Origin of the sequence: Paenibacillus sp. FSL M8-0228 (genome assembly GCF_038007385.1) — a bacterium.
Lineage (GTDB): Bacteria > Bacillota > Bacilli > Paenibacillales > Paenibacillaceae > Paenibacillus > Paenibacillus polymyxa_D.
In genome coordinates, this window is sequence record NZ_JBBOXA010000001.1 from 5,791,885 (window position 1) to 5,849,555 (window position 57,671).

The 57,671-nt window shown below is 44.1% G+C and carries 50 protein-coding genes and 1 pseudogene (2 of these 51 only partly in view); 16 read left to right on the forward strand and 35 right to left on the reverse strand.

Annotated elements, in window-relative coordinates; all coding sequences use genetic code 11:
- A protein-coding gene (locus MKY98_RS26215; RefSeq protein ID WP_069012334.1) for an SMI1/KNR4 family protein crosses the window boundary here: on the reverse strand, nt 1-67 show its 5' portion. Its footprint begins 1,268 nt before the window's first position; only the first 67 of its 1,335 coding nucleotides appear in the window; it begins with the start codon at nt 65-67; the stop codon falls past the left edge of the window.
- A 158-nt stretch (nt 68-225) separates the two neighbouring features.
- Between MKY98_RS26215 and MKY98_RS26220 the strand changes: the two genes are divergently transcribed.
- Nucleotides 226-606 carry a hypothetical protein gene (locus MKY98_RS26220; protein ID WP_069012335.1) on the forward strand — a complete coding sequence of 127 codons (381 nt, stop codon included), beginning with the start codon at nt 226-228 and terminating at the stop codon, nt 604-606.
- A 67-nt stretch (nt 607-673) separates the two neighbouring features.
- Here the strand turns inward: MKY98_RS26220 and MKY98_RS26225 are convergent, their stop codons facing one another.
- The 4 genes from MKY98_RS26225 to MKY98_RS26240 form a co-directional block, all read right to left on the reverse strand.
- Complete coding sequence (locus MKY98_RS26225) at nt 674-1,201, reverse strand: hypothetical protein (RefSeq protein WP_069012336.1); 528 nt, start codon at nt 1,199-1,201, stop codon at nt 674-676.
- 142 nt (nt 1,202-1,343) lie between these two features.
- Nucleotides 1,344-1,985, reverse strand: a complete 642-nt coding sequence (locus MKY98_RS26230) for a hypothetical protein (RefSeq protein ID WP_069012337.1) — start codon at nt 1,983-1,985, stop codon at nt 1,344-1,346.
- Nucleotides 1,986-2,017: 32 nt separating this feature from the next.
- A complete protein-coding gene (locus tag MKY98_RS26235; RefSeq protein WP_069012338.1) occupies nt 2,018-2,578 on the reverse strand; it encodes a DUF4303 domain-containing protein in 561 nt (186 codons plus the stop codon).
- A 101-nt stretch (nt 2,579-2,679) separates the two neighbouring features.
- Nucleotides 2,680-4,644, reverse strand: coding sequence for an elongation factor G (locus tag MKY98_RS26240; RefSeq protein WP_069012339.1), 1,965 nt, complete (start codon nt 4,642-4,644; stop codon nt 2,680-2,682).
- Nucleotides 4,645-5,474: 830 nt separating this feature from the next.
- Here MKY98_RS26240 and MKY98_RS26245 point away from each other — a divergent pair.
- Complete coding sequence (locus MKY98_RS26245; RefSeq protein ID WP_069012340.1) at nt 5,475-5,897, forward strand: tetratricopeptide repeat protein; 423 nt, start codon at nt 5,475-5,477, stop codon at nt 5,895-5,897.
- 452 nt (nt 5,898-6,349) lie between these two features.
- Here the strand turns inward: MKY98_RS26245 and MKY98_RS26250 are convergent.
- Nucleotides 6,350-6,777: pseudogene (locus MKY98_RS26250) on the reverse strand (cell wall hydrolase).
- Nucleotides 6,778-7,073: 296 nt separating this feature from the next.
- On the opposite strand from MKY98_RS26250, the gene MKY98_RS26255 reads away from it, so the two are divergent.
- The 9 genes from MKY98_RS26255 (at nt 7,074) to MKY98_RS26290 (ending at nt 16,359) form a co-directional block, all read left to right on the forward strand.
- Nucleotides 7,074-7,340, forward strand: coding sequence for a helix-turn-helix domain-containing protein (locus MKY98_RS26255; protein ID WP_069012342.1), 267 nt, complete (start codon nt 7,074-7,076; stop codon nt 7,338-7,340).
- A gap of 127 nt (nt 7,341-7,467) precedes the next feature.
- Nucleotides 7,468-8,562 (forward strand): DNA sulfur modification protein DndB, encoded by a 1,095-nt coding sequence (gene dndB, locus MKY98_RS26260; RefSeq protein WP_069012343.1) that lies wholly within the window; start codon nt 7,468-7,470, stop codon nt 8,560-8,562.
- Entirely contained in the window at nt 8,552-10,057 is a 1,506-nt protein-coding gene (dndC, locus tag MKY98_RS26265) for a DNA phosphorothioation system sulfurtransferase DndC (RefSeq protein WP_209018360.1), read from the forward strand. The genes dndB and dndC overlap by 11 nt, the downstream gene beginning before the upstream one ends.
- A gap of 18 nt (nt 10,058-10,075) precedes the next feature.
- Complete coding sequence (dndD, locus tag MKY98_RS26270; RefSeq protein ID WP_069012345.1) at nt 10,076-12,082, forward strand: DNA sulfur modification protein DndD; 2,007 nt, start codon at nt 10,076-10,078, stop codon at nt 12,080-12,082.
- Nucleotides 12,079-12,444, forward strand: coding sequence for a DndE family protein (locus MKY98_RS26275; protein ID WP_069012346.1), 366 nt, complete (start codon nt 12,079-12,081; stop codon nt 12,442-12,444). Before dndD (MKY98_RS26270) ends, MKY98_RS26275 begins: the two co-directional genes overlap by 4 nt.
- Nucleotides 12,445-12,465: 21 nt before the next feature.
- Nucleotides 12,466-13,596, forward strand: coding sequence for a cysteine desulfurase family protein (locus tag MKY98_RS26280; protein ID WP_069012347.1), 1,131 nt, complete (start codon nt 12,466-12,468; stop codon nt 13,594-13,596).
- A gap of 167 nt (nt 13,597-13,763) precedes the next feature.
- On the forward strand, nt 13,764-13,952 hold the full coding sequence (locus MKY98_RS27150) for a DnaD domain protein (RefSeq protein ID WP_069012348.1): 189 nt from the start codon (nt 13,764-13,766) through the stop codon (nt 13,950-13,952).
- Between the two features lie 5 nt (nt 13,953-13,957).
- Nucleotides 13,958-15,982: a DNA sulfur modification protein DndD gene (dndD, locus tag MKY98_RS26285; RefSeq protein ID WP_069012349.1), complete on the forward strand. Its 2,025-nt coding sequence runs from the start codon at nt 13,958-13,960 to the stop codon at nt 15,980-15,982.
- Nucleotides 15,983-15,984: 2 nt separating this feature from the next.
- Nucleotides 15,985-16,359 carry a hypothetical protein gene (locus MKY98_RS26290; protein ID WP_069012350.1) on the forward strand — a complete coding sequence of 125 codons (375 nt, stop codon included), beginning with the start codon at nt 15,985-15,987 and terminating at the stop codon, nt 16,357-16,359.
- 38 nt (nt 16,360-16,397) lie between these two features.
- Here the strand turns inward: MKY98_RS26290 and dptH are convergent, their stop codons facing one another.
- From dptH to MKY98_RS26320, 6 genes are all read right to left on the reverse strand, one after another.
- The gene (gene dptH, locus MKY98_RS26295) at nt 16,398-21,743 is read right to left on the reverse strand and encodes a DNA phosphorothioation-dependent restriction protein DptH (RefSeq protein ID WP_081317604.1); all 5,346 of its coding nucleotides are present in this window, start codon (nt 21,741-21,743) and stop codon (nt 16,398-16,400) included.
- The gene (dptG, locus tag MKY98_RS26300; protein WP_069012352.1) at nt 21,724-23,100 is read right to left on the reverse strand and encodes a DNA phosphorothioation-dependent restriction protein DptG; all 1,377 of its coding nucleotides are present in this window, start codon (nt 23,098-23,100) and stop codon (nt 21,724-21,726) included. The genes dptH and dptG overlap by 20 nt, the downstream gene beginning before the upstream one ends.
- Nucleotides 23,100-25,373 carry a DNA phosphorothioation-dependent restriction protein DptF gene (dptF, locus tag MKY98_RS26305; protein WP_069012353.1) on the reverse strand — a complete coding sequence of 758 codons (2,274 nt, stop codon included), beginning with the start codon at nt 25,371-25,373 and terminating at the stop codon, nt 23,100-23,102. The genes dptG and dptF overlap by 1 nt, the downstream gene beginning before the upstream one ends.
- Before the next feature lie 1,605 nt (nt 25,374-26,978).
- Complete coding sequence (locus MKY98_RS26310) at nt 26,979-27,215, reverse strand: hypothetical protein (protein WP_069012354.1); 237 nt, start codon at nt 27,213-27,215, stop codon at nt 26,979-26,981.
- Between the two features lie 244 nt (nt 27,216-27,459).
- Nucleotides 27,460-27,939: a 23S rRNA (pseudouridine(1915)-N(3))-methyltransferase RlmH gene (rlmH, locus tag MKY98_RS26315; protein WP_013312768.1), complete on the reverse strand. Its 480-nt coding sequence runs from the start codon at nt 27,937-27,939 to the stop codon at nt 27,460-27,462.
- A gap of 150 nt (nt 27,940-28,089) precedes the next feature.
- Complete coding sequence (locus tag MKY98_RS26320) at nt 28,090-28,950, reverse strand: DNA-binding protein (RefSeq protein WP_069012355.1); 861 nt, start codon at nt 28,948-28,950, stop codon at nt 28,090-28,092.
- 164 nt (nt 28,951-29,114) lie between these two features.
- Here MKY98_RS26320 and MKY98_RS26325 point away from each other — a divergent pair, with 164 nt between their 5' ends.
- Nucleotides 29,115-29,459 (forward strand): helix-turn-helix domain-containing protein, encoded by a 345-nt coding sequence (locus MKY98_RS26325; protein WP_069012356.1) that lies wholly within the window; start codon nt 29,115-29,117, stop codon nt 29,457-29,459.
- Nucleotides 29,460-29,520: 61 nt separating this feature from the next.
- Nucleotides 29,521-29,865 (forward strand): helix-turn-helix domain-containing protein, encoded by a 345-nt coding sequence (locus MKY98_RS26330; protein ID WP_069012357.1) that lies wholly within the window; start codon nt 29,521-29,523, stop codon nt 29,863-29,865.
- Between the two features lie 80 nt (nt 29,866-29,945).
- Here MKY98_RS26330 and MKY98_RS26335 read toward each other — a convergent pair whose 3' ends face one another.
- The 4 genes from MKY98_RS26335 to MKY98_RS26350 form a co-directional block, all read right to left on the reverse strand.
- Nucleotides 29,946-30,434, reverse strand: coding sequence for a DinB family protein (locus MKY98_RS26335; RefSeq protein WP_069012358.1), 489 nt, complete (start codon nt 30,432-30,434; stop codon nt 29,946-29,948).
- A gap of 28 nt (nt 30,435-30,462) precedes the next feature.
- Nucleotides 30,463-31,404 carry an AraC family transcriptional regulator gene (locus MKY98_RS26340; protein ID WP_069012359.1) on the reverse strand — a complete coding sequence of 314 codons (942 nt, stop codon included), beginning with the start codon at nt 31,402-31,404 and terminating at the stop codon, nt 30,463-30,465.
- Between the two features lie 114 nt (nt 31,405-31,518).
- Nucleotides 31,519-31,686 carry a CxxH/CxxC protein gene (locus MKY98_RS26345; protein WP_013373879.1) on the reverse strand — a complete coding sequence of 56 codons (168 nt, stop codon included), beginning with the start codon at nt 31,684-31,686 and terminating at the stop codon, nt 31,519-31,521.
- Between the two features lie 105 nt (nt 31,687-31,791).
- Nucleotides 31,792-32,556, reverse strand: coding sequence for a class I SAM-dependent methyltransferase (locus tag MKY98_RS26350; protein WP_069012360.1), 765 nt, complete (start codon nt 32,554-32,556; stop codon nt 31,792-31,794).
- 228 nt (nt 32,557-32,784) lie between these two features.
- On the opposite strand from MKY98_RS26350, the gene MKY98_RS26355 reads away from it, so the two are divergent.
- A complete protein-coding gene (locus tag MKY98_RS26355; protein WP_069012361.1) occupies nt 32,785-34,506 on the forward strand; it encodes a cellulase family glycosylhydrolase in 1,722 nt (573 codons plus the stop codon).
- A gap of 85 nt (nt 34,507-34,591) precedes the next feature.
- On the opposite strand, the gene MKY98_RS26360 is transcribed toward MKY98_RS26355, so the two are convergent.
- Nucleotides 34,592-35,827 (reverse strand): S1C family serine protease, encoded by a 1,236-nt coding sequence (locus MKY98_RS26360; RefSeq protein WP_029518925.1) that lies wholly within the window; start codon nt 35,825-35,827, stop codon nt 34,592-34,594.
- 502 nt (nt 35,828-36,329) lie between these two features.
- On the opposite strand from MKY98_RS26360, the gene MKY98_RS26365 reads away from it, so the two are divergent.
- The gene (locus tag MKY98_RS26365) at nt 36,330-36,536 is read left to right on the forward strand and encodes a hypothetical protein (protein WP_025723164.1); all 207 of its coding nucleotides are present in this window, start codon (nt 36,330-36,332) and stop codon (nt 36,534-36,536) included.
- Here MKY98_RS26365 and MKY98_RS26370 read toward each other — a convergent pair.
- The 15 genes from MKY98_RS26370 to MKY98_RS26440 form a co-directional block, all read right to left on the reverse strand.
- Complete coding sequence (locus tag MKY98_RS26370; protein ID WP_029518927.1) at nt 36,505-37,311, reverse strand: MBL fold metallo-hydrolase; 807 nt, start codon at nt 37,309-37,311, stop codon at nt 36,505-36,507. The two genes, MKY98_RS26365 and MKY98_RS26370, sit on opposite strands and share 32 nt — an antisense overlap.
- Nucleotides 37,312-37,317: 6 nt before the next feature.
- Nucleotides 37,318-38,082, reverse strand: coding sequence for a two-component system regulatory protein YycI (gene yycI, locus MKY98_RS26375; protein ID WP_029518929.1), 765 nt, complete (start codon nt 38,080-38,082; stop codon nt 37,318-37,320).
- 18 nt (nt 38,083-38,100) lie between these two features.
- Nucleotides 38,101-39,441 carry a YycH family regulatory protein gene (locus MKY98_RS26380; RefSeq protein ID WP_029518930.1) on the reverse strand — a complete coding sequence of 447 codons (1,341 nt, stop codon included), beginning with the start codon at nt 39,439-39,441 and terminating at the stop codon, nt 38,101-38,103.
- Nucleotides 39,438-41,267, reverse strand: coding sequence for a cell wall metabolism sensor histidine kinase WalK (gene walK / locus MKY98_RS26385; RefSeq protein WP_029518931.1), 1,830 nt, complete (start codon nt 41,265-41,267; stop codon nt 39,438-39,440). The genes MKY98_RS26380 and walK overlap by 4 nt, the downstream gene beginning before the upstream one ends.
- Nucleotides 41,264-41,995 (reverse strand): response regulator YycF, encoded by a 732-nt coding sequence (gene yycF, locus MKY98_RS26390; RefSeq protein WP_029518933.1) that lies wholly within the window; start codon nt 41,993-41,995, stop codon nt 41,264-41,266. The genes walK and yycF overlap by 4 nt, the downstream gene beginning before the upstream one ends.
- 231 nt (nt 41,996-42,226) lie before the next feature.
- Nucleotides 42,227-43,750 (reverse strand): M23 family metallopeptidase, encoded by a 1,524-nt coding sequence (locus MKY98_RS26395; protein WP_069012362.1) that lies wholly within the window; start codon nt 43,748-43,750, stop codon nt 42,227-42,229.
- A gap of 365 nt (nt 43,751-44,115) precedes the next feature.
- Complete coding sequence (locus tag MKY98_RS26400) at nt 44,116-44,772, reverse strand: hypothetical protein (RefSeq protein ID WP_069012363.1); 657 nt, start codon at nt 44,770-44,772, stop codon at nt 44,116-44,118.
- Between the two features lie 147 nt (nt 44,773-44,919).
- Entirely contained in the window at nt 44,920-45,636 is a 717-nt protein-coding gene (locus MKY98_RS26405) for a GntR family transcriptional regulator (protein WP_029518938.1), read from the reverse strand.
- Between the two features lie 27 nt (nt 45,637-45,663).
- Nucleotides 45,664-46,671 (reverse strand): CehA/McbA family metallohydrolase, encoded by a 1,008-nt coding sequence (locus tag MKY98_RS26410; protein WP_029518939.1) that lies wholly within the window; start codon nt 46,669-46,671, stop codon nt 45,664-45,666.
- Nucleotides 46,664-47,131: a hypothetical protein gene (locus MKY98_RS26415; protein ID WP_069012365.1), complete on the reverse strand. Its 468-nt coding sequence runs from the start codon at nt 47,129-47,131 to the stop codon at nt 46,664-46,666. The genes MKY98_RS26410 and MKY98_RS26415 overlap by 8 nt, the downstream gene beginning before the upstream one ends.
- Nucleotides 47,128-48,642: a hypothetical protein gene (locus MKY98_RS26420; protein ID WP_069012366.1), complete on the reverse strand. Its 1,515-nt coding sequence runs from the start codon at nt 48,640-48,642 to the stop codon at nt 47,128-47,130. The genes MKY98_RS26415 and MKY98_RS26420 overlap by 4 nt, the downstream gene beginning before the upstream one ends.
- Nucleotides 48,643-48,673: 31 nt before the next feature.
- Entirely contained in the window at nt 48,674-49,516 is an 843-nt protein-coding gene (locus MKY98_RS26425; protein WP_029518942.1) for an ABC transporter permease, read from the reverse strand.
- A 2-nt stretch (nt 49,517-49,518) separates the two neighbouring features.
- Nucleotides 49,519-50,688 carry an extracellular solute-binding protein gene (locus tag MKY98_RS26430; protein ID WP_025723151.1) on the reverse strand — a complete coding sequence of 390 codons (1,170 nt, stop codon included), beginning with the start codon at nt 50,686-50,688 and terminating at the stop codon, nt 49,519-49,521.
- Nucleotides 50,689-50,786: 98 nt separating this feature from the next.
- On the reverse strand, nt 50,787-51,818 hold the full coding sequence (locus MKY98_RS26435) for an ABC transporter ATP-binding protein (protein WP_029518944.1): 1,032 nt from the start codon (nt 51,816-51,818) through the stop codon (nt 50,787-50,789).
- A 53-nt stretch (nt 51,819-51,871) separates the two neighbouring features.
- Nucleotides 51,872-52,696 (reverse strand): ABC transporter permease, encoded by an 825-nt coding sequence (locus MKY98_RS26440; RefSeq protein ID WP_069012367.1) that lies wholly within the window; start codon nt 52,694-52,696, stop codon nt 51,872-51,874.
- Between the two features lie 279 nt (nt 52,697-52,975).
- On the opposite strand from MKY98_RS26440, the gene MKY98_RS26445 reads away from it, so the two are divergent.
- Nucleotides 52,976-54,336 (forward strand): IS1182 family transposase gene (locus MKY98_RS26445; protein ID WP_341011439.1). Its coding sequence is split into 2 segments (ribosomal slippage): nt 52,976-53,543 and nt 53,543-54,336, totalling 1,362 coding nucleotides; the frame shifts between segments, so codons are not numbered across the junction.
- A 146-nt stretch (nt 54,337-54,482) separates the two neighbouring features.
- Here MKY98_RS26445 and MKY98_RS26450 read toward each other — a convergent pair.
- From MKY98_RS26450 to rplI, 3 genes are all read right to left on the reverse strand, one after another.
- Nucleotides 54,483-55,769 carry an adenylosuccinate synthase gene (locus tag MKY98_RS26450; RefSeq protein WP_029518946.1) on the reverse strand — a complete coding sequence of 429 codons (1,287 nt, stop codon included), beginning with the start codon at nt 55,767-55,769 and terminating at the stop codon, nt 54,483-54,485.
- 377 nt (nt 55,770-56,146) lie between these two features.
- The gene (gene dnaB / locus MKY98_RS26455; protein WP_013373892.1) at nt 56,147-57,505 is read right to left on the reverse strand and encodes a replicative DNA helicase; all 1,359 of its coding nucleotides are present in this window, start codon (nt 57,503-57,505) and stop codon (nt 56,147-56,149) included.
- 2 nt (nt 57,506-57,507) lie between these two features.
- Nucleotides 57,508-57,671: the 3' end of a 50S ribosomal protein L9 gene (gene rplI, locus MKY98_RS26460; RefSeq protein ID WP_013312788.1), read on the reverse strand. 280 nt of this gene lie beyond the right edge of the window; 164 of the gene's 444 nt are visible here — the last part of the coding sequence; its start codon lies beyond the right edge, outside the window — the gene reads right to left on this strand; the stop codon is at nt 57,508-57,510.

Here is a 57,671-nt window from a genome sequence, read left to right on the forward strand (position 1 = left end):
TGCGCATAGCTTGGCTCAGTTTGTTTTTTATTCGATCCAGTTGCGTTTCTTTCTTGCCAAACCACATATTTGAACCCTCCTGTTGACCATAGCCAGGTTTCCTTTGTTTGCTTATCCAGCAATTTTATTATTTTTTCTATGGGACGTACCTCTTTAAAGTGTTATGTATCTAGAGACTCATCAAACGCAGCTCATTTTAAACAACATATAGTGAGGGAGAAAGTAATGAAAAGCCAATTAAGAAATATTACGGTCGACGGTTATGCCTTCGTTTATTGGTACTCAGGCGGGTCTCGCTTCATCCTAAACCTATCTCCGAAAGAGAATAAAAACATCAAAATCACGCTCATCTTTCAGGCGAATCCTCCTGAAGAAGAGCCTCATACTTTTTGGTCCTTTTATGACATTTCAGCCCAAAATAATGAAATAGAAACTGTCATCCATCTAGGTAAACCCAAACATATTGCTGAAATCATCTCTTACTTGATGGCAAAACGACAAGAACTTTGGGTCCAGGGGAAGCCTCACGTTCTGGATCATGCCTGGGATTTACTAAAGGAAATGGGCTATTCCGAGTTAAAACCGATTTGGATTAGACAGTGGTAGTGATAATGGTTTGTGGACTAGCCCCCTTTGACCACTCAAAGGGAGCTTAAAGTTCACAGATATACGATTATTCGTTATCCGGCGTAGCCGGACTGGCCGGGGGCATCAAGCCTTTAACGGCGCCGAGAAACGGGCGAATGGACTTGATCATGCCGTAGCCCATCTTCACGACCGGGAGAAATTTCTGGATCATGCCGAACAGCCGCAAGCCGCCGCCGAGCATACCGCCAAGTCCTCCTGCGCCTGCAGTGGAGCCGCCAAGGCCGCCTAACAGCGAGCCCATCATCGGCAGGAATGCCGACACCTTGGCGTCCGGCTTGCGGGAGCGCGAACGGCCAGACGGTTTACGTGCGCCGCTTTTCCGGTTGCCGAGACGGACGCCCGGGGCATGCGAACTGGCTCTGCGTTTGAGAGATTGGGAATTTTGCCTCCCGGAAGAAGCGCGTGGAGGAGCCCCAGCACTGGCAAGTATCAACCCGCCGCGATTAACGTCGGTGATGTAGCCGACGTAGGTCTCTCCGCTGTGCAGGGTGACACAGACCGGACGGCCTTGAAATTTCTTAGCCCGTGCACGCATCTCCTTCGATTGTGCCATAGAAGTTCACCTCGCTCACTGATTATAATTCAGTTTACGCCAGGGGCGGGCTGCCTGCTTGTGCGAATAGGACATACGCACGCCAAAAATCGTTTGGCGGGCTCACCGCCGTTCAAGTCCGCCCAACGGTCCCCACGCTAAATCAAGAGAATTGCCAAAAACCTGCTACTGGATGTTGTATCTCATTCGTCCCCACTTTGGCGAAAACATATAGTGATCCAAAACCAAAAGGATAATTGTAATCCTCCTGAAGCAACGTTTCGGGGTAGCCATCTTCATCTACCTGAAATAAAAAAGAGAATGACTCCTCCCTCAGCTTCGCAAAATAATAGTCTTCATTTTGAATAAGTCTCGGGTTTCCGCCTACTTTGATCAAATAAGGCTGATCCATCGACTTTTCGTCATGGCTTAGTTCCCCGTTTGAAATTACATGCTTTATAAGACTCGGGTTAGTAAACATATCTTTGACGCTTTCAGTCGAAATGGGATGCTCAATCACCTTGATCGGGCAATTAGGATAAATGTTATTTTCCAAATACTCCTCATAGTCTTCAGGGATGAAGATCGAAATCATGCTCTCAGGTTTAAAGGGATGGACGAGGCTCAAGTAAAAAACATATTTTTGGTTACCTTCGTGGATGAGGTCTGGGTGATCATCAAAAAACTCAGGTGCATTCCCGCCGATCCAGCCTGCACTATGTTCGTTCGATAGGACCGGTATCGCATAATAAAGAATACAATCTGTTCTCTCAATTAAAATATTCATTTGATTTTCATTAGGCATTTTACAACTCTCCCTCAAGAAACACGAATACCTTACTCTGCCGCTTCTGCCAGCCATGCTTGCATAGCCGGAGACTGCGCCCGATTCAAACGCAGGGCGATTTCGGTATTGATCTCATCCGGCGGCATGACCTCGACAAGGACGCACACGGAATCTCGCGGTTGATTCAAGGCAAACACGCCTTCATCATCGAGCATTTTCATCGCCAGCTCCATGGCCTTCAGCCTCGAATCAAATTCACGATTCCAATCGTCAGCCTCAAGCTCCGCAATGGAAGGACGCTCCATAAACAATTGTTTAACATCATCGAAGTTCTCATCCCTGAAACAACAGTAGGGTGAATCGGCATAGGACCATTTGATGAGTTCCGCAATCGTTGACCCCGGCGTGCCGCTTTCTTCTCCTTGTCTGGCCGCTTCCCTCTCCAAGGCCTCCCATGACCAGGCGGAGATGCTTGGCGCATGTCCCTCTCCAGTCGTAAATAGCGTGCAGTAATAGTAACGTTCGCCATTTTCAAAAAGAGTGCGAAAGGACGTCCTAGCCACATCAGCAATTTCTGCCGCCAGCGCCTCTATTCCTTGCGTCGGTTTCACGACAATCTCTCCTTAGCCCTATAAAATATATCTTATTTCCATTATAAAAATGGTTTGCCCTAAATCTACCTACTTCCCACCCGAATCCTGAATATGCGCGATTAAGGTTCTAATTCAAGGTGCATCTTGGCTTCCGCCTCATCCCATGGCACCGAGTAACCCGCCCCTTTGGCGCAAAAGATAGAGGAGGATGTATACAGTGGGTCTGCCTCTTTGCGGTAGCCCATCCGCTCTATGACTTCCTCCGTATTATGGCAGCGGTCGTAGCCGCTGAACACGCAGCGGATACTGCCTCGTCCATGCGTAAAGGATGCGAATTCGGCACTGTAGTTCATGAAAGTCGATACAGGCACCCTGCCCGTGACCACCGCTTGCGTTCCGGTTGTTTGCGGCGGATTAAAAGTACCTGAAGCACGCTGAATATCGGACAGCACCCTGCCCATTTCATCGATAGCGACCTTGATTTTAAAATCGTAAAAGGGCTCCAGCAGCACGTTGTCCGCCTTCTCCAGACCCTGCCGTAGTGCTCGAAAGGCAGCCTCACGAAAATCGCCGCCATGGGTATGTTCTTTATGCGCGCGTCCCCTCAGCAGCGTAATGTTCACGTCGGTGACCGGCATGCCGGTCAGCAGTCCGTGATGCTCCCGTTCATAGAGGTGATTCCGAATCAAATTCTGATAGCTGACATTCAGATCATCGGCATGACATCTGCTATCGAGCATGATGCCGTTGCCCCTTGCTCCCGGTTCAATCAGCAGATGCACTTCCGCATAATGCCTGAGCGGTTCGAAGTGGCCGTACCCCTTTACAGCTGATTGAATCGTTTCCTTATACAAGATTTCCGGTTGTCCAAAAGAGATAGCAAAGCCAAACCGCTCTCTAACAAGCTGCTCCAGCACTTCCAGTTGAATCAATCCCATGACGCGGATAGAAATCTCCTGCAATTTCTCATCCCAAACGACGTTCAGAGACGGCTCCTCAGCCTCCAGCGTGCGAAAAGTACCGAGCACCTTCTGTACATGTATCGAATTGTCGAATAATACCTTCGATTGTAACGTCGGCTCCGAGTCGTAAGCTAACTTGTCTGATATCGACCCAAGGCCTTGTCCAGCTTCGGCGGCGGACAAGCCGGCAACCGCAAACAAATCGCCTGCTTCCACTTGTTCCACCGGCTGCGATTTAAGGCCGTTAAACAAGAAGAGGCGCGTAACTTTTTCGTCATATTGAACCCCGCCGCTCTCATAACTAAGCTGTTCTCTCACCTTCAGCCGACCACCCAGCGCCTTAATGAACGTGAGTCTCGCTCCGCCTGCATCGTGCCGAATTTTATAAGCCCGCCCCTGGAACGAAGCATTCTCGTCATAAGTGGTTGTCGTCAGCAGATGCAGCTGATCCAGAAATTCAATGACGCCTGTATCCTGAAGCGCAGAGCCGTATGCACAGGGGAAGAGAAGACCCGCCGCTATCATCCTCTGCAAGGCCTCCAGCCAGAAGCCGGAATCCTCTCTCCCCTCCAGGAATGCTTCCAGCAAGGCTTCGTCCCGCTCCGCCATGGCCTCCCGTAGCGGCTCGCCGACTATGCCGTCAGTGAAGCTCTGTGTAATGCAGCATACTTCCCCCGTCAACTGCTGACGGATATCCGCCTCGGTTCTGCCTGCATCCGCGCCGATCCGATCTGTCTTGTTGATAAAGAAGAACGTCGGAATCCGATGCTTGCGCAGCAGCTGCCAGACCGTCTCCGTATGGCCCTGGACACCTTCAACTGCGCTTACAATCAGGATGGCATAATCAATGACCTGAATCGCCCGCTCCATCTCCGGAGAGAAATCGATGTGTCCGGGGGTGTCTATTATGTAATAGCTGTCTCCTTTATATTCCATTACCGCCTGATCTGCGAACACCGTAATGCCCCTTGCCCGCTCGATGTCGTGGCTGTCCAGAAACGCATCCTGATGATCCACCCGCCCCCGGGACCGGATACTGTTCGTATGGTACAGCAGCTGTTCCGCAAAAGTTGTCTTACCTGCATCCACATGGGCGAACAGGCCAATCGTTAGTCGCTTCATAGAATCCCACTTTCAACGCTTCTTGTTAATACTTCTCATTTTATTAAAGCATAGAAATCGGGAGAGTGGGTAGGAACACTCCAATTAAAATCGGAGAAGATTGGGGGCTTATCTGACTGTGATGAGTGATACCCAATTACCTCTTTGTCTGGCTACTAGTAACCGTTCTGTGATGCGAAAAAGCGTTCAATCATTTGTTTCGTTTCGCTTGGAGTTCTCAATTGAACTGCCTTTCCATTTTCATCAAGGGTAAAATGCCCCCTAAATGCTTCTGGCATATCCTGATACTGTTTCTTGACTTGGTGAAGTGTTTTTTCAAAACAGGGATATCCGTATTTTTTAATTAGTAGAGGCAATCCAAAGGCAGATCTTAAAAACTCATAGGCTACATCACTTATTGCGCATATAAACTTAGGATCATTCTCGCGAAGAGGGGCAGTCGTTAGGTACTTAATCGATTCCTTGTGAAGCTGTTGTTTATCTTTGGCATCTCTATCATCCTTTTTTCTAAACTATATCAAGCCATATAACATACTACATGCCACGCATGGACCCTCTTGAAAATAGTACTCACATAAACTAGAACGCGCTTTCAATCTATGAATAGGCTTAAAAATTTGGTAGACTCTTCATATGAATGCCTAAAGTCAAAGACAGTGCCGAGCGCATTCCCACCTGATCATGGAGAAGAATTTACAGATCATATCATTTGGGCGATAGGCTATTTAATCGGCAATACCAGACGCCGCTGTTTTTGATGAAAACCAACAAACGATCATTGGCTAAAATTCCTTAATCTAATCCAATCGAATAGAACAGGAGAGATCGCTTTGCAGCTCTCAGATTCCACTTATTCCGCAATTAGGGCTCTATGTAAACAAGGCGATGACTTAGTGAAGGCAGGCGATCTTGATGCCGCCAAGCAAAATTGTATTGCCGCCCTCCGTTTATTGCCTGAAAATCATCAAGAATGGGAGGCCGCTACCTGGATATATGTAGCTATTGGGGATGTCGACTATCGTATGAAGAATTACGATAAGGCCTTCAAGTGCTTTTTTAATGCCGTACAGTGTCCGAAGGGGTTGGGTAATCCGTATATTCACCTTCGGCTGGGGCAGTTATATTATGAACAGGAAAACTTTGAAAAGGCGGCGGACGAGTTAACCCGGGCTTACATGGGCGCCGGTATTGATATTTTTATGGAAGACGACCCAAAATATCTTGAGTTTTTGGAGACAAACATAGAGATTTGAAATTTCAGGCTACGCAAGGGCTGATTACGGTATTTTTAAATTTTTTTACCTTCAAACCATTCCATAATATTATTTTCGAAGCTCTTTGCAAGGCGCTGTCAACAGCGGCTGGCGTCATTTCTAACGATTTCTGCAATCTGCTTGGAGTCATGAATAAAAGGACAGTTAAGGCTACTCAATGTGCCCTAACTGTCTTTTTACTAATTAGACCAAACTGTTACTGAAAAACCACCAACTAAGTATGTTATGTTCGTTTTTAGTAAGGTTGGCGGAGGCGTGGGGAGTCGCCCCCCTGTCCGAAGACTAGGTCGCAAGTTTCGCATTATTTGTGATACGGTTCAGCGTATTGAGGTCATCGGCAAAAATGCGTTGTGATTTAGGTATTTCTTACCTACAAAGTCATGCACGAGTCCCGCCGAAATAAAACTTGATCTGATGCAATCATGTAGATTTTAAAACGTACTATATACATTTTCGCATTCAATCGCAGTCGGTTCATAAAAACAATGTTTCTTCCATCGACCTACAAACGGCTGATTATACCAAGTTGGTGGACATGGTCCGGGGTTTTCATACGATCTAGCGAGTATTTGGCTGGCCAATTCCGTTCCCCATTCACAACCCGTTGTGCCAGACGGCGTTCTCTATCTCTTGCTCTTTGATAGTACATACCATGTTGTAGCGCTTCGAACGCATGCGGCTGGTTAATCATTTGGGGAATTGTCCGGATTCCTTTAAAATCGGAACAATTCGCTCTTATTCGGTTAATGCCAACAGCTCCAACAAGGAGCATGCCCATTTCGCCTTCGGCCTCAGCCTCAGCTCGAAGCAACCTTGCCAACATATCGATATCCTGTTTCCTGGATTTTACGACTGCCATTTGCTCACCTCATTTGATTTCTAGACTCATCATATTTTAGGTTAAGCAGATGTGTTACTCTGGCTAAATAAATAGAAAACGATATTAAACAGCCATTTCACTGAACCTTAGCCCATTAGTTGAGTGTCAGTGGTAAAATTCCCCCTCGAAATATGTGATACGGTTCACCGTATCATCTATAGAGCGAAAGCTGATAACACAGTGAAATGTTAGCGACAATTGTTATTGTATTTCTAAGCTATTCTTTGATATCCAATGAATGGCGCAATACCAAACTTTAAGGTGGTGTTCGATCCATGAATGTTACGAACAGCAAAGCAAAAGCGATGGAGATGTTTCTCAAATCACAAAGAGAGCGGCTTACTCCGGAGGATGTGGGCTTGGAGTTTACGAGCGGGAAACGGAAGTCGCCTGGCTTAAGGCGCGAGGAAGTCGCCGTACTAGCAGGTGTAAGCGTCACCTACTATACATGGCTTGAACAAGGGTGGGATCTGACCCCTTCCAGAGATGTGCTCCAAGATAAAGCACTATGTCTTGGGAAGTGTTATCACCTTTATCTTTAAGTTATTTTGATAATTATCTCCCTTTTTCGTCAATTTTCTAATATAAATATTGAACATCCGTTCGTATTGGAGTAAAATCAAACTACATTCATTAATATTACGTACGTAATAAAGGAGAATGCTCTATATGAACTTTAGTTATAGTTTTCCCGCTCTCCGTGGAATTCAAGCAGGGAGAGAATTCTATACAGTGATGTGCCCGCTCAGGCTGATCCCAAGGATATTTCTGTTTGATGAAGAAGAGATTCCCGCTGTACACCGGGCTCAGCGTCTTATGAATAAATCAAGAATTCCGGATATAACCAACTATATTCTTGAGAATCCAAAGGACTACATATTTTCTTCGTTAACGGCATCTGTAGATGGGGAATTAGTCTTTCAGGAGCATTCCAGCGAGCTTAAAGATATAGGATATCTCTCGATCTCACTTGATTCAAAGTTTTTAATTAATGACGGTCAACACAGGAGAGCGGCTATTGAAGAAGCTTTGAAGATTGCTCCAGAACTCGGTGATGAAACCATTTCTGTAGTCTTTTTTCATGATTTAGGGCTTGTGCGTTCTCAGCAAATGTTCTCCGATCTTAATCGACATGCAGTGAACACAACTTCTTCTATCGGTATACTTTACGATCACCGCGATCAAATGTCTCTCATAACAAAGGGAGTAATTTCAGAGATCCCCTTGCTGGATCGATACACCGATCGGGAAAAGGTGAACCTTTCAAAGAATTCTCCTAAATTATTTGCATTAAACCATATATTCAATACGAATTGCAGACTTCTAGGCAAGCGGAAAGGCGAGACGATCTCTGAGCAAGAAAAGGAATTCGTAAATGAATTCTGGATTCTTTTAATTGCTACTATTAATGAATGGCAGCAGGTGCTGAGGAAGAAAACATCACCTAGAGATTTACGGGCAAATTCTATAGTTGCTCATGGTGTTTTCTTAGAAGCTATAGGTATTATAGGTCACTATCTATATTTCTATCATCCAGATGAGTGGCAGAAATATATTGAGAAATTAAAACATATTGACTGGCACAGGGATAATAAAGAAGATTGGCAAGGTCGTGCCTACAGCCATACTGGTCGTATTAATAAGAACAATCAGACTGTTCAACTAACAGCCAATCTCATTAAGAATAAAATTGGACTCCCTCTTACAGAACAAGAACAAAAAATAGAAGATAAATTTAAGGAGGTCTTTCCTCTTGGAACTTAATATTTTTAACACTGGCAGTAAATTTAATGAATCCAGAGAATTGGTGAAAGAAGTATATCTATCTGATGATCGTCCCTGGGTAATTGGCTTTAGCGGAGGTAAAGATTCCACTGCTCTGGTTCAAATAGTATTTCAGGCATTAAGCGAACTTCCACCTAACCAATTAAATAAAAAAGTATATGTGATTTCTTCGGATACTCAGGTTGAAACACCACTTATTATTGATAAAATTACCCGCACCTTAGGAAGAATTCAGACTCGAGCTCTTGAAATGGGACTTCCTATTGAAACTCAAAAAGTAAGACCAAAAGCCGAGCAAACATTCTGGGCTTCTATTATTGGCAAAGGGTATCCAACTCCACGTCAAAAATTCAGATGGTGCACTGACCGGCTAAAAATTGAACCTGCTAACAGATTCATTCTTGAAAAAGTAGATCAGTTTGGTGAAGTTGTAATGCTTCTTGGGGTCCGAGATTCCGAAAGCTCTACTCGAGCCGCTGTCATGCAGTCACATACTATAGAAGGGAAAAATTTAATGCGGCACTCCACCCTGCGGAATGCCTTTGTATTTGCACCGATCAGATCATTTAATGTAGACGACATCTGGGAATTCCTGCTCCAATATCCTTCACCTTGGGGCGATGATAATAATGAACTACTGCAATTGTACCAAGATTCCAGTAGTGAATGCCCACTGGTTGTAGATAAAGAAATCAAGGAAAGTGCGGGTTCATGCGGAAACAGTCGATTTGGATGTTGGACTTGCACAGTTGTAAATGAAGATAAAGCACTGAGTGGATTTATTAATAGCGGTGTAGAATGGCTAACTCCACTCTATGAGTTCAGAAATTACCTCGTGAATATTCGTGAAGATCGTTCTAAACGTCAAAAACATAGAATGAATGGTGAAGTTTATCTGACAACGAATCTCGGAGGAGTTAATGAAGAGAACATTAGAGCGAGCAAATATAAAAGCATCAAAAAATCCGAGATCAAACAATTTATAGAAGATAACAATATAAATCTGGCAACAATTGAAAAACTTGATGTATTTGTTGAAGATGAAGATGGAAAGTTCAAGCGTTTCGGGGTGGGCCCTTTCACCTTAAATGCTCGAGAAGAGATTCTCAGAGAACTACTTAGAACCCAGAAAAAAGTTCGGGAACTTTATGATCCAAATATCGAGCTCATTACTTTTGAGGAACTTAAGGAAATCCGTAAATACTGGCATAACGATCTTCAATGGGAAGATCGCCTCCCTCGAATTGTTGAAGAGGAAACCGGAGAAATCTATGATTGGCATAAAGATGACCGCCCTGTATTTAAAGAAGATCAGATTACTGATTTAGAGACACTCTGTCAGGAAGAAGGGGTAAACTTGAATCTGCTTAAAAAGCTAATTGCAGTAGAGAAGGATTACTCCGGTGTGAAAGTTCGAAGAGGGCTGATTCAGGCTTTTGACAAGACTTTAAACCAAGATTTCTTACATTTATAAAGGTGGATTAGATAATTCATGCAGATCAACAAACTGGTCCTTCGTAATATTGGTGCTTATCACGGGGATCTTAACAACTTTAACTTTAAAACAACCACTAACCATAATGTAATATTAATTGGTGGGAAAAACGGAGCTGGGAAAACTACCATTCTGGAATCCATTCGAATCGCATTATTTGGTTCTATGGCTTACGGTTATATTACTGAGAATGAAGCTTATTTCAAGAAAATCCGATCTCTGCTTAATCGAAAAGCTCTTCATGAAAATAATCAGGATAAGTACCAAATTGTTCTTGAATATCTATCAACAGAAGAGTTTGAACCTATTACCTACTCTTTAATCCGCAGCTGGAGTATTAAAGATAATAAGATTAGAGAATATTTTTCTGTTAAAAAAAACAATGATCATCTTAATGCCCAGGAGATTTCTGATTTTCAAAATAAACTCAGAGAAGAAATGCCGCCAAGGTTATTTGAACTTTGTCTGTTTGATGGTGAGGACATATCCAGAATTGTATCTGAAGAGAAAATCCCTGATTATTTACAGGATGCAGGAAAGATCCTCTTTAACCTAGACCTATTTGTTAACCTAGAAAAAGATCTTCAAAACTACAGACAACAGCATGCAAAGAAAAACTCTGACGCTTCTAGGGAATTTGAAATCAAAAATTCACTTGAAATAGAACTTCAAGATCTACAAAATCAGTTGGAAAATCTCCAAAGTGATCTGCTTAATCATCAAGATGAAGCTGCTGAACTCACAGATTTAATAAGACAAGATAAGAAGGATTTTGAAATTCATGGTGGACTTATTCAGGAGAACAGACAGCAGTTAATCCAACAAGTCAATGAAATTGAGCAACGTAGAAAACAAAATTCTGATCAGATTAAAGCATTTACTATATCTTATCTTCCATTCTATATTGCTCGTGAAACGTTAGCAAAAGTTACAGATCAGATTGCCAAAGAGAAGGATTATGACTCTTTTGAGTATATAAATACAACCTTGAAAAAGGATCACTTATCACAATTACTAAGCAGCCTTACACCATCGTCGAATTTGAATCTTTCAGATCAACAAGTTGAAAGTTTGCACAGTGGTCTATTAGACCTTATTAAACCTTCAATTACCGAAGTGTTCCATAGATCTTCATTTGAACAACAGAATGAAGTCTACTCCATGCATAAAAAGGTCCAATCAATCAAGTCACAGCATTATGTTGAATTGTTTGATGAAAATGCTGTTTTATTAGAAAAGTCTCAGGAATTACGTAAAGCGATTGATCTTAATGATAATTCAAGTGAATTCAAAGAACTTCTTGAGCGGATTGAGGAAAGTAATAGAAGATTAGAACAAATCAAAATGATATCCGAAAAACAAGAAGATGAAATCAATGAAATACATGAACAAATCAAGCTTAAAGAAATCGCATTAATTAAACTTAATGATAGAATACGCGAGTATTATAAATCCGAAAGTTCTTATGCAATGACTGAGAAGTTATTGACTGTAAGTCAGCGTTTCAGGGAACGGCAGTGGCAAAAGAAACTGAACGATGTCGCTAAAGAAGCAACGAAAATGATTAATATCTTATTCCGAAAAAAGGATTATATTGACCGTATTCATATCGATTCATCAAGTTTTCAGATTACACTGTACAATAAACAAAGACATGAGATTACTAAGGAACGTTTATCAGCTGGAGAAAAGGAAATGTTAATGTTGACAGTAATCTGGGCTATGTTTAAAGTATCTGAGTGGAAACTGCCATTTGTTTTTGACACATTGTTCGGACGACTCGATCAAGACCATAAAAAGTCTCTGATTGAACATTTCATTCCGAAATGCGGGGATCAGGTATTAATGTTCACTACAGACTCAGAAATTGGAACTGAACATTTCGAAACGATTAAAGATATAACTTCATTATGCTATACATTAGAATACAACTCATTCCAGGAAACAGCTGAAATCGTTCGGGGCAGATATTTTAATATGAGTAAGGAGATAAGCCCAAAATGAATTTCACTCTCAAAACGTCTAAATATACAAAAGAAACCCTGTTACAGCTCCAAGCTTCCACCGGGATAACACCTAATATTCTGATTCGTTATGCTGTAGCTCTATCTATAAAAAAAGGGGATGTCCTCCCTCTCAGCAAAGACTTCAGTGAAGGCTTAGTTCTTAACCGAAATACAGTTACTGGGGAATTCGATTATATTTTTCGGGCAATGATTACACAGGCTGCGAATAAAGAGCTGACCGATGAAGATTACTTCCCCGGATACTTCAATGCCCATCTTGAAAGAGGTATACGTGACTTAGCCGCAGAGTACAAAGGCGCAGGAAATGCTGAAAAATTCATTCGTGCCTTGCTAATCTAACACAAAGGGCCGGGATAACATATGATCTATTTAGATAACAGCGCTACAACTAAATTACATCCAGAGGTTCTTGAAACCATGCTTCCATATCTGAAGGAAGAGTACGGAAACCCTTCAAGCAAATTTTATTTATTAGCTGAGAATGCTAAAAAGGCGGTAAAAATTGCGCGCGAACAAGTAGCTCTATTACTTGGGTGTGATGATGATGAAATTGTATTTACCAGCGGTGCAACGGAGAGTAATAACATGATCATCAAAGGGGTACAAGACTATTACGGAAGAATATCTGAAAACTCAAATTACATGATCACATCTCAAGCGGAGCACCCTTCTGTATTAGAATCTTTCCGATATCTGGAGGAACGTGGAACGAATGTGAAGTATCTTGAAGTCGATTCTTTTGCAAGGGTTAATGTGAACGAACTTACCGAAGAACTGAAGCACCAACCACTTCTTACATCCATTATTTGGGGTAATAATGAAATTGGATCCTTAAATCCTATACCAGATCTTGCTCAACGATTTGAGAAGAATAATCTATTCTTCCATACAGATGCTACACAAATCATTGGTAAAGTTCCATTCTACCTAAAAGACTTACCAGGGATTCGTTTCTTATCCATGTCTGGCCATAAAATAGGCGGTCCCAAAGGAATCGGAGTAGCTGTAATTCGGAAACAATCCAAAGAGATTTATACCAAGTTAACTCCCCTATTACACGGGGGCGGTCAAGAAAACGGTTACCGAAGTGGGACGCTTGCCGTTCATAATATTGTAGGATTGGGAAAAGCAGCTGAAATTGCCCATAAACATTTAAACGAGAATATTGCCAAACTGAAAGAATTAGAAGAATACCTGATTGCACTACTTTCGGAAAATTTGGGTAATAAAATAACGTTTAACAGTGACACCGAGAATAAGATTCCCGGCCTTATTAGTTTGCAATTTATAGGAGTGAACAATGAACTTCTACTCAAAAAGTTATCTCCATTCGTAGCACTTTCTTCGGGCTCAGCTTGCAGTTCAAGCAAACCAAGCCATGTCCTTACTTCAGCAGGACTACCTCTTGAGGAAGTCAGACAAACCATTCGAATCACCTTAAATCCAAATATCAGCAAATCAGATTTAGATATTTTCAGAAATATTAAGTAGGAAGCATTAAGACCAGGCAGATTTCAATCTGCCTGGTCTTTTTTTATTCTTTATAAAATCATCCCCCCTTCTTATCCTAATACTTCAACATATATGCTATAGTTAAATAGGTAATATTATCTACTTTAACTAGTTACTAATTACTATATAAATCGAAAGGTGATTTCATGGAAACACTAAAACAACAAGAAAAAAAACTATTAAACGATCTCTGTGATCTATATAATCTTACTCCGGACTTAATTAATCTCCTGGTCAGAACCGCAGAAAAGAACATGCACGAAAACATATCATTAGCTGAGAAACGCACCGATTATATTGATTTGGTCGGTTATCATACGAAGGGAAAGGTATAATCTTCATGATTATTAAGAAACTAGTTCTCAATAACTACAAAACATTTTATGGACATCAAGAATTAGATCTAGATATCCCTGACAACTCACGTCAAGATAACAAGAACATTATATTAATTGGCGGTCTTAACGGTTCAGGCAAGACTTCGATTTTAAAAGCCATACACTATAGTTTATTCGGCAAACGCGGAATGTCTCCTGAGGAGTATAAACGTATTTTTTCAAATGTAATTAATAACACCTTTTTTAACGAAGGCGGAAGAGAGTGCTATATAGTCCTGACTGTCGAAGTTAATAACAAAGAAGAATGGGAATTAAAAACAAAGTGGATATTTGATCATAGTAAGATCCAGGTCCATGAGACAAGAGAAATTACAATCCGTAAACCAGGAGCGCGAATCGGCCGTACACAGATCATCAATAATATGGAAACCTACAATCGCTTTATTGATCGAACGATTCCGTATCACGTTGCGCCCTTTTTTATATTTGATGGAGAAGAAATTAAAGATATCATTTTAAGACAAAATAGTTATGAGATGAAGGAAGCTATACAAAAATTAAGTGGTCTGGAAGCTTACAAAGCACTAAAAACAGATTTGACGGATGCTCTTTCTTTTCTGAGCACCAAGATTTTTAAAGCTAATGCGAGTAAGTCTCCTGAAACCAATCAGGATAAAGTTAAGTATGAGCTCGCAGAAACGAATAAATCATTAGATGAATTTAAAGCTAGAAAAGACAAAGAAGAGAATCGAAAGACGAAGCTGCTGGATCAAATCCAGGCTTTAAAGAAAGAACGCGAGAATAAAATTAAACTCAATGCATCATCAAGAGAAGTTTATGTCAAAAAGCTGACAGCTAGTGAAACCAAACTCCAAAGTTTTGAAACTAACTTCACTAAAGAGTTTATGGATTCTGCATTTGACATTCTGTTAAGAGATCAATACCTTCTGTTGCAGAAAGAGTTAAAGAAAGAAGAAAGCTATATGCAGCAAAAGTTAGTTAAAGAAGCTTCATTAGTTCCATATCAAAATTTCATATCAAACTTATTTGAAGTTGAACTAGATCCTCCTCTTACATCGACTCAAAAAGAGAATCTTATGCTATCAGGGGAAAAAATTTGGTCCAAACTAAATAAAATTAATTCAGAGCTTGAGGAAATCGAGCTGCTCCATGACTTAAATAAAGAACAGCACCGAAAATTAATGAACTTACCCATAAAGACTTCTCAACATTTAACGAACATTTACAATCAAATGGAGAAAGAAAGAACTTTGATTCAACAATATGAATCGGAGATTAGAAAAGCCCCTGAATCGGTAGATATAGAGGAAGAAAACGAAAAAATTGATAATTTAACCAAAATGCTTGGTGAAGTAGAACTGAGATTAAAATCAGCTACCCGGAAAATCAATACATTAAGCGAAGAAAGAGCTCGTCTTAGCAAAAAACTAACGCAAACTGAGAAGAAAGAAGATAACAACAACCAGTATCAAGAACAATTTGAAGCCATCGCTTTGATTATCCAATTTCTCGATGACTATATCGAAAAATTAACTAAATTAAAAGCCAACTTTATACATGAGCAATTCAAACTCATGCTTAACCAATTATTTCGTAAACAAGATGAATTCGGGAAGATTGAATTCGATATGAGTTCTTTTACGATCCGGTTATACAATGACCGAAACCAAGAAATTAGTGTCCATGATCGTTCTGCTGGAGAAATGCAGATTATTTCATCTGCTCTGATCTGGGCTCTTACCAAGTCATCCCGTTATGCGCTACCTATGATTATCGATACGCCGCTGGGAAGACTGGATAGTTATCACCGCTCATATCTTATTGATCATTACTACAAAGAGTTAAGTGAACAAGTCATCATCTTATCAACGGATACAGAAATTACTGAGGATTATATTAAACAGATTAAGGACAGTACCTATAACCAATTCACGTTAGATTATGATCAGAATAGAAAATATACTCTGATCATACCAGGATATTTTCAGGCTAAGGGGGTCGTCTAAGTATGGCAGGTTTTAAAAGAAAGCATCTTAGTTATGAAGGAAAAATGCTGCTCGATTACTTTGCCGATGCCCTTTCCGCTGACCGGCCATTTATAATGAAACTTGCATTAGCTAAAGGCCTCTCCTCACAGCGAAATATTGATATCATCAAACAAAGTGACGGAAACAGATGGGAAATTCCTGATTTCTTCAATGTGGATGAATATAACATGTACTCACACATTTTCATTAACCAAGCTAGAAGAGTATTAAGTTCCGAAGAAATCAATAATGTAATCTTAAACCAGATTGAAAAAGGACTTCGAATATTGGAACAAATACAACAGGAAAAAAACTCGCTTGACGACTTAAGACTTGCAATATTAACAATGAATTAAGAAAAAGGGCAATCCAAATTTGGATTTGCCCTTTTATATTAAAGCCTATTCTGCAATGGAGTAATATTCACAACCGTTTCCGTCGGAGGGGTCAGTTCACCACGATCCATCAATTGAGGTCCCTGTACAATACATTGACCTTTACGGAGGTTATTTAATCTTTCTTCCCACTGCTTACGTTTACTTGGTTCAGTAGCTAATGAACTTGCTACAAAGGATACCTCTTGATCCGTTTGAGCAAAGTATATCTTTTGTGCTGAGTTTTGCATTCTCGCTAATTCATCAGCATCTAACTGGGATTTTAAAAACTGGGTTGCAAACCAGCCTGACCAGCCAAATTTACGACCTTCAGTCAAGATTTTAGCAGACGGAGATTGCTCCCGGTGGTCCAGATTTTGTGCTTCATCCAAAATTAACGGTACAGGCTTAATTTTACTTCCGTTTCTCAAGAGGTAATTCCATAAATCCCATAAAATAAATTCGGTAATAATACGCTGTACATCATTTGGATAACCGGTTAATTGAATGATATTGACCGAACCATTGTTGTCAATCATATCACTCCAGGAAAAGTTCTGGTCATTTATAAATACTTGCCGGTCGATGAAAGGCCTGATTTGTGACAATGCTGTTTTTGAGGCACTTCCAGTATCCTCCTCCAGCATCTCCCTCATCACATTAAGATCCATCCCGTCCTGAGAGCGTTCAAGCCCTTTCAATACCGCTTCATAAATAGCATTTAACTGCTGGATTCCAAGTGATTTATAAACGGAAGCAAACACACTCTTAATTCTCTCAGCAATATCGGTATCCGATTCAGGGAGTGTAATCCCGCCTATATCTCTTATGTTTCTTTTAAACGGATTAATAGGTACTTTTTGATTGTATACAACTCTTTGATTAAGCTTGGAGCCCAGGAATCCTACAAACTCGGGTTCAAGCTGATTTGGTAAGAAGCCTTCTGTATAATCAATAACAATACTCGAGATACCTTGTTTAGATAACTCCAGCAGCAGGCACTGCATAAAATAGGTTTTACCCTGCCCGGATTTACCTGAGATGAGCAAATGTCTGTTAGCCAGACCAGAATGATCATACTCCCAGTATATTTTTCTTGTGCTATTCTCCGCAGTACCAAGAAGAACCCTTATATTCCGTTCTTTCTCATTTGCAGTATCACTATTTTCTTGATCCTTTTCAATATGAGTTGGAGTGTCATTCTGTTTAACCGTTTCCTTCTCAATTTCTACAGGTTCAGGAGACTCCTTTATTTCTACTGGCTCTTCTTGCACTTTCTCTTCCTTAAGCGGTTTTTTCTTATCTGCTACGAGACCTTCTGCCTCACTACTGATCAAATCTGAACTCAACTTTGAACTTTCCCCAGCAGCTGCAGTTTCCTGCATAGTCCCATTAGAAATGCTGGCATAGCTAGGTGCAGATGGAATAGAAGCATAATGAACGCTAGGAACATCAGATTTCATATTATAACGATGTGATAGTAAACTATCTTTAATCAAATCGTTGTCTTTATGCTGCATCCATTCATACATTTCCTGCATCGATTTGACCAAACCATACAACCCATCAGACTCCGTTAAATTAAGATAGGTCACCTGATCTGTAAATTCGGTAGAACGATGATAAGCATCTTTTTGAAACGAAATTACAGCACCTGCCCCAATTATACGATCAATATCGAAGCTTATTTCAATTTGATCATGAATTAGCTTCTCAATAATATGATCAGGCATATCAAAGTTCTTTTCAGGCCAGAAATCACTGGAGTGAAGTTTTGCTGCATTTACAATAAATAATTGAGCAAAGAAGTACCGATAGAATTTTGAAGTAAACGGTTTCTCCGGATTGCTGAGTGCATCTTGGAAGATCTTCTTCGTTTTCAGAACCTGAACAGCGGCTTTATCCATAACACCATTACTGTTTATGCCTATTTTGACTTCTACAGGAAAGAAATGAATAAGCAGCTTCTGCTCTCTCTCTTCAATACCCATCAATAACATATCATCACTATGAACGCCTTTTACCCCTAAGTTCTTGGCCGTAAATGTTCCGTCTGATTTACTCAGGTTTGAACTGCCTGCGACCCTTAGAATTTCTTCTAACGAAATTGGAACCCAGCAAATATCCGAATGATCGAAATAGGCAAGAGCAAATTTGATAGCGGATATAATACTGAATTTCTCACGGGAATAATGCCCTTTACTTCCTATAATTCTTAGAAGCCATTCACCATTAAATGTGTTAAAGGCTTTTATAATATCGATCGCTTTGTCTTCTCCAACACTTAGTTGATGAGACCCGAGATACTCACTAATGACGGAAAGATAATGATTAGATTTATTGGTCACTGTAATTGCATCATATCCATTGGAAGAAGAGTACTGATCACTATAGTGAATAACAAATAAATTCTCATCTAACTGATTGAAATAGTTAAGATCTAAATGCGAATCCACAAAGGTAACCCAATGAGACGCATCAAATATCTTTTGTAAGAATTGTTCATCTGCCGTTGTAGTTCTTGAAGTAATGGCCTCTCCTTTATGGAAAGAATCGTTTCCTTCATTTTTCAGATTAGCCGCAAGTTCATTCAACCCCATACTAAGATCAATTAATGAGTTAGAATCCTGATTATTCACATAATATTTCGTACCAAAACCTGAACGATAGTTCTCTTCATATTTGAATGATGGCAGGTAGGAGTATATACCATTGAGCGCGATTCCGGCAGGCATCTCATTCATAGGTTGAACAGCATAACTTTCTTTCATATTCATTCTATAAAATGTTATATGTGCGTAATCTAAATTTTTCGCAGGTTCTATATATTTCTTGTAGTACGAAATGGAATTCCGGATCAATCTAAGAATATGGCTTGAATCGAGTTCTTCCTGCTTCCATGTAATACCGAAGTACGCGAATATTTCTTCTGCCGTATTTAAAACGGATAACTGATCAAACTCTGTTTCCAAACTATACTCCCGGTAAAGGTTAATGTGAAGTCGACGAAGATGGTCTACTCCCTTTTTCTTGATGGTCTCCATAAACCACTGCAGCATTCCTTTTACAACTTCATGGTCGTTCTCAATGTTAATCAGATTAATCTTGTATGGAGCTTTAATCTGATCGCTGAACAGATAAGAGAAATGCTCTTCAAACTGTTTGAGCTTATGCATGACAATGGTTGATAAATATTTATTGGCGTCTGTTACACTGACTTTATTAATGTTTTTATAGATGACCCACTCATAAGCGTCAGTAATAGTATCGGATTTATAAAGACATTCTTCTCTTTTATTCTCATATATAAATGGCAACAAACTTTCAGGCCGAAGTCTCTCAAGAATACGATCATCTACTTGTTCATCCTGAACATCTTGCCCTAACTGCAGCTGATAAGCAATATTTAATGGGTGATATGGGGTAAACAATACATCTTCATTATGGTGAATAACACCTAATTTAAAGAGATCTCTTCCTCTTCTGCCTGCCGGTCTCCCCTCTTCAAAAGAGTTAATCTCCTTGATATATTCATTGATGTATTCTCTTGCACGTTCATCGATTTCATCGTTCATATAGCTTAAGCTTGGAGTCGTTTTATGTGTCACATACGAATTGATCAAGCGATTATAGGCATCTAATAATTTTGGATTAAGATCCAGATTTACTGGATGCAGCTGGTCGGATTCTAAAACCGCACTCTTTAATCCTTTTTCCTTCCACTGCTCTTCCCATCCAAGATATTTTATAAATTCATTACTTCCATAAAATACAGAGCTTCCGACCCTTAACTTGCTACCCTCTCTATGAAAGATTAATTTTTCCTCTCTTTTACGTTTCCAAAGACGGAATGCAGTAATAGGGACATTGCTCTTGTCCTCGATTATAAATTGAACAGGGACAGTAACTTCCTGAGAAACAAAATGAAGCTGCAGCGGTAATTGGTTCTGCTCATTAAACAGGTCACTATTTAATGAAACCTCTAGTAAATCATCATTATTAATATGAATTCGCTCACCTACTGCATTGATCTCTACTTCCCTTTTCGGATAACCTTCTGTTCCAAGCAGATAGGTTTCCTGGTCCGTCTGAATATTGATCGCCCGGTTCTTCGTATCGACAAAATAATCAATCTCCAGAAACGAGCACTGTTGAACTGAAAGAGGAAGGACAACTATCTGTAATTCACAACCTAAATTCGCTTTTCCGTTATGTTTATAAGTGATCCTTAAAAATTCAGGCTGATTCGGGTTCGATAAACTGCATTGGAGGCTAACGTTCGTTCTAGCTACTTGAGAATTGACTTCCGCTTCTGTTGTACTTACTTTGAACTGGTTGGCCTGCAGGCTTCTGCTTTCTCCTTCCACTAAAAAGGACAAAGATAAATTAATTTCTGCTTTTTTATCCGGATTGAAGATAACCACATGCCGTTTTCTTTCTCCAGCAGCTGTCTGCTTATTAGGCTTATTCCACATATAAAGCTGATCTTTTAGATCAATCTGCTTAAGCTCAACGGTTTGTTTTCCTGACTTCTGAGCTTCTTCATATGCTTTCTTTACATCCGTATAAGGAGTATTGGTCCATTCCTCTACATTTCTCAGTTTTGGAGCAGCGCTGGTCGAGAGCTTCTTCTCTAGTACCTCACTTTCCAAACCTAAATCATGAATATGACGGACAAACTCAAACAGTTCACGGTTCCTAGATATTCTTTCTTTCATTTCTTTTTTACTGTATGTGCCCAGATCTGGGTCTTCGAATAACCCGAAATCCTTGTATTCGCCAGGGTCTATTTTCCCTTTGGAGAGAGCCGTAAATATTTCTTCGAAATCAAAAAAAGTAATTTGCTGAAAGCTGGATTCAGACAAAATCTGCTCCATTCTCTCTGAAAGGATGGTCTGTTCTACCTTATCTAATACACTGCTGTCGATCTGCTCCTGCAATCCTGCCTCAAATGTTTTGGGGTGTAAGGGCATACCTTCTTTTTGTAAATCTGTACTTCCCCCTTGAATGGAATCTAACTGTTTAAATACAATACTTAGTAATGCAGTATCTTTCCAGATTCCCTTCTGCTCTCCGACCTGGTTTCGCAGCGTTACCAAAAAGTCCGGACTAACTTCATCAGATGTATAAGCAATCACTAAATTCACATTATTTATATCTATACTAAAAGAATGATAAGCTGAACCTTGATTATGTTGATATACAAACGGCGTACTGATCGATTGGTCACGGAGTGACTCAGCTAACGTAAGGACTTCCTCTTCATTTTCTAATTGAAGAAAATATCGCTGCCCGGGTTGGATGTTTATATCACTAAAAAAACTAATTAATAGATTAGATACATAGTTATAGAATTGGTTTGACATATTGCGCATCCCCGCTATCACTTTTTTTATCAATGAAGTTCAAATTATCTAACGTTTCCAGAACAACCTTCTTGGAATGCCGATCTAAGGCTACGCCTCTTTTCTCATATTCACTAAACAGTTGATTAATAGGTATACGCTTATCCTTAACAGAGACGGCAGTCAGCAAGAGCAGCATTTCATGATTTAGCATTAAAATCGTTCCGCTGCTTCCTCTTGTTCTTAAAAACTCCGATCCGAAATGCTCAATACTGTTGCCATAACCGATGCGTGCTCCTTCATTCATACCTTCTTTAATACTTTCGAACAGTAAACGAAATGCCGTTTTAAGATCTCCTGCCTGCTCTTTAGGAGTAACTCTCTCACCAAAAATCCCTCTATATTGCTCGATCCAATTGTTCACATCACCCAGATACTCCTGCTCTTTTTCAGAGCCACTGAAATATTCTATGAGTTCAGAATAAGTAAAAAAACTATCGTTTGTATTTCCATGGAACGTACTTAACTGCGACATGGTATGAATATGAGGAAACAAAAACGGAGATCTCTGTTTAATTCTTTTGAATCCATCCACATCACTAGCTGCCTTTCTTCGTTTAGAAATAACCCCTTCCCAATCAAGCGCATAGTAAAGAGGCGTGGACGCGGTGTAATTACCTTTATCGAACTGCTCAAACTTCAGCATTAATTGACAGATATAGGTAAAGAGATAAAAGTGAGTCAAAGTCGGTAATGATTTGATAAAGTATTCGTGATGAGGGCTTATGTAAATAAGATCTTCACAGTATAACTTATTCAAAAATTCCAACTTACATTGATAAACAATTTCTGAAGAACTTTCATCCGTTGAACGATTTAGAGCCCCAATGATTAGCTCAGATAATACATCTTCTGTATCTGTATCTTTAAATATATTCGCGATCCGCTGATCATTATTAACTAATACATCAGAAGCACATTTTGCTACTTTACGAAATAAATTATCAGAATCAGACCCCTGCAGGTAATTATATATATAAGGATGTATTAATTTAATATCATCCTTTTCCCCATATAAATAATATTGCAGAAAGTTTTCAAGTTCGTGCTGAAGGTGATCCTCCGGATTAATACTTTCTATAATTTTTTGAATAAAGGGATCTACTCCAAAAGCATCCAGTGAACTCGTTTTTTGTTTTTTTGTTTTGATCTTCGTAATATTACGAACATAATCTCCCAGAAGCGGCTGAAAACTACCCTTCACATATTTCTTAGTTGTAGCAAAGGGAAGTACTTTTTTTATCTCACCTTCATTGTGTAAGGGTGATTTCTTTTTGGTCAGGTTATGAGTTATCTCTTCCGTTTTTAAGATCGGCATTACATGTTCCCTCCGGTAAATGAATATCCAGAAAATTCGTCTTTACTCAAGTAGAAAATTTTATTGTCAGTAATATAGTGAATTAGAAGCTGATCTTTCTTTTCTCCGCTACGCATTAATTTTTCAATAAATTCAATAAAGTGAACCATTTCCTCTTCATCTTGTCTATTAGGCCGGTAACCATCCAACACTCTTCTGAACAGATGAAAAAGAGTGTAGTCAATCTCTAAATGATGAACAGAGCCGCCAATTTCAAAAGCGATATTGATCCGATCCTTAAAGATCTCCAGTTTTTCGCCGCTCTGCATTTTTATGTGTTTAATATTTGGGCTTAACTTCATTCGCTGTGCCAATCTGTACTTCTCATGAACAGGACTAATATAGATATATTCTTCCTTAGGTGTTCCTTTCCATTGATAGATTACACTTTTAGTTTCATTGTAAATTTCACGAATCGAATCCATATCTTTTGCATTAAACCCGTAAAGTCTATGAGTATATAACTTATAATCCTGATCTCTAGTCGTGTCATAGAAGTCCTTATTTTGTAAATGGGCAGTCAGGATAATTGCATCAGAGATTTTATTAAACGCATGGTGATCAACCTGTTCATTTCCTTCCCAAAATTTCAGGAACCAGTGATTAGCAACATCATCACGAATATATTCTTTAATCACTTCCTGCTTATTATGTAGGGAATGAAGTGCCACAATTAACTCGTCAATCTCCTTAGAACGGATCCGATTAAGAGGACTAATCTTATGGAACCATTTCAATAGAACCGAACGATCTTCCCGATTGAATAATAAGTTAGGTGTCATATTGTCCAGTACATCATATTCGTCCATTTTCACGATGCTCACCGGATGATCCGGCATAATAATATCGACTATAAAATTCAGGTAAGTACGTGCCGAAATGACTAATTTATACTTAATGATGATCTCAATAACCAGCTCTAATATCGATTTCTGTATTTGTTCATTCTGTAAAAGCTCATAATTATAGTGAGTGATGGTATAAATACCCGATTCTAGATCCTCCTGGTGTGCCAGATAGAAAGGATTCTTCTCAGACTTCATAAAGATCTTATTCATTAATTCACTGTAAAAATCAGAAGTTGGACCTTCTGCAGTCAGCTCATAAGGATGGTAGTCTCCAAAGCTCACCAAGTCGAAATGTTCAGAGGTAAAGTAAGGTGTCAACTCTGGTGTGAATAATCCACTGTTTTCTATAAAAGAAGCTAGTCCTTTAAACTCAGCATTATTTGGATCATATACAAAATTATGAAGAACACCCATATTAATGGCTAGTATCACTTTTTGAATGGATGTGCTCAAATTCTGATCTTTAAATCCTTCAAGAGCCTTCACCAAGGTCTCCATCGCATTCATTTCTGGAGAATAACTTTCGGTTGCATCGTTGATAATCGTATACTCTTTAATCAGCTCAGGACGATGCGAGCGCAAGTAAGCAAGCAGATGGGATTTGCCATCGCCTACACTTCCGCAAATAAATAATAAATTGGAACCCTGCTGATCAAGTTTTCGCTCTAGCATTTTCTCTACTTGTGCTTGTGGTCCGCGCTTTACATGAAGATAGTCTTTGTAATAAGAGAAAGATCCTGCTGATTCTACAGCTTCTTTCGAAGACTCCTGAAGGCGCTTTAACTCCCGGATTAAATAGCTCTCTCCCTTAGGGAGATCTTTATTTAGAATAGAAATCTCTTCTTGGTTTATTTCTTTATCGGTAGCTTCGGTTTTCTGGTCTCGTATTAGCCCATTCTCTTTCAGATACGATTTAACCATCGATTCTATTTCCGAGGCATTCAAATCAGATTGAGGCTTAGGTTCTTCATATTCAGGAGCTTCAAAGTGCTGTTTTGAATATAGCTCTAAGAACCATACACCAACACTGTGAGCATTTTTGTGTGCGGAAAACACATCAGGGTAGGTAATATCTGAACCATCATGTGCTGCCTTATTGCCAATCTTTCTGACGGAGTTCATTGCCAGCTGAATATCTTGTCCTACAAATCCTTCTGCCACGAGATAACTAATCTTATCTACAAGTTTTGCATATACTATGGATGGCATATTAATATTGTCCTTCTCAAATTCCAGCACCTTGTTAATAACTAACTCTAAGAAGGTTCTTGCTTTAACCGCAGCACTGCCCTTATCTTGAAAGAACAATTGGTTCATTAGTCCGAATTCTCTTGCTGCTTCTGGAGATATAGATTCTAATAAATCAGTCAATGCTCCTAAACTCATAAAATTTACTCCCTTTATGATTTTCAAATCAAATGTATTTAAATGGGTATCCCTATAAAGTATCTTATTATTTCATTATAATGAATTGTTTTTGAAAATACCTCTAAAATCTATCTTTAAATATGGATTTTGTTGAAAAATCAAACAAATTAGTAGTGCATATCTCCTATTTTGGTTTCGTAAAAAGTAAATGATCCTATGGACATATAGCAGCTAGACAACCAAGCCGGGCTATAAAACAGGCGAGCATAGATTTCTTAACGAAAAAACCTCTCCGGCTTTCAATATGTATATTTTAAAGTAAAAAACCACCTTTTCCAGGCGGCTTTAAGGTCCCTTACTTGTCACAATTCGCAAAATGCATTAAATGAAGATCGAAAGCGGCATTCGATGCAATTTTCCCCACACCATGCGAGCCGCCCCGTGAAGTTTCTATAGATTCATCACTTTTCTCTAAAGGCACACCCTTGTTATATGCATAAATGCCCCCAAATATCTTTTGGGAAATGGCTCTGTCCATTTTTAGTTTGGCGAATTGACTGTTGGTGTACCTTATTTTGAGTTTGCCTCATTTAATGCTGATGTAGTTGTTAAACAAATTGAAATTGGATTTATTATTTGGTTCTCAAGAAGTAAAAAGGTCGAACGAGAAGTATCACAGAATGAAATAAGCTACTTGTTATCAGAGAATAAACTATTGGGGTTGGCTGCCAAAAATCTAGAAATTATTGATTAACTTCCAAACTTTTGCTTAGCATTTCAGTCTTCTTGGGAGCAAACAAATAAATGTGTATTTACGAGCACAAGCGATCGCATTAAAGGACGGGCGTTATTGATCGTATTAAATGCTTGGAAGGAAGAAGTACGTTATATTTCCTTTGAAGATATCATTGCGCATCCATCTTGAAGTTAAGCAGGAAACGTACTTCCTCCAGCATCTCTTGATCCAGGAGATGTGCCTCATCGACGACAACGACCGGTTGCAGCCGATGAACGCCACGCACTGGTGGCGGAATTATTAATCAGAATCTTCACTCAATCACATCCACATTAAATAGTAAAGAAGTTCATGGTCCGTAAAAACCTATAATATTGTTACCGAGAATATGACGGATGATAGTAAACCTATTTAACTTGGAAATCGATTAAAAGGTTAACGATTCTCATCGATTTGAGCGATGAAGTCAAGTTTACATTCTGCATGTTCGAAAGCATGGTTGTGAATGATGCGATAAGCCCGGTACAACTTCTCATACAGCAGCGTTGCTTGCTCATTCGTCATGAACTACAGGCGCGAGAATTCCTGAACTTGCGAAGTTGAAATTGGAGGCTGTCCATATTTAGCAGGCAACAAGGGCAAAGGGACTCGAATTTACAGTACGTTCTTGTTTAATGGGGTACCGCATCAGATCCAAGCCCAATCCAAATTCACACCACTACTATTCAAAGGCAATTATACGGAGAAAGTCCCGCATCCTTAACTTGAACTGTGACCCGTAAGATAATTACTACCCTCTCTTTCATTTGGGAAATGAGCATAGAGTTTATACTCTATATCCTTGTCTACATTATCAAAATAATGTTCCATCATCTGAAGAATAGGTCTTACACATTACTTAGAGTGAAATTTTCCTGTTCCTCATGATATTTACACTGTATCGCCCTTGTTGTTAGGGCAGTTGCGATTTCTATATCCTCAATAATGCCTTCAATTGAAATTATTGCATCTTCTTCATCATTTAAAATTTCTAGTAGAGTTTTATTAAATTGATAAATAAAGCCTTGTATTGTATAGTCAGCGCTTCGCGACAAGATATCATCGACCTTTTCCTTATTTACCATCATATTCCTATTTTACAGAACAACCATTAGAAATGTATATGAAATATTTCTTATTCTGACATATTTTTAGTAAAAATAGCCTATTAAATCGGGAAAAACAGAGTTAATTAATAATAAAAGCACCCTACCGGATGCCCCTAAATTAATTATATATTTACTTCGTTATTACTTATCATTCACTATTTGAAAACCTACTATTTACTGCTCATTAAAATTCAAGAGGTCTCCCTTAGTAAATTTCGCTCTACTTATGATACGGTTCACCCCGATTAATCTTCACCGCCCGATAAATCTGTTCCACCAGTACCAGTCGCATCAGCTGATGAGGCAAAGTCATTCTTCCGAAGCTCAGCTTTTGCTGGGCGCGGCGTAGGACTTCGTCAGAGAGACCATGACTGCCGCCAATAACGAAGACAACATGGCTTGTACCGTAGGTGCCGAGCTTGTCCAATTCCTCTGCGAGTTCTTCCGAGCTCCACAGTTTGCCGTCGATAGCGAGTACAATCACATGTGCTTCACTTTTCACATGAGCAAGGATGCGCTCTCCTTCCCGCTCCTTAACCTGTCGGACTTCCGCCTCGCTCAGTGTATCTGGAGCCTTTTCATCGGCTACTTCGATCATTTGAAATTTGATGTATGGGCCCAGCCGTTTAGCGTATTCCTGAATGCCCATGACCAAATATTTCTCTTTTAACTTCCCCACACCTATAAGCTGAATAAACAAATTCCATACCCCTATCTATGTCGAATGATAATGTAAAATCTTATTTACGATCCCTAACTTAAAAACATCCTGTAACATAGTTATTTTAGCACCTGATGCGCCTCTTACCTATCTATTTCCTCTCCACTACGAGCCTATTCCCTGTTCAGGTCATAGCGGATTATCCATTACGCTCTTCACAATGAATTGCCTGTCCGCTTCGTATTCATCAAGACACTGCATTAGCATCTGCTGATATCCGCTGATTTGTTCCGCTGTCGCTGACTCCCGTAATGATTCGAACAATGCTGTACATTTCTTGAAATTACGATCGTTACCCGACTGATCGGCTAGTTGCATCGCCTTCACAGTAAGTCCCACTGCATCCTGTAATCTGCCACACTTCCGATAGTACAAAGCCAAATGATAGCAGTAGCTATAATAGTAGGATACGTTCTCTGCGTCTTCATAACTTTCGAATTCATGAATCTGCTCTGCAAACGTATGTAAAATATCTGCCACATCCAAATGATACATAAGCGCTGCCCGTAATATGGTATTCAGCCCCGGTAATATTTCCTCTAGATTATCCTGCAAAAAGGCTACGTATTCCTCGATCAGCTCTATATTTCCAGACAAAATATCTACTGCATATAAATTAGTTTTGGCTAAAAACCTGAACTCCTCAACAACCTGAATGTCTTCTTCCTTTAAATCCTCCATCCACCCCAGCTCAGCATACTTATAGATGCACTCCCTTGCCTGCTCATATGCACCCAGGTTCTGGTGAGCCATTCCACACATCAGGTGACTGAGCCCAAAATAATATACCAATGGACGTTCTAAATTGACATGCGGGATGGATAATTTCATTGCTTTATGATACTGCCGTTCTTCATAGATACGCTGTACACATTGGTACAAAATATCCGCCGTCTCCATCACCTTTTTCCAATTTTCAAAAGCCACAGCCATCTCTAACATTTCAACAATGATGTCCGGTTTAAGTGATTTCAGAATAGAAGTTCTCAAAACTAGTCCTCCTTATATTGCCATTTACAACCAATTGTATAGAAAGCAAAAAAGAAGATCAATATAAAAAGTACTTAAAAGTACAGTTTTATGTGTGTTTATTTTGCATAAGATGGTCTGTAACGATATTCTCTCCTCTTCTAACCTTAAGTGGAGGTGATTACATGAGTTTACCAGAAAGCGTCGGAAACCGAATACGAGAACTAAGAAAAGCTAAAGGCTGGACACAGGAACAATTGGCAGAAGCAGCAGGACTCCATTACAGTTATATTGGCGGAGTAGAACGTGGAGATCGAAATATTTCTTTGGAGACGTTGGAAAAAATAATTCTAGCGTTAAAGGTTCCACCCTTTGAACTTTTTCAATTCGATGAAAATACGGATCGAAAACAAATCATAAATGAGCTTATGTTGCTCATAAATTCAAGAGAAACAACAGAACTCGAAATTCTTACTACTATAACTAAAAATATTGTTGGTTTAGTTGAGTTACAACAAAAAAAGAATTGAACAATTCTCTCTACCTGACTTTTACACTTCATCTTCCATAAGCTTGTTATGAGGTGGTTATATGACAGAATTACGCAAGCAAATGGGTATAAGAATCCGGGCTATTCGAAATGCAAAGGGACTTACACAGCAAAAACTGGCTGACATCGCAAGCTTGGACTATAGATATATTGGTGCATTAGAAAGAGGCGAAAGAAACTTTTCGATTGATACCTTGGAGAAAGTGTTAACTGCCTTAAACGTGTCGATCAGTGAATTGATGTTTTCCGAAGAACATATGACTACAGACGAAGTGATTCGGCAAGAAGCGATAGATGAGTTTGTTGCGCTCACCAGCAGATTAAATAAAGAACAAATCGGGATTCTTAGACGTGTTAGTAAAGAAATTTCACGCGCGTTCGACTAAGCCATTCCACCCTGAAAAGTCTTAAATAAAACCAAAAAGAGCACCCCACAGGTGCCCTCCATACCTTTTATATAAAAAACTTAAGCATACAACATAAAAAAGCTCACTTCATGTCCCAGTTGCTTCAGATAATTGTAGATCTGCGAACGGTGATGGAACACATGGGTCACAGTCTCAATCTGCCATTGAACCTGCAAATGCCCATGCTCCATATAAAAGGCCTTCGTCGAACGATTCAGATAATCGTCTTCGCTAAGCGAAAGAATGTAAGCCTTATATGCCTCAAAATTCTGCCTGAAAGTCGCAGCTAAGCGCTCGGGATCTTCCACCCCGGACAGGCTGGTTTCAATCTCTCCTACTTCACCCTCGGACTTCTCCTGCATAATCGCAAGATCCGAAGCTGGAATAAGCACAAAGTGATGCACTAACTCCAGCAATGAGCGGAAATTTTCTTGCGGACGAAAGTTCCAATCCTCTGGGCGTATTTTACGGATCAAGGCTTCCCCCGTCCGTACTCCCGTCTCCAGCTCATTCAGCAAATGATCTCGAACTTGCAGCGTTCCACTCATATTCACATCTCTCCTTTGCCATTCTTGTTCATATTTTGAGTATAGCCGAAGCCTCTGGGCGTGTATTGTAAAAATCGGACAACCTCCGTAAATCCTTAGCTGCGGTAAGCGGGGAGTCTCCATAAAACCTGCGAAAATCGCGGATCAGATGCGCCTGATCGAAAAAGCTATGCTTCAATGCCATCTCCGTCCAATCCAGCCCCCCGCCGCTTTGGATACTGTGCAGAACGCTCTGGAAGCGGACGACTTCACTGAACTTTTTGGGGCTGATTCCGATCCATTGTCCAAACTTACGATTGATCTGCCTTTCACTGATCGCCTCACACTCCGCCAGCTCCTTAACCCCTACACTCCCGCCGCTTACGAAGATGCGATGCAGCAGGTTTTTCATCAGATCACAATCGTTCGTGCGTTGGCGCAGCAGAAGCTGGCTAAGATACTCATCCATGATGCGCACCCGTTCATTGAAATTCTGTGCTTCCATAATGCGCTCACCTATGATGGTGATGCTTTCGGGCCAGAGATCTTCCAAGCGATAATTACCGCCTGTAAACAAGTGAGTCGGCATCCCGTGAAAATAATGCGCACCACCCGGAAAAAACCGCACCGCAAAAATACGTGTCTCGGACCCTGCTTGTCTGGTAGACACGAACGGATTCGTAAACGTCCCGCAGTACGAGAGTTCCTGACGCTTATTCACCGGATCGTATTCTAATAGAATATCCGTACAGCCGTCAGGTAATACCCGATCCACTGCCTCTTCTTCCTCCATCCAACTCAATGAAGCTGCGTATTTACCCGATGCTGTCACGTCCCCTTCAAAAACTGCTCTAGCAGTCGGACCGGACTCCCAATAGCAAGCTACATAAGCTCTCAGCGCAGCAGACGGCTTTTGTTCGATATAATATGTGGAGGGATCACTTCCATTGACCTGAAGCGGACGAAATAGTGAATGCAGTAAAGGGTCCATCCATCGTTCACTCCTGTCTCAGTACGTGGTGGGAATAAATATAGCTCTATGTATGTAATAAATCCTGATATACAAAAAGGACGTTTCTGCCCGAAACGCCCGTGCTTGTTTTTTTTAAACGACCAAAAACTCGGCTTTTTTCTCACATTCCTTGCACTTCACTGGAGGGTCCCAATCCGAAAATTTCGTTTCCTTGAGATCGACGACATCCGGTGCATCCTCGTATTCATCGACGAACATATCAATTGCCAGTTCCACATGCTCTTTACATACCACGTACATTCCAGTTGCATCCCTTTCCGTTTGAAGCTCTTCCTGTTGTAAGTGTGTCAAAACTGCCCTCTTTTGTTCTACCACACTTGACGCGGAAAGGAAAGGGCTTGCCCACTATCCCTGACGTTTGGTCTTAAAAATGAGAAAATTACTAACGTTCAGGTCTTCACGGAAATGGGGATATTTCTCTAGCATATCAGCAGACGGCTTCGGTTCGATCATCCCATCCAACGACAAGCCCGCCTCAACAATGGTCTGTACATAGCTGTCCAGCGTACGGTGAAAATACAAAAGCTTTTCCTCCTGATCATAAGGAATCGCTTGCTCCAATGGGCCTTCATTGAAATATTGATCCACTTTCCAATACAGCTTTTTCCCTGTCTCATCCTTCACCCATCCACTCTGAGGCGTCAGAAAGCACGGATGCAGAATAGAAAAAATAAAGCGGCCTCCTGGAACTAATAACCGCTGCATTTCGGCAACCGCCTGCTCATAATGGGCCAAGTCCTGTATGACCATATTGGACACGATCAGATCAAAGCTCTGGTCTCCGAACATCTCCAGCTTTTCCAGATTGCCATGGTGATATGTAATTCCCAACGCTGATGGAGTTCGCTCTTTGGCTAGCCTCAGCATCTCTGTCGAGTAATCGACAGCCTCTACCAACGCACCCGCCCTGGCCATTTTACGGCTTAGATAGCCTTCGCCACAGCCGGCATCCAGCACTTTTTTGCCCCCGAGAGGTCCCATACAGGCTTGCAATGCCGGATTCAGCAGTACTTCGCGAGATCGATCTCCTTCCTCAGTGTACTTGGCAGTAAAGTTTTCTGCATGCATATTCCAACGTCGAATGGCCTCTTCCGTGTCCCACTTATTCATATTCATCTCCTTCTTTCTTTTGTATTTACAAATCCGATACTACAATCCACGTAGGGCCATAAATTCTACACTCATTTCTGTATTTTTTCAATAATAACGCTTACAAAATTAAAATATCTAATTAACACATGATTTTTACATGAATTATACAGGTATTCCATTTTCAAATAGTATGGTAGTGTTTTATGGGAAAGCGCTTTCAAAAATAACTTTGTAAAGGGGCCTATTATGTTAAAACGAAGACCCGTTTCATTGCTGTCGTTGACGCTTGCCATCACCCTATTGTTATCTACGTTCGCATCCGTTGCCGCTGCTGCCGAATCTGACGGACAAGCACCACAAACTGCGGCTGTGAGCAGCATGCAATCGTATGTAGAAGCCATGCAGCCCGGATGGAATTTAGGAAATTCGCTGGATGCTGTCGGGGCGGATGAAACAGCCTGGGGCAATCCGCGCATTACCCAGGCGTTGATCCAGCAAATTGCCGCCCAAGGGTACAAAAGCATACGCATCCCCGTCACCTGGGATAAGCACATTGGAGCAGCACCGAACTATACTGTTGATTCTGCCTACATGAACCGTGTGGAAGAGGTTGTTCGCTGGGCACTGGATGCTAATCTGTACGTCATGATCAATGTCCATCATGATTCATGGACGTGGGTAAGCAGTATGGAGCCCAAACATGATGAGGTGCTGGCTCGCTATAACGCATTATGGACACAAATTGCCCAACGCTTTAAAGATCAACCTAACAAGCTGATGTTCGAAAGTATTAACGAACCCCGTTTCTCCGAAGGAGGGACTACGGATGAAGCGAAAATGAATCAGATGCTCCAAGAACTGAATGTATCCTTCCACAAAATCGTCCGCGCCTCTGGCGGTAAGAATGCCACTCGTCCCCTTGTTCTGCCTGGCTTGGACACCTCACCTGCTCAGGCCAAAATCAATGAGCTGTACAACACGATAACCAAGCTGAATGATCCCAATCTGATTGCCACCGTCCACTATTATGGTTATTGGCCTTTCAGTGTAAATATTGCGGGCCATACTACTTTTGATAAAGATACTAAAAACGATATCATCCAAACCTTTGATAACGTCTATAACACCTTTGTAGCCAAAGGTATTCCGGTTATTGTCGGTGAATATGGCCTGCTCGGCTTCGATAAAAATACAGGCGTTATTGAACAAGGCGAAAAGCTGAAATTCTTCGAGTTCCTGACCTACTACATGAAGGAGAAGAAAATAACAGGCATACTCTGGGATAACGGCCAGCATTTTAACCGCACAACGTACAAATGGTCTGACCCTGAGCTCTTTAACGTCATCCGAGCCAGCCTAAAATGGCGTTCCTCCAATGCAGACCGTGACCTCATTCACTTGAAGAAAGGCACCTCAGCTCAGGACACCAAGGTCACCTTAAACCTGAACGGCAATCAGCTGAAAACACTCAGTGTGGGCAGCAAGCAACTAAAGCAAGGCACCGACTACACGCTGAACGGAGACACATTAACCTTCAAGGCCAGCCTGCTTACCAGCCTGACTACTTCCGGTAAATATGGCGAGAATGCAGTAATTAACGCCAAATTTAATAAGGGAGCAGACTGGAATTTCAAAGTAGTCGTGTATGATACACCAAAATTAAGCGCTACCGAGGGTACTACACAAGCCTTTACCATTCCAACGGACTTCCGCGGCAGCCAACTTGCCACGATGGAAGCCGTTTATGCGAATGGTGGCAATGCCGGTCCACAGGATTGGACACCTTATAAGGAATTTGGCAATACCTTTGCCCCTGCCTATGATGCCAATGGCATCAAGCTGCTGCCTGAATTTTTTAATAGTGTAAAAGATGGTGAAGTCACGCTGAAGTTCCACTTCTGGAGCGGCGATGTGGTGACATACAAGATCACTAAGAGCGGAACCCGTGTAACGGGAACGACATCTTAATCTAAGGCGCAGCAGAAGATCGAAAAAGGCGTTCCCGGAACTAAGCCGGTGAACGCCTTTTTATAGTTAAGCCTATAATCATACCTTAGCCTTCCGGCTTATCTGTTAATTTTAACGTCATCGTTTCTTCCTTGCCTGCCCGGTAAAAAGTAACTTTCAGCTCATCGCCAATTTTCTTGTTATCGTACAAGTAGCGACGCAAATCAAGCGTAGAGTTAATCGGTTCGCTATCAAACGCTGTAATGACATCGTTCAGCTTCAAGCCAGCCTCCTTGGCAGGACCGTGGGCTTCCAGAACGACTGCTCCATTCTTCACGCTGTCCGGCAGCTTGAGCTCCTTGCGCTGAGTTTCATCCAGCGGTGCATATTCATTATTGAGATCGACCGTGTATACCCCCAGATAAGGGCGGGTGATCTTGCCGTCCTCAACCAGTTCATTCACCGTTTTCATTACCTCATTGGCGGGAATAGCGAAACCAAGTCCCTCAACACCAGTATCAGCGATTTTCATCGTATTGATGCCAATCACACGTCCGTCCAGATCGACCAGCGCGCCGCCGCTGTTTCCCTCATTAATCGCTGCATCGGTCTGGATGACATGCTGCTCCCAGTCATATACCCCATCCTGATTAATGGAAATCGGAATGATGCGATTCGTATAGCTTACTATACCGGAGGTAAGCGTATCTCCCAAGCCAAGCGGGTTGCCAATAGCAATGACCGTTTCACCCAGACGAAGTTTGCTGGAGTCGCCGATATCCGCTACTGTGCTAATGCCTTTATCGTCAACTGCCAGTACCGCGATATCACTAATGCGATCCTTCCCGATCAGCTTTGCCTCTTTTCTGACACCGTCTACCGTTACAATATCCAGATCATCTGATCCTTCGACCACATGGTTATTCGTCATAATGAAGGCTTTGCCCGAACTCACTCGGAAAATGACACCCGATCCAAGCGCGGATTGTTCCGTACTTTTACCCTCTTCATCTTTCAGATTCACGATGCTAACGACGGCTGGGCGCACCTTGGCTGCCGCCTGCACAATCCGGTCATACGGGTCACCCGCTGCTTGCCGCAAGGGATAGTGACTGGCTCCGCTTACCGCTGTAGTGGAGGGCAGACCTGTAATAAAACTGAACAGAAGCACGGCAATCACTGCACTGACTGCACCGCTAATGACAGCAGCTTGCACCGGACTTACTCCACGCTTCCTGTGTGGCCAACGTCCCCGTCCTCCACGGCGTGCCTTAAATGCCATTTTTTTAGCCGCACGTGTGGATACCTTCGTTGAATAAAAATCGTCCTCAAACAAGCCCATGCTAATCCTCTCCCCTTCGTTGTCATGCACCGACACTCACTAAAAAATTAGGGCTATTCGGGCTTGCGCCAACCTATGCTACAGAGAACCTGCTCCGTTGAACATCTCAAATGGATTGAATATCCCTTATCATCGGAATCCAGCAACCAATCGTTCCGGCCTACTTATTAATCACCACAAATGGTGCCTTCCTAAGCAACCGAATCTCATAAATTAGCATACACGCCGAATCTGACTCCGAATAGAGGAAAAAAGAGGAATGATTTCCAAACCAATGGACTACAATAGTAACAAGTCTTCTATTCTATTACAAAATGATCGTCTCATAGAGACGTTCTGGCCTGTTCCCGTCCGCTTAAAGCTGCCTATACTTTCGATGAGAGCCTTCCTTCAGAAAGCTTTCCGTTGTTAGCTTTATTGTATCACAGCACTTAGCAAAACCACAGGCAGAACCAAGCTCATTGCACGCCATTTCTAAAATATTTTTTAGGAGGAATATATGATGAATTCACATCGTTCGGCTATGGATGAAGTTCGCATGGCTGCCAAGCTGGCGGATTTGAAAGACGAGCATTACCGCAATACACTGGCGCTAAGTACATTGATTGAACTACTGGTGGACAAAGGCGTAGTGACCCGTGAAGAGGTAGAACGCAAAGCCGCCGAACTGGACAGCTTTATGGCTCACTTACCTTATCCCAAGGTGTAGGACGATCATAGTACGTATCACACAATCGAAACTCACTGTCCTTGTAAAAACAGCCGCGGTCTTCCATCGCCCCACGCACAGTCAGCTTCGCAAGTTCCATCATATTGTGGTCGCGGCTCAAATGTGCCAAATACGTTCGCTTCGTACGACCTGTCAGCAGCTCGCTAAGAATCGCGCCCGCCATCTCATTAGATAAATGACCGATATCGCTGAGAATACGGCGCTTGATGTTCCACGGATAACGACCCATACGCAGCATTTCCACATCATGATTAGACTCCAGCACCAATACATCCGCATCTGATATCGCCTGTTTCACTTTGTCGCTGACATAGCCAAGATCGGTCGCTACACTCAGCTTCTCCGCCCCATCATAAAAGCTATATCCTACAGGCTCGGCCGCATCATGGGATATACCAAAAGACTCCACGCGTAATGATTCAAATTCCCGCGTTGCGCCTGTCTCCAATATTCTACGGTTATCATCTGCAATTTGCCCAACAGCATTGCTGATGGCAAACCATGTCTTCTCGTTAGCATATATAGGTAAATTATATTTACGCGCCATGGCGCCTAGTCCTTTAACATGATCGGAATGCTCATGCGTGACCAAAATACCATCCAACTCTTCTCCACTCAGCTCGCGTTCTTTCAGCAATTCGTCAATACGCTTCGCGCTGAGACCTGCGTCGATGAGCAATGTCGTGTCTTCGTTCCGCACTACGGTAGCGTTGCCGGTCGAACCGCTCGACAGCACGGTAAATGAAATCCCCATATCTGTTCAAGACCCTTCTGTATGTTCTGTCTTTGGACTAATGACATCTCCGTTCATCTGCACATAATACACACCTTTTCCGTTGTCCAGCATAAACCGCCACACGGGGGCAGCCACCTGGCTATCGGAGTTAAAGGTCTGTCCGTAATAACCGAGCCGGATATCCTTCACAATCGTATCACGCGGCAAATAGCCGTCGATCAGCCTTGCCAGTGCTTTGGACGCAGGCAGCATTTTCTTTGCCTCATCCGAAGGCTGGAGCTCGACCTTAATTTTGCGATACCCTGTAATCTTTTGATTGCTGTAAAACAGAGCCAGCTTCACATTAAATAGCGGCCATTTGCCCTGAACCAGCGGATGAAGTACAAAAGCATCTGCTTGTCCGGATGCCAATTCCTCCTGAACATCCAGCGGATCGTACTGAAAGTTATCGATATCCTTGATTTGTGGCTCCAATGCCTCCACTAGCGCATCATGGGTGAATACCAGTTTGCTATCCACTGGCTTCACCAGCTGCACACGATCATCCTTTTCTCCACTATGAACGTATGTGTAAGAGAGTTTAGGCAGCTGCGGGGTATCGCCGGGAATCGGAGCCAGCACCTGAATGCTTTTCTCTTCCATTAAACGCTGCGTATTTTCATCCAATGAAGTAAAATCCAGACTCGGCCCTGCCGTTTCCTGCGCATCATGCCACAATTGGTAACCCAATACCACATTGAGCAGCAAAAATGTACAGATCAATACGTTCTTGGCGCGGCTCCAATCCATTCCCGTTCCCCCTTCCTGTCACCTCTTTGTCTCCCGGTCTGGCTTCGTTTGTGTTGTGTTGGATGCTGTCGTTACAGGAACAGCAAGAATTTCTGCAACAGAACCGTCACCGAACGTAACGCGCCATTCAGGAGCAAGCTTCAATCCATCATTGGTCAGCTCCGGTTGATATACGGGAGTCAGATCTCGAATCGTCTTCCCTTTGCCTACAGTCTCCAGTCGCTTCTTCAAGGGCTCGCCGCCCGGCAGCATAACCTTCTTCGAGGATTGCTCTCCTCCCTTGAGATACAGCAACGAACGTTCATAGACAGAAGCCGTTTCCTGCTGGATTTGCAGCGAAATCGTACCAAAGCGGAACGATGGTGTGTCGAGCACTGGATAAGCACCATAATACTGCTGAAACATCACAGATGTACGATTTTCATCACTGCTTCTCAATTTCAGCTGATACGAAGCATCCCAACCGCCATGCTGATTCACGAAATCAACTGCGGCCAGCACATCCCTAATCGGGCTGCTTCCACCCGCTCCTGGCGCACTCGGATCGGTATAGCTCATCCAACGTTGCTCCTGCTTGATTTGCAGACTACGTTTGCTATCCGTATAAATTTGGGAGCCGTCCTTCTCCTGAATATTACGCGTAATCCCCGGATCGAAAAACAAATTCCGCTGCATTTGCTCTGTCGTAAACAATCCAGCATACACTACAGGCTGCGTAGTTTCCAGATCATCCACGGGAATGTAGTACTGATTATTTACCAGCTCGTACAACGGGGCATTTTTACCGAAATTCACATGCTGGCGGATGTCCTCTACTGTCATATCGAACTGGTTCGCCTCATACACCACATCGCCTCTGGCACTGAAAAAGAGCGCGTGTGGCTTGGCATTCTTTTCGTCTATATAGATCCAAATGCGGTTAATCGTCTCTCCCTGAAACACCGAATCCGGCGTCAGACGCATAACCCGCTCCAGTAATGAAACCGGGACTCCGCCTGAAAAGGATAATTCGATGCCTTCGTTTTCGCTGCGAATCTGTGCCCAGTCCGCCGATTGAATACTTCGACGTTGAAAGTTGTTAAAGCTTCGGCTTTCCAGCCGTGTATAAATTAAATCGTAAAAAGTAACACCCGGATAAAAAACGGTATGCTTCTTCTCACCTTGGTGAATTAGCATTTTATCAGGAAACACGAGGTTCTCAATCTTTTCCTCCTGCCCCATGCTTTCGGTTTTGACATAGTTCGTTTCTGAAGTGAGTACAGAATCACTGCCTGGAAGGCGGTAAATTAAAAAATAAGTCTGTACCAGGCTGGAAGCAACCAGCAAAATAAGCGTCCAGGACTTCAAACGTTCCTTCACTGTGCTTCCCTCCCTTCACTCGACATGGGTAGCGTAAAGGTCGTACAGGTTCCCTGACCGTATTCCGACTCCAGAAAAATCTGGCCCCCATGCGCCTTTACAATTTCCCGGGCAATCGACAGTCCCAGTCCCGTGCCGCCCATATTGCGCGATCTCGCCTTGTCTACACGATAAAACCGTTCAAAAATCCGGTCCAAGTCTTTTTTGGGAATACCAATTCCGGTGTCTTGTACCGAAATGGACAGCATTCCCTCACTGTTGCGGCGAGCTTCGATCCGAATACTTCCGCCATCTGGCGTATATTTCAGCGCATTGGACATCAGGTTGTCCAGCACCTGCTCAATTTGGTCCCGGTCGATCACGACTTTACCGATTCCCTGCTCTACGAACATCCCTGAGCGAATGTGTTTTTGCTTCATTTGAAAAGAAAACCGATCTGCGACTTCGTCCAGCATCTCCATCACATCGGCAGGTTGCATCCGCAAAGGCGCCTCATTGGAATCAAGCCGTGACAGATGCAGCAAATCCGTAACCAACCGGATCATACGCTCTGTCTCGTTGCGGATCACGCCCACAAAACGCTCTGCGAGCTGCGGTTCAGCCATCGCGCCGTCATCCAGCGCTTCAGCGTAGCTGCGGATGGTCGTCAACGGAGTGCGCAGCTCATGGGATACATTCGCTACGAATTCCCGCCGTGTCGTCTCCATCTCCTCCTGCTCCGTCACGTCCTGGAGCACGGCAATCGTCCCCGTAATGCCAATTTCCCGCCGATGAATCGGCGTGAATGTCACACGGATGACGATGGGTTCATCCTGACCAGCTGGCTCCAGCTGCAAGAGCGTGGAGGCCGAAGAACCGCTATACAGGGCCTCGGTTTCCTCCGGGTCGATCCCCAGCAGTACCGCGATATGCCTGCCGGTCATTTCGTTCTCGTTCACGCCCAGCATGGCGCTGGCCCGACGGTTGACCAGAATGACCCGGCCATTGTCATCAGTAGCGACCACACCGTCGCTCATATTGGTCAAGATGGAGGAGAGCTTCTCCTTCTCCTCTTCATTTTGGGACAGTGCCTCACGCAGACGGCCTGTCATATAGTTAAAGGCCACGCTGAGCCTACCGATCTCATCTTCACCAAATACAGGCATCTGCTGGTCGAATTTGCCCTCGGCAACCTCCGTTGCATGGCGTGTCATTACCTTGATCGGGTGCGTAATCGTATGGGCCAATACCACGCCCAGCACAGCCGTCAACGCGAGCGCAATGAGCATACCTGAGAGAAACACATTGTTAATGCGTTTCATCGTATCGTAGAGCTCGGTCATTGAAGCGGCGATGTATACCGCGCCGACAATCTTGCCTTGGCTGATAACGGGCTTGGCGACGACCTTCTTGCGGACATTATCTTCGTCCACCATGTATTCCTCGTTATCTCGGATTCCTTGGAGTGCGCGGCTGACTACTGTCTGCGTATTTTTGCGTCCGACATAATCGGCGTGTGAACCTTGGGAAGTAATTAATACTTTCCCGCTGGCATCCAGCACCTGAATTTCCGCGCCGCTGAAATCGAATAAATTATTCACGCGTGCACGTAGACTTTCCACGCTGTCCTCTTCCATTTTGCCGTCGCTGCCACTCAGATCCTGCTCCGCAAGCACGGACAGCATCTCCGCCCGTGCTTGCAAATCCTGCGTAAAATTACTCGTGAGGGAGTTCTTCATCGAGCTGACAAAATAAACCCCTATCAGCTGCATAGCCACCAAGATCAGTAGCACATAGATAATAATCAGCTTTGCATGAATGGTACGAAAGAAAGACAGCCATTTCATGCCCGCAGGCCACCTTTGCCCCCGCTCACGATATATCCAAGACCACGGCGTGTCAGGATGGTCTCCGGCTTGCTCGGATTCTCCTCAATCTTCTCGCGCAACCTCCGAATGGTCACATCCACTGTACGCACATCCCCGTAGTATTCGAAGCCCCATACTGCCTGGAGCAAATGCTCCCGCGTCATGACTTTTCCGGCATTCTTAGCCATGTAGTGCAATAGCTCATATTCGCGGTGCGTCAGGTCAAGCGGTGTTCCGTTTTTGTAAGCTGTATACATATCCGTATCAAAAAAGAGGTCGCCCACGCGCAGCCCCTGCTTATCCTCCTGCGGTCGGCTTTCCGACGCATCTGCCCTGCCGCGTTGCTGTCTGCGCATCTGCGCCTTCACCCGTGCCAGCAACTCCCGTGTGCTGAACGGTTTCGTTACATAATCGTCCGCGCCCAGCTCCAGCCCCAACACTTTGTCGATTTCGCCGTCCTTGGCGGTCAGCATAATAATCGGCGTCTGGAGCTGATGCCCGCGCACCTCGCGGCATACGTCCATGCCGTCCATGCCCGGCAACATCAGGTCCAGCAGGATCAGATCAGGCTGCTGTTTGACCGCGATATCCACTGCGCTGATTCCATCGAAGGCGCAAATCACCTGGTAGCCCTCTTTTTCCAAATTAAATTTCAAAATATCAGCGATGGGCTGTTCATCATCCACTACCAGAATCGTTCCTTGCATACAGCGTTCACCTCTTTTCACGGATCATCATCTATAATAACTTTCGTTTGTCAGTACCTATAAGATGCTTATTCTATTCTATCATACCCGTGCGCCATTCCATTACTTCTCCAGGCTCTTTTCTTCACGCAGAAAAAAACCATGCCTGCACCTACTGTTAAGCATGCAGAAAAACATGGCCTTTCTCATTGATCCTCATAAATCATGTAACTCTCGTTATAAACATCCAACCTATCTTAAATACGTCATTGGGTTGCGTGGCGTATTATCTTTACGAATTTCAAAATGCAGATGCGTCCCGGTCGAGCGCCCTGTGTTCCCCATGACCCCGATCGACTCGCCTTGCTGAACCACCTGTCCTACATGAACGCCAATACTGCTCAAATGCCCGTACACGGTTTGGTAGCCGTTGCCATGATCGATCATAATGACATTGCCGTATCCATTCTGCTGACCTGCAAATGATACCACGCCTTCATCTGATGCGTGAATGTCAGCACTACCGACCAAGTCGACACCCTCATGCATACGTCCCCAACGTGCGCCAAAGCTACTCGACATCGATGCGCCGGACACCGGCCAAGCAAACTGCCCTGAGCCTTCTCCCACAACCTTCGTTCCTCTAAGAACCACCTCAGTAATAGACGGCTGCAGCACCTTTTGACCGAGCCATTCCTCTTGCACGACCTCACCGTTCTCCTTGGTCAAACGATAGTCCATCTCTTTAAGGCCTGCTTGTCCCGGTCTGACCACTTTGGTAACTCCTGCCTTCAGTTCATCGCTCTGACGAATCTCAACCTCAGGCTCGATGGCAATCTGTTCGACGACCTTCTCTACTGTTCGCACCGTAACCGGAACCTTCGGAGCAGTAAGCTTCAATTCGTCCCCAATTTGCAAATACAGCTCACGCAAGCCGGGATTGTTCTGCTTAATCTCCCAAGCGGTCATATTAAATTTAGTTGCAATCGACGACAGAGAATCGCCTTCTTGCACTGTATACGTGATAGGAGCCTCACGCCCCTCAGTCAACACTTTGACTGCTTCTGCCTCCGTCAGCACCTTGTTCGGGTCTGCTTTCACAGGCTCGTACGCGATTTTCTCACGGATACTGGCAGACTCCAGCCATGCTTTGGGGGTTTTAGTACTAGCACTCGCATGGCTGCTGCCCACGGATGTTTTGCGAACCAGCCCCTTGATGCCTGAAGATGTACCCTCACCCACAGGTGTGTACTTCTTCTGCACTTGCTTTAAAGCCGCCTGTGCAGTCGCCTTGTCCTTTACAATGCCAACCGTCTGTCCGTTGACCTTCACTTCTACCCCTTTGGCATACGCTGTCAGCATACCATCCAGCTTCTTCAGCGTAGCTGCGCTGTCAATATCCGCTTTATATGCCTTCTCAATATCTGTCGTTACCGCGTTCGTATTGAGCACCATATCCACGCCGGGATACTTATCCTTATACTGTTTGCTCTTCGTTGCGTATAGCTGTTTAAGTTGTTGCTCATTCAAGATATTTCCGACCTCGACGCCTTTTACATACACCTTATAATAAGGAACTGTGTTAGCCCCGACATACTGATTACTTGCAAAAATAAGACTGCCTGCAATCACCACACCGCCTGCCGTCCAGCTCAGCCATTTTCTTCGACCGTTCCACCACTTTGCTAATTTCCCCGCTTCCACAGCAGGCTTATCTGCAACGTTGGAAGCTGCATTCCTGCTGTCTGGTGAATCCTGCTCCTTCAAAACCTTCATGACTCTCTCCTTTTCAGCATATCTTATCTCTATATAAATGCGTTCATTATTGGTCTTTCACACTATGAATCTAGCCTGTATTCACAAGCATCTATGATATTAGTCGCTATCTACCATTGCATAGTTGCGTAAAAGGTTTCAAAAATTTAACCTTTTCACAACACTGTTTACTTTAACATAGCCTTTACAAAGAATTCAACTACACCCCAATTACTTCCTGACACGCAAAAAAATCCGCGCATGGCGCGGATTCTACAGTCCTATTTTGAGCATAAACATTGCCCATGAATTCATCTAGACAAACTAATCCATTTCGCTCTATATCTAGTTCATTGGAAGTCGCTTATTGGATTTTTGTAAAATACTTATTTAAGCAAAGCCATCAGCTTGTTATATTCCTCTTTGGTCAAATACTTCGCAAGCACCTGCTGAATATCCTGAAGCTCCTGCTCAGTGAGACCGCCTTCCATCGCGGCTGATATTTTCTGCATCTCCTCCGGCGGCAGCTTATTCATCAGAATTGCAAAAATTTCCTGTTTCTGTGCAGCCGGTAAGTTGTTCTTCTTCTCTGTCAAATGGTCGGGCGTAATCACTAAATCATGGCCTTCAATACTCGTTTCGGGTGTAGTTGTACCTTCTGCCTGCTTCCGTGACTCGTTGCCTGATGTTCCGGCCGACACAGCCCCCTTCTGAGATACCTTGCCATTGGCTGCGCCACCTGCCTCACTTCCGCTTTCTTCTAAGCCCTGTCCCATGACAGGCAACGCATCATCAGGCGGTGTTACACTTCCCGAGCCACTTCCTGTCGTCTTGTTCTTCCCCGTGTCTGTGCTTTGGTCAGTGCCCGCGCTGCCTTTTAGCCAACCCAATCCCCATATGGGCTGTTGATCAAGCTGAATGTTAAACTGCCGTAGCAGCGATTGAACATAAGCATTAACGACTACACCTGTCACTGCCAGCGTTAGTGCGCTAACCAACACGACCGTCATTCCTTTTTTGAGCAGCCATCCAAGCCACCTCATATCCCGTTACCTCCTTATACGCATCCTGCCATGTGTGTATCATCATGAAGTGCATATAGATCAGTATTGACGAGATATGACGATTTTTAACCCATGAAATATGTAAAACTAGCACCATTCAATAGGAGATGCCACATTCTAATTGAATTAGCGTGTACGACGCACCCAGAAACGAAAAATGTCACTGCGGACATAATCGAGGGAATACAGCACCTGCCTGTTCATTTCATCATAGTGAAGCTGCTTCAATAGTAATACCGTAGCCTGCGGATGCTTCAGCAGACGTGTCATATGTGCGTCGTCATAGTTTGGAACGGTAAGCTCGGAATAGGCTCCAACAATTCGTACCCCCGCCTTGAACTCAAGACTCTGAAAAAGCGAGCCTGAAAAAGAGTCATCTTCCAAAATGGGAGCGGCTAATTTCTCTGGCATCCAGTTTATAGAGTGGGCTACAGCCTCTCCGTTGGCAGTACGTGTACGCTCTAGAGCAATCATGGGCTCATGCTCGGAAAATCTCATCTGTTCGGCAATATCAGGAGGACAAACCGAAATTCTCTGAATGGATTCCAGCTGCTCGTCTTCCCGTAGCCCTGCCGAACGAATCATGTCCCCGATGCTGTACAGGCGGTCCAGCGAGCTTGGAATACTCGGTAGCGGGCAAGTCGCAAACGTGCCACTCCCGTGTTTTACTAGTAACTTACCTTCCGATTCCAGTTGGCGAATAGCTCCCCGTAGCGTCGTACGCGAGACACGAAACGATTGGGAAAGTGCAGTTTCCGACGGCAGCCGATCCCCCGGACCCATTTGATTAACCTTCATATATTCTTCTATACGCCGCTTTATGTTCTCTTGTTTTGTTGACACCGTCCGAAGCCCAGCCTTTCTATTGTGTTAAGCCATATAAATCGGATTCGTAAAAGCAATCATCATCACGCAGTCTTCCATGCAGCCGTAAAGCTCCGCTCGTATCCAGCCCTTTCCTAGCGGGTCTTGCAATGACAGCGTATATTCTCCTGTTTGGGCAGGGATCTGAATCTCCGAGCATATGCCTTGACTACTTGTCAGCAGAAGACGAAGATTCTGAGGCTTGAGATTATAATGGGCTGCTCTTGCTTCTACATTCAATTGAACCGTCACAGATAGTGGATCCTCTACAGTCAGCTCTATACATTCGCCGATGTGATAACGATGTTCTCTGCCCTTAATCTGCGCCCACATCGTCAGTAGCGGTCCCATCGTAACTGACACTGAACCGTGGCGAATCGCCTCAACTGCCCGGCCTTCTAAACCTTCTCGCTCTTCTGCTTCATCATGAACCCCCAGATATGTAACAGCCGGAAGTGAATCATCCGGTTTAGATACATGCCAGTCCCGACCGCTTACGGCAGTGATGCGATACCCCTGATTCAACAAATCGGTCCACATGGCAAACGCCCGCTGGCTATCCCGCTTAATAGATGGCATCAGCGTTGACCAGACCTCTATATAATCCACCTCGTGCCAATCCTGAATCGTGTACTCCCAAAAGCACCCCGTACAGATCGGACTTCCGATCCTGAACGGATGGGCAATCCCTGCAATGCCTCCCTGCTCATGCACCTGCCGAATCCCCTCATGAATGTCATCTGGCCCCAGCACACGCCAGTCGATAAAGCGGTCAACCCCAAGCGTCAGCATATGCCCGTAAAAGGTCGTCCACTCCATCCCTGAAATGATCGGGAGACCGAACTGCCGCTGAACCCCTTCCTGATCCGCAAGTGCCGATTGCGTGTTGTGATCCGTCATAGCGATGCATTCAAGTCCCAGATCCACTGCGCTTTGAACAAGCTCCTCCAGCGTGTGCTTGCCGTCGCTGTGAAGCGTATGGGTGTGAAGCTCAGCTGGAATCCATTTAAGCATATGCTGCTTCCTCCCCCAATACATGAATTTGGTAGGCAAGCGTCTCGGTCACAACGGCATGCAGACTGACCGTAATCCGCCACATGCCCGCCGGATGATCTCCTGCAAGGAACCCCGGCGAAGCCGCAGACGAACCGAGCCAATGCTCCTGCTGCATCTCGGGACGGTGCGCATTTCCCCGGTGACGGACAGGATCATCGACAGACAGCGTTAATAAATTTTGCAGCGGTATATACTTCTTCCATAGATCGGATGAATGCCCCGACTCGTCGTATCCGTATTTGCACATGCTTTCCTCAATGATTCCTCGTGCTTGCTCTTGATCCTCCAATAACTTGGGCGTGTAAGAGAAGTGAATACGAATCGTTTCAGTCGGCTGCGGAATATGGAAGGAGTACGTAATATGGCTCTGGGTGCAGGTTCTATCGACCGTTCCCTCCACATACAGCAGCCTGCTCATGACTGCCCATCCTGGCTGGACGGTTCATCCACAACTTGCTTCACCATATCATTCACAGGATGTCCTTCATCACCCGACACGTCTTTGTCGGCTGTCCATAAAACACCTACGGGTTGAAGCCGCGTCAGCTCAATCACCCGGTCTGTATGAATACCTGGAAACTGCGGGAGATTATCCTCGTTTAACGTAAAGGCACACAGTCCAGCCACTTCCATGCTGTCCGCACCGCCTTCCAGCAATACGGCTCTAATTTCAGCTATATCCTCAAGCACAGCCTCTCCAGATAGCTTGACCGTGGTAGAAAAATGTGACTCTGCCCCCTCATAAGCGGCTCTAAACTCCCCGAGTCTCAGATCATGGTGGCATGATGAATACCACTGCTCCGAGCCGTGAAGACGAAGCTGGATATCGACGCATGCATCTTCCTCGCGCCGATTGAAGCCCGGCCTGAATCCTGGAGACGATTCTCTGCCTGAATCCCGTAAGGGACGTTTGGAAGTCTGGATAAACACATAGCTACGCTGGTGTGCAAGTGCAATGGAAGACGCTTGTGACGGCATTTCCAGCTCCTGCTGACGTTCCATCTCCCACCCAGTGACCTGATAGGCAAAAGGAAAACGGCTCATGACCGCCTCACGCGGCTCTTCCTCTGGTTTCCACTGGAAAGCAGGCGGCAGCATAAAACGATAGTCCGATGAAATGTCATCCTTAAAGTTTCCATTGGTTGTTGCGGATTGGAGAACAGGATGGCCACCCAGATCATAACTGCCATTAAACGCAGTCGTAATATGATGTGCCCCCTGGAAAACAGCTTCCAGAACATTGCCCCCTGCATCTAGCTCGACGCGGTACATCCATTCGATATCGGTGGTTCTTCCCCATTTGCTCATAAGCAGCGGCGCGGGCGTTCCCTCATCTTCATGGCTGAACATCATCTGGTATTCGATGACCGTCTTCCCCTCGTTCACTTCTATGGAATAGAACAAAACAAGTGGTGTATCCGTAAAGCGATTCTCATAGGGATGTGACAGATTGCGGCCATATAAAAGCGGGGTATGGCGATAAATCAGTGATCTTGGAGAGGAATCAGCCACGCAGCGCAGTTCAACCCCGTCAATCCATGCTCGAGATACAAGCGGAGCCGATTCCAGTTCGCGGAATTCAGCATAGACCTCGTAATCGCCTTCTTTTAGGTATCCCAACAAACGGGTATACACTCCCTGACTGCTGCCATAGTACAAAATGACATCCTGATTATAGGCTTCATTCAGGTAGAGGCGTACGAAGGCAGATTCTCGATCTGTCGCAGCCCAGTCACTGTCTGATCTGGCGAACAGATCAAGCTCCGCGTATCCGTCTTCTGGCATGGAGAACCTAAACCGGAACCCGTTTCCCGGGCTGAGCTCAACCTCCGCTTTGTGTAAGGCAATCCGATAACCGCAATCCAGCAAATCCTTTTCCCACACTCGCCCACTAAACCCGGTAATTTGTACCTCTGCTTGGCTATTCATCCCTGTAACCTCCTTAGTGTATGACGGCAGTCTAGCTGGCATCCGCATCCTTCACCATTGTCCGAATATAAAAGTAGCCCATAAAAGAACACAGTAAAAACATAAATACTGCCATTGCGCTGGCCGTATGCGTCTCCTGATAGCTGGAAAACACCTGCTGCATCGCAACACCCAACACTTGTGGTGAGTTGGCACCGATCAGGAAGGGAGCCGTAAAGCTGCCCATGATTCCCATGAAAATGAAGGTCACCGCAACCCACATCGTTTTATAGGAAAGGGGTAAAATAAAGCGACCAAACAGCTGCATCGTGCTGGCTCCAGCATCTCTGGCACTTTCGACGACAGCGTTTGGAATGCTGGCAAGTGCCGAGCTGAGCAGCATGGTTGCGAACGGAATGTTGAACCACAAATTAGCCAGCACCAGACCCTTGTAGTCATAAATAATCCTCGGGATCGTTTCAATTCCAAGCGGCAGCAAAAGACGTGCAGCCCAACCGTGATTGCCATACATGGTAATGATCGCATACGTTGCAATTACACCGGGAACAAACATCGGAATAAAATACAACCGGCCTATCCACTTCACGACAACCCCTTTGCCGAATCTTAGATAAATCGCCAAAGCATAGCTGATGACCAGAGTAAGGGCCGTCGAGACTAGCGTGACACTAATGGTATACATGATATTTCTACGCATGGCAGGTTCCGTGAACAGCCGAATATAGTTGGCCAGCCCGTAGCCCGTTCCATATTGATCAATCAAGCTTTCCTTCACGGCATAAAGAATCGGAATAATAACGACGACCAGCAAAATGAGAAAAGATGGGATGACCAGGGCAAGCCCCAGCATCCCCCTTTTGGACAATGAACTCATGATCAACCGCCCGCTACTTCACTTTGCCAGCGTTTGTAAATTTCCTGCTGAAGCTCTCCGCTGTTAAAGCTGCGGTATCCAGAAGATACACTGTTGAATTTCTCCTGCAGCTCCGTTGGCATCAGATTCCACTTAATCCCCGGGTAGCCGTACATTTTATTAATAACCACCGTTTGCGCTTCAGGCGTCAGTATATAATTCAAGAATTCCTGAGTGGCTTCTTTTTTGGAGGAGAGCGAAGGAACCATCAGATAAGAGGGTCCCCCTGTAAAAGCAGGATCGATCTGTGTCAGCTTCACCGTGTCCGGAAGCAGCCCTTTAGCCAGCTGCTCGAGTGCCATATCAGACCAGGCTGGAACCATATCAACCTCTCCACTCGCCAAAATATCAAGCGTGCCTTGGTTCTTCTTAGGATAGACTCCTTTTTGGTACATTGAAGGGCCCAGCTCCTTAAGCAGTGAGAAGCCTTGATCCCATTTCTTCATATTTGCCGGATCATCACTGTTCATCGCCTCTGGCGGAAGGAAATTATAGATCACCGTGTTCACAAACGAGCTGCCTGACCCACCCGTAGACGGATCGTTATAAGCAAACTTGCCTGGATGCTGGCGAATCCACGTGTACAGCTCGTCGGCTGTTTTCGGAGGCGTCGCTACTTTTGCACTGTTATAGGCAAGGACAACCGAAGAGGCACGATATGGAATGGCCTGATTGTTGACTTGCTTGAGATATGTTTCATCAACATTCTTCAAATTTGGAACCTTGGCAGCGTCAACCGTTTCCCACAGTTTCTCGCCTACCCCCTTGGTGATGTCATCCAGACTGCCTTCGTACAGGTCGATATCTGTATCGGTTTGCCCGCTTTTCTTGGCTGCAATCAGGCGATCCAGTGTAGATGCGCCTCCGGTCCCTGCTGGCAAATACACCAGTTTGACCTTAACGTGATCATTTTTAGCTTCAAAGTCCTTGATTAACGTTTCCCACAGCTCTTTGACGTTCAGAGACCCTCCAGTGTACAAGGAAATTTCCGTCGTTCCCGTAGCGGCCCCCGCTTTTGTAGACTTGGCTTCCCCTGTAGCCGTGGCGGCATTACCGCCGTTACCACAACCAGCCAACAACGATAAACTAAGTACCCCTGCCAAAACCAGACCCATATTCTTTTTCCCAAACACGTTGTTGCCTCCTTTAGATAGTTGCACAAGTTCGCAGCATCATCAGATGATGCGTTCGTGACGGACATTGATGCGATATAGAGGTTGATCGTGAATCTTCACTGTGCTGCTGGAAAAGTAACTATTTTACTGAAGCTGAATCTGATGTGCTCTCCACTGCGCAGCTCGGCCGCTCGTTCACGCGGCACAAACATTTTCAGATGATGGGTACCGCTATCCAGCGAAACTTCCGCATAATGCCCTAGAATCATCACTTGTCTGATTGTTCCGGCTAGAGAACCATTTTCTTCCGTCGTCAGAACAATATCCTCTGGTCTTACACCAACCATGGATTCACCTGTGTATTCATGCTCTTGTGCAAACGGTATTCCGCTCACAGAGACACTGCGACCTGTGCTCACCCCCTTTAATAAATTGATACGGCCAATAAAACCCGCTACAAAAAGGGACTGTGGCTTGTCATAAATCTCCTGCGGCGAAGAAAGTTGCTCAATCCGGCCCGCATTCATAACGACGATTCGGTCGGAAATGGACAGCGCTTCCTCCTGATCATGGGTGACGAACACCATCGTCATTCCTGTCTGGGTCTGAATATCACGCAGCTCCTCTCTCATCTCCATGCGCAATTTGGCATCAAGCGCGGAAAAAGGCTCGTCCAGCAGCAATACATCAGGCTTTAGCAGCAAAGCCCGAGCGAGTGCTACCCGCTGCTGCTGACCTCCCGAGAGCTGTCCCGGCGTTTTACGCTCTGCGCTCTCTAGCCGAACCAGCGCTAGCGCTTCCTTCACCTGACGGTCAATTTCTGTCTTCTTCACCTTTCGAATCTTCAACCCGAAAGCCAGGTTGTCATACACGGTCATATGCGGCCACAAATTATAGCTTTGGAACACCATAGCCGTCGGACGTTTTTCGGGCGGCAGCTTGAGTACGCTTTTACCCTGAATCTGAATGTCGCCACTGTCCGGGTCCAAAAAACCGCCAATGGAGCGAAGCACGGTTGTTTTACCACAGCCGGAAGGTCCCAGCAGTGTCACCAGCTCTCCCTTCATCACGTCAAGTGAAATGCCTTTGACTCCGTCTCCTGTCTTGAAGCGCTTGGTTAACTCTTGAATGGATAATTGAATGGGCATTAGCTTAGGCTCCTTTTTCAGGATTTTGCAAACTCCTCTTTTGACCAATTACGTTATTTCACCTGAAATCCGCCTGCCAGTACATCGGCACTTACAAAACGCTTGGCTGCCAATAGCAGAATGATCGTTGGCAGGGTTAGAATGACTGAGAAAACAGCACCTGTTGTGCTCGGATAATCAGCAATGATGGAATACATGATGACTGGCATTGTTTTATAGTCCGGCGTTCCGACAAGGAGTGTCCCTTGTGCTTCATCCAGTGAAGCAAGAAAAGTAAAGATGGAGGCGACCACAATGCCGGGCAGCGCCATAGGAAAGGTGATTTTCCAAAACACCCGAAAGGGTCCGGCTCCAGCATCCCGCGCCGACTCCTCCTGTGCGCGATGTACGCTGCGGAAGGCAGAGGATGGAATCCAGGTCATATACATGAGTGTGTTTACCATATGGATGAGCACAATGCCTGCAAAAGTGTTCATCAAACCGAATTGGTAGAATAGCACGGCAATGGACACATACAAACCCATTTTCGGAAAAGCATGCGTAAGCAGGAATGAGAAAAGGAACCACTTACTGAGCGGGAAAGAAATTCGTGCAAAGGCATAAGCAGCAGGAATACATACGATAATGGAGCAGACCGTAACGGTAATCGCAATCAGGAAGGATAGGGAAATCGAGCTGACTACATCATCCTGGGTAAGTACAAACTTCCACCATTCCAGTGACAAGCTCTGCGGGAGCGGTGCAGGATACTGCCATTTTCCTGAAACCGCCAAGAGGAGGAGATTGGTCAGAGGCCCCAGGAAAAAGATGACGAAAATGATAAGCACGATGAATTCAACAATTTTGCGTGTGCCGAGTGAGCGAAGATACCAGTTCATAATTCATCCCTCTCAAGACGTCTAGACGTCCAAATCTCTTTTCTATTTGGATTATAGAGAGGGTTTGTTATCACAAATCGACAAGGAAGATAAGATTATGTAAAGGGAAAGATACCATTTAACACTTCACAGAATAAAAAAAGAGAGAGGCTGCTAACAGCCTCTCTCTCAGGCTGTCGAGAAAGTCTCGACAGCCTATTTTATGTTAATTTTGTTTAAGACGACACCGCGTTAATGTTGTATAATATAGGTAACTATTGTAGAACGGATGGTGTTGATATGCTACGCTCCAACCGCGAAAAACAACAATCCTACGAATTTGTTTCCATCGAAGATCTGGTTCCTCAAGATCACTTGCTCCGCAAAGTAGATAAGTATATCGATTTTTCGTTTATCGATGATAAAGTTCGATCACTGTATTGTGCAGACAACGGGCGTCCTGCCATTGATCCTACCGTATTGTTTAAAATGATCTTTCTCGGTTATTTCTATGGCATTCGCTCAGAACGGCAACTCGAGCGAGAAATTCAGACGAACCTAGCTTATCGTTGGTTTCTGAGGTTGGGCTTAACGGATAAAGTTCCGGACCATACGACGATTAGCTGGAATCGTCGTACTCGCTTTAAAGACACCACGATCTTTCAAGATATCTTCGATGAAATTGTGCTGCAGGCGATCTCTCACCGAATGGTGGGTGGGCGTGTTCTCGTCACCGATTCCACACACGTCAAAGCCAATGCTAACAGGCACCAGTACACCAAAGAACAAGTGTTGCAGAATACTAAAGACTATATGGACGAGCTGAACGAAGCGGTGAAGGATGACCGGAGAAACCACGGAAAAAAGCCTTAAAATCCCGAGAGGAAGTGAACGAAGAAAAAGAAATTAAAGTGAGCAAAACAGACCCGGACAGCGGCTATATGATCCGTGATGGCAAGCCCGAAGGCTTCTTCTATCTGGACCACCGCACGGTGGATATGAAGTACAATCTGATTACGGACGTGCATGTGACACCGGGGAATGTACATGATTCTGTCCCCTATTTGTCCCGTTTGGATCGCCAAAGAGAACGTTTTGGTTTTCAAGTAGAAGCTGTTGCACTAGATTCAGGTTATTTAACAACGCCGATTTGCCGAGGTTTGCAGAACCGAAAGATTTTTGCCGTGATTGCTCACCGAAGATTCCATCCCAGACAAGGACTGTTTCCGAAATGGAAGTTTGAATACGATGCCAAACGCAATGCGTATAGATGCCCAGCCCAACAGGAACTGCCCTACCGAACGACGGACCGTAAGGGATACCGGCAGTATGCCTCTGACCCAGCTCAGTGCCAGCATTGCCCACTGCTAAGTCAGTGTACCCAGTCTCGAAACCACCGCAAAGTGGTGACTCGGCATGTCTGGGAAGACAGCAAAGAGTGGGTACGGAGCAACCGGCTGAGCCCATCTGGTAAAAAGCTGTACCGCAAACGAAAAGAGACGATTGAGCGAAGCTTCGCGGATGCCAAAGAGCTCCATGGGTTTCGCTATTGCCGTTTGCGCGGTCTTCCAAACGTCAGGGAACAAGCCCTTATGACGGCAGCCGTGCAGAACATGAAGAAGATGGCGATCCACCTAGATCGCCTGGAGAAACAGGGGTAACCCCCCTGCTTCTCCAGAGACCAGAGCATTATGATGTAAAAAAGAAACCCACGTCTCAAAATGACGGGGTTTCTCGACAATCTGAGAGAGAGGCTGCTAACAGCCTCTCTCTTTGAACATGTATTAATAGCTATATCATTCTTGTCCTACAAATAAATCGGAAGCACCTGATTCGTTTGATCACGATTACGCCCAACCGAGAAAATAGCAATTGGGATACCTGTCAGATCAGACACGCGTTGTACGTAATTGCGTGTAGTCTCAGGCAGTTCCTCCAGCGTTTTCACGCCAGTGATGTCTTCGCTCCAACCTGGCATTTCTTCATATACCGCTTCGCACTCCGCCAGCATTTTCAGGCTAGCCGGATAATGCGTAATCACCTCACCGCGGTACTTGTAACCTGTGCAAATTTTCACCGTTTTCAGGCCAGTCAATACGTCCAGCGAGTTCAGGGAAAGACCCGTTAATCCACTGACACGACGGGCATGGCGCACAACGACGCTGTCAAACCAGCCTACACGACGAGCACGACCTGTAACCGTACCGTACTCATGACCTGTTTCACGAATGTAATCGCCGACTTCATCGTTCAGCTCAGTTGGGAAGGGTCCATCGCCAACACGAGTTGTATACGATTTAGCTACACCGATGACTTGTTGAATCTTGGATGGACCCACACCGGAACCAATACATACGCCGCCAGCCGACGGGTTGGAGGACGTAACGTAAGGATACGTACCTTGGTCGATATCAAGCATAACGCCTTGCGCACCTTCAAACAGTACCTTTTGATTTGCGTCAATTGCATCATTCAACACGACAGATGTATCTCCTACATAAGGACGGATAAATTCAGCATATTCCAGATACTGTTTTAGTATTGCTTCTACATCCAATGGCTCGCCGCCATATACTTGTTCAATCACTTGATTTTTTTCTTTCGTTTGATGGCGCAGCTTCTTTTCGAATTCCTCTGCATCCAGCAAATCAGCAATACGAATACCGTTACGTGCAGCTTTATCCATATAAGCAGGGCCGATCCCTTTACGGGTAGTACCAATTTTGTTAGGACCCTTGCGGTCTTCTTCCAGCACATCCAGCGTCATATGGTACGGCATAATCACATGTGCACGGTCGCTAATAACCAGATTTTTTGTGGAAAAACCATTATCATGAATGTAAGTAATTTCTTCAATAAGAGCGGCTGGATTTACGACCATGCCGTTGCCAATAACACACTTTTTATCTTCATAAAAAACGCCGGATGGAATCAGGCTCAGCTTGTACTTTTTACCGTCAATGAGAATCGTATGACCAGCATTGTTTCCGCCTTGGTAACGGGCCACTACTTCAGCGCTTTCCGCCAGATAGTCCGTGATTTTACCTTTGCCTTCGTCTCCCCATTGTGTTCCCACAACGACTACAGTTGACATGTTTCATTCCTCCGTGGAGTGCCCACAGACACTCTGATTTTGAGCTGACACACTACGCATATCCGACTTCAACCGCCTGAGCGAGCAGATATGGAGCGCTCTCGGACAGCAGGAAAAAACGTCCGTCGCAGACATTCCGTAGGTTCGGAAAGCCCCGGGCGTAATGTTCTCCCCACTGCGTTGAAGCAGCACTATAAGTGTAACAGCACCATTTTTTAAAGTCAAATAAAAAGCGAACATTATATTACATGAAAATAGTATTGTTCGTAATTGAGAGTTTCATTCCTTATATGAAAATATGTGAATTCTATAAAAAAGGACCCCTTCGAGATCGCGAAATCCGCGTCGAAAGAGCCTTTTTTAATGATACTAATATGTTATCCGGCGAACGCATCCGAATGGGCACGCTCGTAATTAGCGAATTTATTATAATTTTTGAGAAAGACCAACTCTACCGTACCGACCGGGCCGTTACGCTGCTTGGCAATGATAATCTCAATAATATTCTTCTTTTCTGTTTCCTGATTATAGTAATCATCCCGGTACAGAAACGCCACGATATCAGCATCCTGCTCGATAGAACCCGATTCCCGCAAGTCACTCATCATCGGCCGCTTGTCTTGACGCTGCTCCACACCCCGGCTCAGCTGGGAGAGGGCAATTACAGGCACTTCAAGTTCACGAGCGATTTGCTTCAATGTCCGTGAGATTTCAGATACCTCCTGCTGCCGGTTCTCGCCTGCTTTGCCTCGTCCGTGAATAAGCTGCAAGTAGTCGATTACGATCATACCCAGTCCCTTTTCCGCCTTGAGACGGCGGCATTTGGCACGGATATCCGCCACAGTGATGCCGGGTGTATCATCGATATAGATTTCCGCCTCTGACAAGGCTGCAATGCCCATCGTCAGCTTCGCCCAATCGTCGTCGCCTTTAAACTCACCTGTCCGCATGACGTTCGCGTCCAGATTGGCCTCGGCACAAATCATCCGCTGCACGAGCTGAGCGGCCGACATCTCCAGACTGAAGATGGCTACTGTCTCCTTTGCCCGAACCGCAACGTTTTGCGCAATATTCAGAGCAAACGCTGTTTTACCTACGGATGGACGGGCGGCCACAATGATCAAGTCATTGCGCTGGAACCCCGCCGTCATCTTGTCCAAATCAACAAACCCGGACGGAATCCCAGTCGTATTGCCCTTGTTCTGATGCAGCAATTCAACGCGGTCAAACACTTCCATCACGACATCGCGGATGGCAATAAAACCACTACCTGAGCGCCCGTTGGATATCTCCATAATCTTGCGCTCAGCATCGCTCAGCATACCAGCGACATCCTCGCCACTGCTATAGCCTTCGCTCACAATCTGCGTAGCTGCACGAATCAAGCGACGAAGCATCGCTTTTTCTTCAATGATCTGGGCATAGTAATCTACGTTAGCCGCTGTTGGCACCCCGTGAGCCAGCTTCGCCAGATAACTGACACCACCGATATCCTCTAGCTGTCCCTTGTCCTGAATTTTCGAGGTCAGCGTAACCAAGTCAATCGGCTGTCCGGATTCACCCAGCTCAATCATTGCTTCGTAAATCATCTGATGAGCCTTATCATAAAAGTCCTCGGTCTGCACCCGCTCCATTGCGGTAATCAGTGCTTCAGACTGGAGCAAAATAGACCCGATAACCGCCTGTTCAGCCTCCAGATTTTGCGGAGGAATCCGATCAAAAAATTCGCCGCCCATAATTATTCTTCAGTCACCTGTACTTTCAGCGTAGCTTTGACCTCAGGATGAAGCTTAACGGTCATTTGAGTCACGCCCAACGTACGAATCGGTTCTTCCAGCTCAATTTTGCGTTTGTCCAGCTTGATACCAGTTTTAGCTACTGCCTCCGCGATTTGCTTGCTTG

Excerpts from the sequence above, each read along its gene's own strand:
- MKY98_RS26410 (WP_029518939.1), bottom strand. The coding sequence starts at position 46,671 with ATGCTTAAATGGATTCCAGCTGAGCTTCACACCCATACGCTTCACAGC.
- MKY98_RS26360 (WP_029518925.1), bottom strand. The coding sequence starts at position 35,827 with ATGGGCTTGTTTGAGGACGATTTTTATTCAACGAAGGTATCCACACGT.
- MKY98_RS26355 (WP_069012361.1), top strand. The coding sequence starts at position 32,785 with ATGTTAAAACGAAGACCCGTTTCATTGCTGTCGTTGACGCTTGCCATC.
- MKY98_RS26230 (WP_069012337.1), bottom strand. The coding sequence starts at position 1,985 with ATGCCTAATGAAAATCAAATGAATATTTTAATTGAGAGAACAGATTGT.
- MKY98_RS26290 (WP_069012350.1), top strand. The coding sequence starts at position 15,985 with ATGGCAGGTTTTAAAAGAAAGCATCTTAGTTATGAAGGAAAAATGCTG.
- MKY98_RS26340 (WP_069012359.1), bottom strand. The coding sequence starts at position 31,404 with ATGGACCCTTTACTGCATTCACTATTTCGTCCGCTTCAGGTCAATGGA.
- dndD (WP_069012345.1), top strand. The coding sequence starts at position 10,076 with ATGCAGATCAACAAACTGGTCCTTCGTAATATTGGTGCTTATCACGGG.
- MKY98_RS26350 (WP_069012360.1), bottom strand. The coding sequence starts at position 32,556 with ATGAATAAGTGGGACACGGAAGAGGCCATTCGACGTTGGAATATGCAT.
- dptH (WP_081317604.1), bottom strand. The coding sequence starts at position 21,743 with ATGTCAAACCAATTCTATAACTATGTATCTAATCTATTAATTAGTTTT.
- walK (WP_029518931.1), bottom strand. The coding sequence starts at position 41,267 with ATGAAATGGCTGTCTTTCTTTCGTACCATTCATGCAAAGCTGATTATT.
- MKY98_RS26280 (WP_069012347.1), top strand. The coding sequence starts at position 12,466 with ATGATCTATTTAGATAACAGCGCTACAACTAAATTACATCCAGAGGTT.
- dndD (WP_069012349.1), top strand. The coding sequence starts at position 13,958 with ATGATTATTAAGAAACTAGTTCTCAATAACTACAAAACATTTTATGGA.
- MKY98_RS26240 (WP_069012339.1), bottom strand. The coding sequence starts at position 4,644 with ATGAAGCGACTAACGATTGGCCTGTTCGCCCATGTGGATGCAGGTAAG.
- MKY98_RS26225 (WP_069012336.1), bottom strand. The coding sequence starts at position 1,201 with ATGGCACAATCGAAGGAGATGCGTGCACGGGCTAAGAAATTTCAAGGC.
- MKY98_RS26450 (WP_029518946.1), bottom strand. The coding sequence starts at position 55,769 with ATGTCAACTGTAGTCGTTGTGGGAACACAATGGGGAGACGAAGGCAAA.
- MKY98_RS27150 (WP_069012348.1), top strand. The coding sequence starts at position 13,764 with ATGGAAACACTAAAACAACAAGAAAAAAAACTATTAAACGATCTCTGT.
- MKY98_RS26310 (WP_069012354.1), bottom strand. The coding sequence starts at position 27,215 with ATGGTAAATAAGGAAAAGGTCGATGATATCTTGTCGCGAAGCGCTGAC.
- MKY98_RS26345 (WP_013373879.1), bottom strand. The coding sequence starts at position 31,686 with ATGTACGTGGTATGTAAAGAGCATGTGGAACTGGCAATTGATATGTTC.
- MKY98_RS26370 (WP_029518927.1), bottom strand. The coding sequence starts at position 37,311 with ATGGGGATTTCATTTACCGTGCTGTCGAGCGGTTCGACCGGCAACGCT.
- MKY98_RS26335 (WP_069012358.1), bottom strand. The coding sequence starts at position 30,434 with ATGAGTGGAACGCTGCAAGTTCGAGATCATTTGCTGAATGAGCTGGAG.
- yycI (WP_029518929.1), bottom strand. The coding sequence starts at position 38,082 with ATGGATTGGAGCCGCGCCAAGAACGTATTGATCTGTACATTTTTGCTG.
- dptF (WP_069012353.1), bottom strand. The coding sequence starts at position 25,373 with ATGAGTTTAGGAGCATTGACTGATTTATTAGAATCTATATCTCCAGAA.
- MKY98_RS26440 (WP_069012367.1), bottom strand. The coding sequence starts at position 52,696 with ATGAACTGGTATCTTCGCTCACTCGGCACACGCAAAATTGTTGAATTC.
- MKY98_RS26425 (WP_029518942.1), bottom strand. The coding sequence starts at position 49,516 with ATGAGTTCATTGTCCAAAAGGGGGATGCTGGGGCTTGCCCTGGTCATC.
- MKY98_RS26330 (WP_069012357.1), top strand. The coding sequence starts at position 29,521 with ATGACAGAATTACGCAAGCAAATGGGTATAAGAATCCGGGCTATTCGA.
- MKY98_RS26395 (WP_069012362.1), bottom strand. The coding sequence starts at position 43,750 with ATGAAGGTTTTGAAGGAGCAGGATTCACCAGACAGCAGGAATGCAGCT.
- dnaB (WP_013373892.1), bottom strand. The coding sequence starts at position 57,505 with ATGGGCGGCGAATTTTTTGATCGGATTCCTCCGCAAAATCTGGAGGCT.
- dndB (WP_069012343.1), top strand. The coding sequence starts at position 7,468 with ATGAACTTTAGTTATAGTTTTCCCGCTCTCCGTGGAATTCAAGCAGGG.
- yycF (WP_029518933.1), bottom strand. The coding sequence starts at position 41,995 with ATGCAAGGAACGATTCTGGTAGTGGATGATGAACAGCCCATCGCTGAT.
- MKY98_RS26325 (WP_069012356.1), top strand. The coding sequence starts at position 29,115 with ATGAGTTTACCAGAAAGCGTCGGAAACCGAATACGAGAACTAAGAAAA.
- MKY98_RS26420 (WP_069012366.1), bottom strand. The coding sequence starts at position 48,642 with ATGAATAGCCAAGCAGAGGTACAAATTACCGGGTTTAGTGGGCGAGTG.
- MKY98_RS26275 (WP_069012346.1), top strand. The coding sequence starts at position 12,079 with ATGAATTTCACTCTCAAAACGTCTAAATATACAAAAGAAACCCTGTTA.
- dptG (WP_069012352.1), bottom strand. The coding sequence starts at position 23,100 with ATGCCGATCTTAAAAACGGAAGAGATAACTCATAACCTGACCAAAAAG.
- MKY98_RS26400 (WP_069012363.1), bottom strand. The coding sequence starts at position 44,772 with ATGAGGTGGCTTGGATGGCTGCTCAAAAAAGGAATGACGGTCGTGTTG.
- MKY98_RS26415 (WP_069012365.1), bottom strand. The coding sequence starts at position 47,131 with ATGAGCAGGCTGCTGTATGTGGAGGGAACGGTCGATAGAACCTGCACC.
- MKY98_RS26435 (WP_029518944.1), bottom strand. The coding sequence starts at position 51,818 with ATGCCCATTCAATTATCCATTCAAGAGTTAACCAAGCGCTTCAAGACA.
- MKY98_RS26255 (WP_069012342.1), top strand. The coding sequence starts at position 7,074 with ATGAATGTTACGAACAGCAAAGCAAAAGCGATGGAGATGTTTCTCAAA.
- MKY98_RS26220 (WP_069012335.1), top strand. The coding sequence starts at position 226 with ATGAAAAGCCAATTAAGAAATATTACGGTCGACGGTTATGCCTTCGTT.
- MKY98_RS26365 (WP_025723164.1), top strand. The coding sequence starts at position 36,330 with ATGAATTCACATCGTTCGGCTATGGATGAAGTTCGCATGGCTGCCAAG.